Origin of the sequence: Desulfovibrio inopinatus DSM 10711 (genome assembly GCF_000429305.1) — a bacterium.
Taxonomy (GTDB): domain Bacteria; phylum Desulfobacterota; class Desulfovibrionia; order Desulfovibrionales; family Desulfovibrionaceae; genus Alteridesulfovibrio; species Alteridesulfovibrio inopinatus.
In genome coordinates this window covers 1-57,671 of record NZ_AUBP01000028.1, presented here as the reverse complement: position 1 = coordinate 57,671, position 57,671 = coordinate 1, and the positions used below count along the sequence as shown (strand labels likewise).

Below are 57,671 nucleotides of genomic sequence, written 5' to 3'. Positions count from 1 at the left end.
AGCGCATCCAGGATGAGGCGAAAGAAATTGTTGCTCAAGCTCTTGCCTAATGGAGACAGTATTCCTCTGGGATGCAGCTTGGCTTGCATCTCGGAGGTTGGTACGGGCGTTTTGGAGGCATGATGGCAATGGATGCCGTGTTTCAGACTTTCCTGCGTGTAGCCGGCGGGATCAATGTTGTGATGGACATCGATGGCACCGTGATGCATGCCAACGACGCGGCGTTGGAAGTGCTTGGCTCAATGCCTCCCGATGCCCGAAACTTTTTTTCGCTCCTGGATGAACAAACGCGTCTTCAGGTTCAGCATAATGCGCAAAACAACATAACCACTCCCATTGACTTTGCCATCAAGCACGAAGAACAATATTACCAAGGTAAAATAAGTCTGTCCCCGCCCGAATCGGGGCATGTCCCTGTACTCTTGCTGCATGGTAACGATGTCAGTGAGAAGCGAGCAATGGAAGAAGATTTGCGCCGAGAGAAACAGCGCCATCTTTATCTTCTCGAAGCACTGCCGGGATTTGTGTTCATCATCAATGAAACAGCACACGTCTCCTTTGCGAACCGCACATTTCGCCGACTTTTTGGTCACCCCAAATCTTTGGACTGCCATATCGCTGCCGATGTGACGCAAACACCGTGTTCTATTGATTCTCCCTATGAAGCCATGCGTCGCAAACGTCCTGTGCAACGCGAGTGGACCGATTCGAAAGATCGCGTCTATCATGTGCATTGTCATCCAATGACCGACCTTGATGGGTCATTACTAGCGTTGGTCATGGGAATCGATATCACGGCGCGTAAACGAGCCGAAGATGCTTTGCGACAAGCGCATGATGAGTTGGAAATGCGGATTCGGGAACGTACACGTGAGTTACTTGAGTCGGAATCTCGTTATCGAGCGATTGTGGAGGACCAAACCGAACTGATTTGCCGGTTTACTCCAAAATTGATGATTTCTTTTGTCAACAATGCGTTTTGTCGATTTTTTGATGTTGAGAAGGAAGAGGTATTGGGCCAGCCGTTTACACCACCTGTCCCCGAAGAAGACAAAATTGCGGCGATGAATCTGATGGCCGACGTCAGTCCGGAAGATCCGGTTCGGACTGAAGAATTTCGTATTGTCACGCATGGGGAAACGTATTGGATGCGTTGGTCGGTACGGGCGATATATGATCAGTCCGGAACCGTTATAGAATATCAAGCAGTTGGTCGAAATATTACTTCACGCAAACAAGCCGAACGACGATATCACGATCTTGTTCAAAATTTGCCTGTTATTGTATTTTCCATGCTGCCGAATCTTGGGATTGAATTTATCAGTCAGTCATGTCGAACTATTTTGGGATATGCCCCCTCCGAGGCAACGCAGAATCCAGACTGGTTCTTGGAAAATATTCACGAGGAAGACAAAAATCGCGTCAAGCAACAAATGGATTCGTTTGTTGTGGATAGAAGTTTGCCGTTATCTCTTGAATTCCGGTTCCGTCATGCAAAAGGATACATTGTCCATTTGCTGTTGAAATCCATTCCTCGTCCCAATGCATCGGATAAGTCATATCCCGAAGGCGTCGAGGGCATTATCATGGACATGACCGAGCGCTTTTTTCTCGACAAGATGCTTGTACAGCGCGAGAAGCTCAATACACTTGGCGCAATGTCTGACGAGATTGCCCACGAATTTCGTAATCCCCTGACAGCGTTGGCCGGATTTGCCAATCGACTGGCAAAGAAACAGCCGGATTTGCCTGAAGTGGGAGTGATTCTTGAGGAAGCAGGGCGTCTTGAATCCTTGCTCAACCGACTGCGGAGTTATCTTAACAAGCCTGAAGAAGCGGTTCGTGAAGCATGTTCAGTGAATGCTATTCTTCGCTTTTGCGTGGATCTGCTTGGTCAAACCCTCGCCAGGCAATCACTTGCCTGTATGCTCGAACTGGATGAAGGCGTTTCAAGTATCGCGTCGGATCAAGATACGTTGACGCAGATTTTTTTGAACCTCATTCAAAATGCAGCAGTCACTGTGGAACCAAGTGGACAATTGCGAATTAAAACATTCGAAACACGACGGGATGTCAGTGTTGAATTTACGATGGAGCCCCGTATTCAGAAAACACGCGATTCAAGCTTGCTCTTTACCCCGGAAGGAGACGGACAAGCCGATTCGAGCCTGGCTGTATCCTATCGGCTTATGCGGAATATCGGGGGCTTCATTTTGCAAAATCAAAATGGAGAAACGGCTGTTTTTACAGTGACTCTACCGAAAGAGGATGTGCGAAACCTTGGAGACGTTTCGTAAGGAAAGTTCAAGAAGAACGTATCTTCGAATTCTTGATCTTCTGTCAGAATTGCTGGTTGTGCTGGAATAAAATTTTGCGTGCATTCCAACTTGAAAAGATCGAAGAGACAGCGTGATACTTCATGAGAAGTAACATGCTTGGCTGCTTTATCCTCTCCCATGTAAGACGAATTGCTCCCTAGACTCCATCAGACCGGGTGGAAAATAATGCCGTCTACAATTTCGCTTCCCATGTGCTACTCATCGGATTGCATGGAGTGCGTCCTCCTCAATAGCGTAGACATTGCTTCGTGCGCTTAAAAGCACGATAAAAAATGATCGTTGGTGATTTCTCTCGATGAAGAGGGAGAGAAACGTGGGATGCGGAGGGAAACACTGCCTCCCAGGCCTTCAGCTATTCCCAATCTTGCTGGCCGTATCGTTTTAAAATTCGTGCTAATCTCCCAGAAGAGCGCAGCTCACGAAGGCCTTTGTCGAAAATATCAGCATATGTCTTGGATTTGGGATTTTGAGGAGAAAAGGCAATGAATATATCAACAGGGGGACTTCCAGCGTTCACTTGTGCGACCTTATTGAGTATCCCCATTTTCAAGGCCGTATACGTCCCAACATTGGAATCCTCAGCAAGAACATCGATTTTTTTGTCCATCAACAGCTTGAAATTATTTTTCAGAGCCTTTTTCCCTTCGCTAATGACAATGGCATCGGTGCCGAGATTGGCGTAAATATAGGTATTCAGTGCCGTTCCGTAATCATAGTACTTAATGATACCAAGACGCTTGGAGTCCAACGACTCAGGACTGGAGTACGTCCAATGATCGTTTTTTCGGACAAAAAAGGTATTTCGGGGGCGGCCGATGGGCTCATCGGGAAAAATAAAATCGTTCGATTCGGCTTTGGTGGTGCCAATGATCCCGGTATCCTTACCGGATTGTACATCTTCAATGGCTGTTTTCCACGGTTTCACCGTGTAAATTACCTTATGGCCAGCTTTTTTGAAAATCCGTTTGGCAATTTCGACAGCATAGCCTGGTTTTGAAGAGCGGGGAGAACAATTGAATGGGCACCACGTATCGGCCGTCAAAATGATGGTATCAGCCCAAATCGGTGAACTCTGGAACAGGACCAAATAAAGCAACAAAAAGACAGGAATAATAACGAGATGACGCATGGACGCGCTCCTTATTCTCTGTGGGAGTCTGCCGAGATGCCAGCATGGCTGTATGCCAGCATCTTTTATATGGCAACATGCCCTTGAAGAACAGGAAATTCAAGCAAAGATACTCGTTGAATCCACTCTGCGCGTATCATCAGCATAGTGCCCGAAAATATCTTTCCGATGATGCAAAGGGACGTATCTCGTTCCTTCCGTCCGTACCATCCGTGATCCGGCGAAAAATGATTTACTCGCAACGTGCCGAAAAGTTTATGCTTCTGTTGTCGTATCAGTTTCTGTTGTCGTATCAGTTTCTGTTGTCGTATCAGTTTCTGTTGTCGTATCAGTTTCTGTAGTCGTGTCAGTTTCTGTTGTCGTGTCAGTTTCTGTAGTCGTGTCAGTTTCTGTTGTCGTGTCAGTTTCTGTTGTTGCATCAAGGGTAATAGCGCTGACTGCATCGCTAAAAGTAAGCATCGCATCAATCTGGTCAGAAACCGTATCCGCTGAATACAGGCTTCCTTGATACGCATTAAGAGCGTTATAATATTGATATTGGGGAGAAGCCGTAACTTCTTCAGGCAGCATGCTCTGCAGAGTTTCCTCAAATGTGGACATGGCTGACGATTGGCTTTCTCGTGGGTTCTTGCTGTATTTGGCAGCAATCATATCAGCCTGCATTTTTTGCACGGCTTGGGCATACTGAAACGCTCCCGTTGCGATATCTTCAAGAGCCATAATAAACCTCCATCATGTTGTTTCTCTTGTTTGAGCATATATTGTGCCAAGTTTTGTTTTATGTTTTTTCTTAATAAAATAAGTATGATAATCAAAAAGAGGGCGGCAAAGCTTGCCGTGTACATGGTGATGGGCGGCATTGCGAACTCTCTCGAACGGCTTTTCAATTGGCGTGTTTTCACGTATGTCACGCCCCGTCGGCATTACGCACCCCGATAACGGGTGTTCCTCGAACGGCCTGTCCGTTCTCTTCTTCAAATCAGGTGAATCATGGCCAAGCGCATTGATCTCGACACGTCTCGGCGGATCGATATTGTCCGCATTATTCTCATGTCCTTTGTTATTTTGGCACATACCGGACGAGGGTTTGTGTCATATGTTCCGAATATGGAACCAACGGCAGCGTATATTTATGAAATTTTCAACAATAATGTCTGCTATATTACTGTTCCATTGTTTTTTTCAATTTCAGGCTATCTTTTTATGCGGTCATTTACTTTGACCCCCTCAGCCTATTTCACAATGTGTAAAAAGAAATTTATTACAGTATTTATTCCTTTTCTCCTCTTTAACTTGATATGGCTTCTCTGGATTTACTTTATTGGAAGTATCCCCAATATGGGGACGAAGAATTTCATTCTTCAACAAGGTATTTTTGTTAAATTATTTGGTATCAATACACTTCCTATCAACTATCCTTTGTGGTTTTTGCGCGACCTCTTGATTATTTTTGCAGTATCTCCTGTTTTTATATTGATTTTCAATGAGATTCGCTACCTTGGGCTCCTTTTGCTGTATTATTTATGGATGACGCAAAATCCTACCTTGGCGTTTACATTGTATGGCCACGCTTTTTTCTTTTATCTGGGAGGAATTTTCAGCCGGCAAGAGCTTCCCATCGGGGAGAGCACAAAAATCGAAAAATTGATTATTCCCCTCTATCTTGCTGTTCTTTTCTTTTTAACGATTGATCAGCATTTTGGTCTGGATCAACTGACCACTATGTATATTTTCAAAGCCAATATGGTTCTTGGCGTATTTTTTCTGTGGTGCATTTCACGGTTTGACGTCATCAAGAATAATAAATTGCTTGAGTTCACCGCTCGGTATGCGTTCTTCATTTATCTTGCCCATGAACCGACCTTGTCATTTCTTCAAAAATTCATTTCCACATTTTTCACCCCGACCAATTCCGCGACACAACTCCTGTATTATTTCGGATCATGCATTGCCACGATGGCAATCGCTCTGTGTATTGGCATGGCTCTGGAAAAGACGGTGCCTTCTGTTTATGCCTTTGCAACAGGAGCGAGGATGCCGCGGAAAGACTGCCACGCCAAAGACGTGAAAAAAGAAAATCCGGCATAGACGGAAACGATAAAGGAAAGCACATGGCGAGAGAACGCACTGAACGGAGAATGGAGCGTATTCAATACGTCCTTGAACGACGTCAAAAAGACCTGACGCTGATCATCAATAATATTCATGATCCGCACAATGTGTCGGCGATTTTACGGAGTTGTGATGCCTTCGGCGTCGGTCATGTCCATCTCTATTATACAGATACACCTTTTCCCGTGTTAGGAAAAAAAACATCTGCCTCGGCGAAGAAATGGATCACCATGCAACGCCATACGAATGGGCCTGACATGGTTAACGCCTTGTCTCAAAAAGGTTTTCAGATCGTGCGGACAGGATTTAGTGCAACGGCAACGTCCTTACTCGATTGGGACTTCACGAGACCAACCGCCGTCGTTATGGGAAACGAGCATGACGGAGTTGATGACGAACTCATGCAACTTGTGGATAAAGAACTCTATATTCCCATGAGCGGCATGGTTCAAAGCCTCAATGTGTCTGTCGCATCGGCAGTGATTTTATATGAAGCCTATCGACAACGTCAGGAGGCGGGGTTCTACGACCAACCATCATATTCTGCGGAAGAAATTGAGACGCTGCAATCGATTTGGTCACAAAAGTAGTTTGACCAATTTATATCGCCTCCTGGAGCGCGTGAACTTTGGCACGGATATCGTCGGCGAGAAGTTTGCTGTTTTGCTTCGCAAGAGATGTGATCTGCACATCGTCATATGCGTTTTCAAGCTTGATGTTATTGCCACGGACATTCGCGACTGCGGCGGTGGTTTTGGACTTCGCCAGACTTGATCCTTGGACATGCCCAATTGTCGCACTCCCGGCATATACGGCAGGGAATCCCGCGAGAAAAGAGCGAAGATCACGGTCAAGATCATCGAATTGTGTTGGGTTGAAGCGAATATCAAACGGACCGGCCGCCTCAATGGCTTCTCGATAGATGGCATGGCAGCACCCGGAGACACTCAAGCACGGGCGTGTATAATCAAAAAGTCCAGTATCAAGACTGCCAGCGCAATTGTCGAACAGAAGAATGCGCTCCTTGAAAACTGAATCATCGCCGAGAGCGGCCAATGCATGCTGGCTCAACAAATTGATATCAGCTGATTGCATACAATGTGGCGGAGCTGCATCGCGGATTTTTACACCAACAGCACCGGCGTGCGGATAACGTCTGGCCTGTTGCAACAGCAACGTAAGCCAGTCGGCAGGCACAACGACATCGTCATCAAGAAACACCGCATATCGAACGGTCTTGACGATATCGTGCATTAACAGCCAATTCCGCGCTCCTGGAGCTCCGATATTGGTGGGCAAATGAATAATGTTCAGTTGGTTTCGATCGAAGTTTTCCACCGCCGCATTCAAGACGGCTTTGGTATCGTCTCCCGACCCATTGTTGAGAACAAGCAGCGGGGCTGCCCCTAAATTGGAGGCCGCAAGACTGTCCAAGCTGTGTTTGAGTAACGACGCATTGTTATAGGAATACATCAATACGGCAGCTTCAGAGGGTTGTGCCGGAATGAGCGTATTGTCAGCAGAAGGCGATGTACACACTAAATCATGTGTAACCAATGTCATATTCACATGCCATGGCATCCGTTGCCACAGAGATTGAGTGAGTGTTGAGGCTTTCGTGGTTTCCCCAAGGTTTCGGGCCATTGCTGCAAGGGCCATGTCAGTCCATGGAGACCAAATACCAGCAGGAAGTTGTGATAAAAGTGCCGAAGCTCGCGTTGTGTCCCCATGGTGCCAGGCCATTTCAGCAAGAAGACGTAGCCGTATCGGTTCGAGCTCTGCCGGCCACGCCGCCCCAACGAGCAATCGACGGCTCCGAGAATGGTCGGGGAGGGCAACCAACGCTGTAAAGACATGGTCGAGCCAATACAATCCCGATCGAGGCGCTTTAAGCGCGGTATCCCAAAAGCGATCAATGAGTTCCGTGTCACCTACAATACGGAGTTGATTCCAGAGTTGAGTATCTTCCGGGGGAGAAATAGCACGGTGAAGCGCCGTGAGTATACGCATCAGTGCTGGAGGAAGCGCAATACCGGCGTTTGCTAATGTCAAAAGGTCCTGAATGGCCTCAATATTGAGTGGCCGTGATTGCCAGGACCACGTTGCCATGGCGACAGCAAGCGCGACGAGTTCCGGATGGTGTGTTCGCTGCTCAAGACATGCGCGTACGATATAGGCTTGTCGCAGACGATTTTCGCTTCCGAGAGCATAATCAGGGATGGCGTCGAGTGCGGTCAAAAGGATACTGGGTGCCAGACTCGGCATGGGGCCTATGGGACGTGAAGACATGACGTTTCCTGTTGACGAAGTATAAAGTCGAGGCAAAGCGCCTTGCATATTGTCATCGAAGACGGTGTTGCATGCAAGTCGCATCGTGTCAAAGAAAAGCCCTATGAGAAAAATATGGTAAGAAGACAATGACGTTGTATGACACGCAGGTTGACGTTGATAGGGCAGTTCAAATTCTTCAACAGGGCCGTCCGTTGATTTACCCAACCGAAACGTTTTTTGCTCTTGGAGCTGGAGCCTTCTTTGAACATGGCCAACAGGCTGTGGTAAACATCAAAAACAGGCCGGAGGGAAAAGCGTTCCCCTTGCTGTGTGCCAATATGGCGCAAGTTGAATCCATATTGGCTCCGTCATTCTTCAACTCACAATATATGCCGATCATCTATAATTTGGCCGATTGTTTTTGGCCAGGACCTCTTTCCATTGTGGTGCCGGCACGCACGGGACTTCCTCCGCATATTCTTGGTCCGAACCACACAGTATCCATACGGATTACTTCCCATCCCACCGCAGCGGCCCTTGCTCTAAAAATAGGTATGCCAATTTCGGCATCCAGCGCCAATGTTTCCGGTCAGCCACCAGTCCATGACGCACTCCTGCTGGATCCTACGCTCCTCGCGACAACCGGTGCATGTTGCGTGGAGGGCCCTTCGCCGGCAGGCGGTCTTCCTTCTACCGTTATCACGCTGTCCGGTGGCCGCACACTTCATCTATTGCGAGAGGGTGCAACATCGCGCCAAGCTCTCTGTGACGCCGGATTTCAAATATATGAAAAAGCTGTTCCGAGATAACGTAGAGTTGGTTTAAAAAATTTCACTTTGAATGTGAGAATTCGGAGACATTCAAAAGTTAGTTTAACATTTTGAACGTTTGCTATCATAATAATATTATGACTCCATTTATTAAATCATGAAATATCAAATGATTAAGTAGAAAAATGAATGAATAGCAACTTTGGCAAGCCTTTTGCTAGAACCTCAATAACCTTTCTCTTTTTACAAGAACCGGCTCATCAGGAATCCAGGCCCGATGAGCCGTTTTTTTGTGTCTTTTTCGCTGATGCGAAAAGCCATATGAACAAGTGTGTTCAAAGCCGTTCTCGCAAACAGGTTTATAAGCATATGGATTGGCAGCGGTGTGGGATAATCTAAAATTTCCACCTAAGTGATGACACGAAGTCCAGTTCAAACGAGAAAAGCGTTTAAAAAATTTCACTTCAATCATTGAGTTTGGCGAAGATTCACAAAGCGGTTTAAGGTTTTGAACGATTGGTATTGCATTACTATCGCTGTCATCATTTTTAAAGTCATGTATATCAGTATATTAAACAAGAACACACGTGAACAGTAACTTTGGCAAGCCTTTTGCTAGAACTTCAATAACCTTTCTCTTTTTACAAGAACCGGCTCATCAGGAATCCAGGCCCGATGAGCCGTTTTTTTGTGTCTTTTTCGCTGATGCGAAAAGCCATATGAACAAGCGTGTTCAAAGCCGTTCTCGCAAACAGGTTTATAAGCATATGGATTGGCAGCGGTGTGGGATAATCCAAAATTTCCACCTAAGTGATGACACGAAGTCCAGTTCAAACGAGAAAAGCGTTTAAAAAATTTCACTTCAATCATTGAGTTTGGCGAAGATTCACAAAGCGGTTTAAGGTTTTGAACGATTGGTATTGCATTCCTATCGCTGTCATCATTTTTAAAGTTAAATATATCAGTGCATTAAACAGGAATACATATAAACAGTATCTTTGGCAAGCCTTTTGCTAGAATCTTAATAACCTTTCTCTTTTTACAAAAACCGGCTCATCAGGAATCCAGGCCTGATAAGCCGGTTTTTTATATGGGTTGCAGTGTCGCGGAAAGTACACGGCCAAGCGCCTCCATGACCATATCAACTGATATTTCCTCCATACATATCGGTCTCCGACATGTAAGATTGCGACAGAGTTGAGAACATGGTGAACATGCGGCCTTGGTTGATACAATTTCAGAGCCGATCGGGGCGAAAACCGCAGGGTCTGTCGGACCGAAAAGGCTCACGGTGGGCTTTTGAAGCAATCCCGCAAGATGCATTGGCCCCGTATCGCCCCCTATGACCGCAAGGGCACTATTGCAGAGCTGAATGAGATCCTCGACTTGGTCGCAATATACGTAAGGCCATTCATTAATCTCCACGCCTTGCTCTTGTTCTACGGGACCAACAACAAAAAGAGGGTCAAACCCGTGTACTCGTAGTCGAGAAGCAAGTGAAAAAAATTGAACACGGGGCCAATTTTTTTTGGGATGTCCAGAACCAGAAAAAAGCAGGACAGTCCGTGTGCCGTGTTGTGTTGGAGAAGCAAAGAGTTGATGGAAGTATTCTCGGTTATCTCTTGGTATATCCAATCCAAGCGCGGACAATTGAGTCGCATAGGCGTAGAGGGGCGACGTTGATTGTCCCGGTGTGTAGCCTTGAAGTGAGATGATACGATTTGTTTGAAGGCCTGTCGGCCGCTTATCAAGATGAAAGCGAAAAACAAGACTCTGTTGAAAGCTCGACAGTGCATCATGAATGCGTTTGGAATCCGGACTAAAGAGATCCCGCATGGTTTGGTGAATACATGCTGGTGCTGGATGGATATCAAGCGGTTTGAGGAAAGCAAGCCTGGAACTCGAGCCATGCCAGTAGCAATTGATGTTGGGAAAGAATTGGCGAATGGCAGCGATCGATGACCACGTTAATAAAAAATCACCGAAAGCACCGCCATGATCCAAAATAATCTTGTCACAAGTATTGCTTTGTCGTAAGTCTGAGAGAAGTTGCATAACGTAATGGTATAAACCGTACTGCCTTGAAATCAAGATATTGATGGAGGTTTCCTTGCTCAAGAAGCCGTGTCCAAAGTGTGGCGAAGAAATTGTATATTACAGGAATCCTGTCCCCACAGTTGATATTATCATTCATATACCAGGGCAGGGTGTTGTTCTTATCGAACGTCAGAATGAACCGTACGGGTGGGCCATCCCCGGTGGATTCATTGACTACGGAGAACAAGCCGAGGTCGCGGCGATACGTGAAGCAAAGGAAGAGACTGGACTCGACGTTGTTTTAACGGATTTGTTGGGTGTATTTTCCAAACCCGACCGCGATCCGAGACAGCATACATTGAGTGTGGTATATGTTGCCGTTCCGGTTGATGCGCAAGCCTTAACTGCTGGTGATGATGCCAAAGCAGCAAAAGTTTTTGACTTGGAGCATCTTCCTGAGCCACTTGTTTTTGACCATGCCCATATTTTGCATCGATACGCGCAAAAACGTAAATCTTTGGCTGTCTGAATGGCTTTTTATGCAAAAAAAAATTCAGATAATGCGTTTTGCCATGAAAGTGTCATGCTTTTTCTCTCCCGGACCGCTAAACACCATTTCATATCATTATTGAGGGTGTCGCATGCAGTTCAAGCATAAGATTATCTACGTCGCTTCAGAGATATTCCCGTTCTCAAAAACTGGCGGTCTTGGAGACGTCCTTGGGGCGCTTCCGTCAGAGTTACGCCAAATGGGTCAGGATGTAGCTGTCATTACGCCATTTTATGGCAGGTTGTCGACCGGTGGATATCCGATGCGCCTGTTGTCGTCGAGCATGCATGTCGGATACCCCTGGGCGCCAATTACCGCTGAGATTTATGTTTCCGATTATGACGGCCTCCCTGTTTACTTCATTCAACGTGGTGAATACTTTGACCGTCGATTCTACTATAATACACACCAAGGTGAATACTTCGATAACTGCGAACGATTCATCTTTTTTTGTCGCGCCACAGTAGAATGGGCTCGACGCATGGATGTCGCTCCAGACATTATTCATGCTCATGACTGGCAGGCTTCTCTTGTCCCTGCTTTTATTCATTTCCAGCGACGCTACGATAGTTTTTGGTCCAAAACGAAAACCGTACAGACTATCCATAACTTAGCGTTTCAAGGACGCTATGCATCCCGGTTATTCTGGGAATCGGGACTTCCTGCCGAAGCTTGGAATATCAATGGCGCTGAATTTTGGGGTGATTTCAACATGCTGAAGTCCGGAATCGCCTATGCCGATCTTGTGACGACAGTGAGTCCTTCCTACGCGAAAGAAATTGTCACTCCGAAATTCGGGTGTGGGCTTGAGGGCATTCTATCCTCCCGCGCTACAGACCTTAAAGGCATCCTCAATGGAGCAGACTATTCCGTTTGGAGCCCAACAAGTGATCGCTATCTTCCATGCAAATACACGCCCGAAAATTTGTCTGGAAAGAAAACTTGCAAAGAGCATTTAATCTATGAGCTTGATCTTGATCCGAAACTCATAGATCGACCGGTTCTTGGGTTTATTGGACGATTACGTCGCCAGAAAGGGATTGATCTGCTCATTTCGATTATGCCGGAACTCATGAAGGAAGATATCGGTGTCATCGTGCTTGGCGAAGGAAATCTTGAGTTCGAGGCACGTCTCCAAGAAATGGTGGAGGACTATCCTGGGAGATTAGCCGTTCGCGTTGGGTATACAGAAGACCTTGCTCACCGTATTCAGGCTGCATCAGATATTTTTCTCATGCCATCGCGTTATGAACCTTGTGGTTTGACACAAATGTACTCCTTAAAGTTCGGTACTCCTCCTGTCGCGACAGCCGTTGGTGGCCTGCGAGATACCATTGTTTCGTATCCACATGGCGATGCAACAGGTTTCATTTTTCCTGACGCGGACCCGGATATGTTTTTTGGCGCAATCAAACAAGCTCTTGCCGTATGGGATCGGACTGAGGAGTGGCAAGAGATGCAGCGACGAGCGATGCGTACAACATATTCCTGGGCCGAATCCGGCCAGCACTATATAGAAAGTTATCGCGCGTTGGGAGCACAAATTTAAGACAAACCCTTCTTCCCGAGCTGCGCCGGATTTCTCTTATTAAGAGAAATCCGGCGCAGCTGTTTAGAGAGAATCATGAAGAAACCATTACTGTTGACATTAGGCGATCCCAACGGCCTCGGACCGGAACTCGTCTGCCGAGCATTTATGGAAAATGCCTTTGCCGGTGTTTCTGTTGTCCTTATCGGCCCCGAGCAAGGGCTTGCATATCATGCGCAACAATTTGGCATTGATCCATTTTGGAGGACAGTGACGACATTCAATGAAGTCACACAGGAGAACCCTTCGATCCATCTTCTTGTCCCTAAAGCATTGAAATATTGGCAACCCAACATAGGAGAAGCCGTCACCGAGGGAGGGGTTGCCGCCGGTATCAGTCTTGAAACGGCGTGCCGTCTGCTTGCTGAAAAACGAGCTGACGCCATCATGACCTGTCCGCTCAACAAAGCGTTATTGAATGATGCTGGATTTCTTTTTCCTGGGCATACTGAATTTCTGGCAGAACGGTCAGGAGTCGGGGCCGATAATGTCTGCATGCATTTGTGTGGAGATGTACTTCGAGTCAGTCTCGTCACGACACATCCTCCTTTACGTGAAGTTCCAAACCTCATCACAAAAGAAAAAATATTGCGCTGCCTCAAATTGACGGCAGAGCATACGCAACGCCTTGATTTGACAGCTCCTCTTGCTGTTTGTGGGCTTAATCCACATGCAGGAGAGTCAGGGAAAATCGGTCGTGAAGAAATCGACACCATTATTCCGGCAGTCAAAGCCGCACAAGAAGCGGGAATTGATGCGGTTGGTCCTCTGCCGGCAGACACCGTCTTCTTTCAGGCGGCTCAAGGAAAATTCTCTGCAGTCCTTGCTATGTACCATGATCAAGGGTTGGCTCCACTCAAATTGTTGCATTTCCATGAAGCCGTCAATGTGACGCTCGGCTTGCCATATGTGCGTGTATCCGTAGACCATGGTACAGGCTACGACCTTGTTGGAACGGGTAAAGCAAGCCTGGGAAGTTTTAACGCTGCGCTACGTTTAGCCCAACGACTCGTCTCGGCGAAGACAAAGTGATGAGAACACGTGTGAGAAAAAAATATCGCACACCCCAAATGATGACAGAATGAAACGAGAATACATTCTCGAAAACACGAGGAGCCGGCTGACCGAATATTCGGTCAGCCGGCTCCTCGCATTGAAGTCGAGATTGAGTTTACTTGGCCAACTTTTTCTCGGCAAAAGTCAGCATTTTTTGCGCTTCGACAAAATCAGGTCGGTATTTAATCGCTAACTTGGCCGCTTTGGCGACTTTGTCCCAGCGTTCCCAGTCGAGATAGAGTCGACCAATATTGAAATACAGATTGCTGTCTTGCTTGGCGTAGGAGACGGCGCGCATGAAATACTTCTCGGCGAGCTCAAATTTTCTGAGCTTTCGCAAAACAATTCCAATGCTATTATAAAGCTTAATCTGCTCTGGATTGATCGACAACGCTTGATCAAGGTAATCAAACGCTTCCTCATACATTTCAGCTTTAATCAACATTTCAGCAATATTGGCGCGCAGTTCACTGTCTTCCGGATAATCCTTGACCAGCCGGGCGAGCAGAGTTTTGGCTTCACCTTGGAGATTGTTATTCAGAAGATTCTGTGCTTTTTCAAGACCTTCGCGTTTTTGCTGTTCTAAACTGGCCAATTTGTCTCGAGCTTCGTCCAGAACCGTGGTTTCAAGTTCATGGACAAGCGTTCTCAGCGATTCGGCGAGCGCTCTCTCTTGCCCTGGTTCATAATTGAGCGCGAGAGGATAGAGTTCACGCAGTTTTCTATCCGAGTTGATTACATATACGGCCTTATCGATGAGTTTGCTAAACTCCTCACGTTCGGCCTTCATCAACGGGTTTTTCAAAATGGTTAGCAACGCTTCGTAAAGGGAATTCACAGCAGGCAGAAATTTTTGCTGCTTTAGAAAGGAATTGACCTGGGAGAGATTGGTCCTGGCTTTGATCAGTTCCGTCGACATGTGTTCCTCGCCTGCTGAAAGATGGTTTCCGTATTGCCCGAAGGCGTATCCAAAAAGGTACGTATGTTACTTACCAAGAGATTCGCGGAGCAATTCCCGAAATCGTTTGAAAAACGAACGCGTGTCATGCGGACCGGGGCCGGCCTCAGGGTGATGCTGGATAGCTATGATCGGCTTTTTGGTATGGGCGAAACCTTCTAACGTCTGGTCGTTCAAATTGACATGCGTCACCTCAATATCTTCGAGACGTGAAATATCGACACAAAATCCATGATTTTGTGAAGAAATCTCGATACGTCCCGTGGTGAGGTCTTTGACGGGATGATTGATCCCATGATGGCCAAACTTCAATTTGAACGTTTCTCCACCCAATGCCAAACCAAGGAGCTGGTGCCCGAGGCAGATGCCTGCTGTTGGATACTCTTCACAGAGTTGCGCTACAGTCTCTTTGAGACCTCCCAGTGCGGCCGGGTCTCCAGGGCCATTGGATAAAAATATGGCGTCCGGCGCAACCTTTTTGACGGATTCATAGGGAAAGTCCCCCGGAACAACGAGCAAATCAAGGCCTTCGGCTGCAAGTAAACGCAAGATGTTCCATTTGATACCAAGGTCGTACACAAGAACACGGGGACCGTCACCAGGCCAGTCGTATTGACCATCCGCAAGAGTTACCGGCTCAGGAGCCGAGCCATTCCAACGGTACGGACCCTCGCACGTCACATTCATGGCTAAACCAAGTCCTTCCATGGAAGGAATGGATTTTGCCGAATCGACCAGTGCTTGCGGATCATCGACATCTGTCGAGATCACGCCCCGCATTGCACCATGTAAACGTAGGTGTCTGGTCAATGCACGTGTATCAATGCCTTCGATACCCAAAATGCCATGTTTGGTAAGATAGTCAGGCAATGATGATTTCGCGCGCCAGTTCGAAGGGGTCTTGCAACATTCTTTTACAATGAAGGCTTCCACATGGATGCGGTCAGACTCCACATCATCCAAGTTGACGCCGTAATTTCCGACATGGGGATAGGTCATGCAGACCATCTGTCCGACATACGACGGGTCGGTCAAAACTTCCTGATATCCAGTCATGCCGGTATTGAATATGACTTCTCCCTGGGCGCGGCCGGAACCGGTGAATGAGCGGCCTTCGAAAATGGTGCCGTCTTCCAGGGCCAGTAAAGCTTTCATGCAGTCTCTCCGAGCGAGGGTTGATGATTGTTGACGCCATATGGCGCAACAAAATCAGATACAATGAAAAGGAATGGTTCGTAAAGTCCGGGTCACCGTACAATTGCCTGCATTCGGCAAATTGTCACCGTGAAATCTTCGCATATCCGAAACCAGCTTGAAGGTGTTTTCGAATTTCATGGCATACCGCAACCGTACCACCTTGACGCGCCCGAATATACTCACTCGCTTCTTTTCGAACTTTTTCTCGTGATTTTGGTCTTTTAAGATATGACAACATGGCTTCTGCCAAATCTTTCCATCCGGCTACTTGCGTAACAAGACCTTGATCGACAATGCCTTCTCCGATCCAGGCAAAATGTCGCCAATATGGCCCGATGATAGGAATGACGCCGGCATGAAGTGGTTCTAAAAAGTTTTGCCCCCCAAGTGGATGGAGGCTTCCACCGACAAAAACGGCGCGGGCCATAGAGTACGCAGCGTTGAGTTCTCCGAAACGATCCCAAAGAATAATAGTTCCAGCAGAGACATGACTGGTTATTTGCGAGCGCAAAACAAACGGGAGACCAGCATCATCCAAAGCCTTTTTAATAGCCGGAGTTCGATACGGCAACCGCGGGAAAATACCGATAAATGTTTTCGGGCGTTTTACATGCAATCGTGCCGCAGCCCGAATGACATCATCCTCTTCTTCTTCATGAACAGACCCGAAAACGGCCAAAGACGCCGTCGGACGAAAAAGTCGATTGAGCGTATTTTCCACAAAAGGAATGGGGTCGCCTTCACCAAGATAATCAAACTTAATATTGGATATGCTGGAGACATTTTTGTCTTCGCCAAAAAGAAGTTGAAAACGACTTGCATCGTTTTCTGTCACCGCTAGGGTCGCCCGTGGCGCAATTTCCCGCCACATGGTGTTTTGTCCAAGGCATTTAGCAAGTTTATCTGTAGAAATACGTGCATTCGCCACAATAAGAGGAACGCCTAGTCGTGTACATTGTGACATGAGACCAGGATGCAACTCGGCTTCCAAAAGGACAACAACTTTCGGACGATAGGTTAAAAGCGCCTTACGCATCAAGTTTGTGGCATCGAAAGGAAACGAAGATGTCCAGATATCAAGGTCAGGACGAGTCTTGCTGAAATCCATCGCTGTTTTGGACAACGCGTCCAGTCCATCCATGGTCGACGCCGTCAAAAGAATTTTAAGGCGTCCCTGTGGAGGTAATGTTTTCAGAATTTCCCATGCAACGAGCGTTTCACCTCCTGATTCCGCCTGAATCCAAACATCGAATCCTTCGGAAAGAGATGATTCTTCAGGTAAGTCGAGAACGAGGCGTTCACGTAGGTTATCTCGTAGGTGCGGTGCAAAGGCGTGCAAAACTGTCGCCATAGTCCAGACCGCATCATTGACGAGAAGAGATAAGCTGGTTCGAAATGATAAAGAAAGAGGATGCGTCTGCATGAGTGGTCCCAATGGTTGCGGCTTATAAGTTTCGCGAGAGCCCCAAGGTGATCAGTTTGGTAATCAACTCGTCGAAGGAATAGCCCGCGGCTTGGGCTGCCTGGGGAAGAAGGCTTGTCGCGGTCATGCCGGGCAGGGTGTTTACTTCAAGAAGAAAAAGGTCTTCCCCCACAAGAATAAAGTCAGATCGGCTGCATCCGGCAAGGCCCAGAGCTTTGTGGGCGGCCAAAGCCAGTTGTTGGGTTCTTTTTGTAATCGAATCGGAAACAGGAGCAGGGCATATTTCTTTTGCGGCTCCTGGTTGATATTTGCTGTCGTAGTCAAAAAAACCGTTTGCGTTCTGTGGATCAATCAAAATCAAAGGCAATGGTGTTTCGTCAAGAACGCTACAGGTCAATTCCACTCCATGGAGAAGTTCTTCAACAAGCACTTCGTTACAATGGGTAAACACTGTAGATAGAGTTTCGTGCAGTGTTGTTCTCTCTTCAACCAATGCCATATGGAGACTGGATCCACCCGTATTGGGTTTAAGAATCCATGGTCCCGCAAATGGAGGGGACCAATCTTTGGCTGGACGTTGTGTTAAAAAAGTCCATTGCGGAGTCGGAATGTTATTGGCTTCGAAGATGAGCTTCGAAGCTGCTTTATGGAGCGCTAAAAAAGAACCGGCAGGCGCGGTCCCTTGGTAGGGAATTTTTATGGTTTCGAGAATAGCCTGAAAAAGACCATCTTCTCCCGGCTCGCCGTGTAAATTGAAAAAGGCAAAATCACATTGCTTGGCATCATGAACGAAGTTGGAAAAATCGGTTGCCGGATCGTGACGAACAACCTCATGTCCCAACCGAGCAAGAGATACAGCAATGATGTCGGCTCCACGAAGCGATACTTCTCGTTCAGTCGACCATCCGCCCGCTATCAAAAGTATGCGCATGAAGATCGATTCCTAATAGTTGGCTGAGCGCAGATTCGATTTCTTCGGCTTGGTCGAAGGAGTGACGAATCCGGCTTTGTATGTAGGGAGTTTTGCCGTAACGTGCGACCAGATCGTCGAATCGTTCCTGTAACGAAACCACACTATCGTGCTTGACCCGTTTGTCACAGTAGATAATGGCCATAGGCAAAAAATGCGCCCGTACGTCAATACGATATGGCCAATAGACATGATGCACGATGCCTTGTGACAGACGCGGATTGCATGTCAATTCACAAATCCAGGAGGCGCCGAGTTGGCTATGACTGCCGCCGTGGTGTATTGTGTAGGTTTTTGCGATATCATGCAACAAACCACATGCCCGCACTTCCTGGACGTTGAGGGCCAGTCCGATTTCTTTTCCCAGCAATGCAAGGTTCGTAGCGACTTCGGCTACAAGCCGACTATGACTACGAATATTGTCGAGCATATTGAACTCTTCCCACAGTGCTTCACACTGGGCGTCACTTGGGATGGGATCAAGACGTGTTGCAGCCAACGAGGAGAGGGGAGGGCTGCACGGTGTGGATATATGAAGAGGATCTTTGGACATGGCCGATGAATTGTTCCTTGTTTTTCTTACCATCTACCAGTGCCGACGGGAAAAATCAAAGGGACTGATGACGCTGGTCTCAAGGAGAATGAAGACAGGATTGTTTCGAAATAATACGGAAAGAGAAAGCGTGGCTAAAAAGGTTCGTCTCCCGAGGCAGGATCAATCAAGCGAGATTGGCGAAGTTGAGTTCTACCGCGTTTTTTTTTTCGTTCGACTTCATATTCTTCAAGCATTTCATCGAAAACACGGTCATAGATAGTCTGCATGTCTTTTTCCGCAGAAATACCCATCCCTGAGTCGGAAAACAAGTTGTTGGAAGGCCGGGACAGGCTTCGCGTTGTGCTTGGCGAAGGTGGCGTTTGGCGCGAAATCTGTTGAGGCGACAACGGCGGTGGAGTCTCCGCAGGTTTCTGCTCCTTCAGGCGCTTCGGGGCATGCCGGCCTGCAATATCTGGAAACGCCGATGTCTTAGGACGAAGTGAAGGCTCAGGTGTTACCGATTGAGCCGGTTTACGAGGAGACAAAGGCTTGCTTTTGAGCTTCGGTTCAGGTGTGGGTTCTCGCCTGTTTGTTTTTTGTTTGTAGATTTCCTGAATTTTCTGTCGTTCATATCCCTGGACGGTATCCATTGTCGATTGCTTCAATGACGTCGCTTTATCGGCAGCCAAATTCCGGGAGTAACTGTCCACAAGACCTCCCATAGTCTGTTGGACAACCGACACATCGTCGCGTTTTTTAACAGCAGCATTCAAACTGCCAAATTTGGTCGGATTTATATTATACAGGCTGGAAGCAATTTTTTTGTTAAATGTACGAACAACAGGCTGAAGGCGCTTCAAACCAAGTTTTGCCTGCTCGCGAACATTGGAATTGCTTGACTGAAGTTTGCTCTTGAGATTTTCAGCACGCATACCAACAATAAGACAGTCGTTAATAAACTCGACTGCTCGTAATTGTTGCTGGAGGAGACCTACTTTTTTTTCATATGCTTTGATAATTCTGTTGAACCGAGTTTCTTCTTCCGGAGTAATACCTTTTCCCATTACTTTCAGATTGAAGCGAATCTGTTTCTGCTCAATAAGCAGCTCCTTTTGTTGCTTGAGAAATCTTCCAATATCAGCGGCTGTTTTCGCCGTTTTCTCACGCAACGTATTGAGCTGGTCAATTCGTTCATTGGGCTCACGGGATCCAGCATCATGCCGTTCTGTTTCGGCTTGCTGTTCTTCGCGAGCTTTGATGATATCAAGATCGCGAAGTGGAGTCACAGTGGAGTCGGGCATGAAGCATCCTTTTTCTCAATACAAAGCACGAAGCGTACCCAATGAACTGGTTAACAAAAGCTTGGCACCTTTGTTTTCCAGTAAAGTTCGTTTGTTATCGAACTTAGTCAAAACATTGACACTCATCATGTACATCACAATTTCCAAAACCAGATTACACCATGAGGTTAAGACGAGTTCCAAGATGGGGTCTCGCGCGGAGCATCATTTCCGACTGCATTGAACCTGTATCCTGTGTGTAGCCTGTTTGGATTTGCGCTGGCGTTCCTCCATTATTTTTTCTCGTATTGCCACGCGTCAATCTTGCGTTCGTATTTCCGCTGGTATCGTATTGGCTGATTGGATTCATAGATTCTCCCTGCCGGTGTCGTCAATAAAATGCACTACTACCCATTGTTTTTGCAGGTTATTGCAAAGGGTTTGCCAATTATAACGCAACGAAGAAAAATTTTGCAGCTTTGAAATGGCGGTGTGTTTACCGTACCGAAAGAGCATTACATTCAAAAGAAAATATAAAGAATTTATCCATTTTGCCGAAATCGGGCAGTGGACGAACGTGTCTTGGCAACTTATACTCTGGCGATGTCATTTTTTATGTACCCGGGCTGACTGCTTCTCTTTATCCCGGCAAGAGTTTGACAACGCCAACCCCTCCGCAAGCACTATGGACCAGACCACTCAATTTTCCACGGCTTTCCAGGATCCTGATTTGTGCCGTCAGCTTCTTCGGACTCTTCAATCGATACAGACTTCTCCGCTTACGTTTATGGAAGTCTGCGGCACGCATACCGTAGCAATTTTTCGCAGCGGCCTTCATTCGCTGCTGCCAGACACCATAGAGCATCTTTCCGGTCCGGGATGCCCGGTTTGCGTCACACATGACAGTGAAGTCGCCGCCTATCTCAAATTGGCTGAACGTGACAATGTTATCATCGCCACGTTTGGCGATTTGTTGCGTGTTCCCGGGCCAAACGGCAAGACGCTCAAGACGGCCAAAGCCGAAGGTGCCCGCGTAGAGATCGTCTATTCACCGTTTGACGCCCTGACCTTAGCAGTCGATAATCCCACTGAAACTGTCGTATTTCTTGGTATAGGTTTCGAAACGACAGCCCCCACAGTTGCTGCCACTGTCAAAACTGCTCAAGCACGCGGTATCTCCAATTTGCTCGTTATGTCGTTTCATAAACTTGTCCCCCCAGCCTTGGCCGCTTTGGTTGCAGACAACAAAACGTCGGTTGACGCATTTCTATTGCCAGGACATGTTTCCACCGTTATCGGGCTTGAACCCTATCGTTTTTTGGCTTCTGAATATGGGGTGCCGGGCGTTGTAACAGGTTTTGAACCAGCAGATATCTTACAAGCCTTGATTTATGTTGCACGTATGCGTGCCAATGGAGAAGCCGATATCGTCAATGCCTATACTCGGGCTGTTGCTTCCGAAGGCAATCCTCAGGCCGTGGCCATCATGAATGAGGTGTTTGATCACGGCCCTGCACTATGGCGCGGAATTGGGGGAATTGATGGAAGTGGGCTTATATTCTCCAATGACTATGCCGAATTCGATGCCTTACGCGCTTTGGATTTAACGATAGAGGAGACGCCTCCACTTAAAGGATGTCAGTGTGGAGATGTCCTGAAAGGCATAATCAAACCAAATCAGTGCCGCCTTTTTGGAACAGCCTGTACACCGGCCAAACCAGTGGGACCATGCATGGTTTCAACCGAAGGAAGCTGTGCAGCTTATTACAAATATCGCTTGGAACTCAGTTAAATTACCGTTCTTGATGCATAAAATCTCAAGCAGGACTTGAAAACCGATATGGCTGAAAAACTTCTTCTCGACTATGGTAGTGGCGGCAAAGCCTCTCACCGTTTGGTGACAGATCTCTTTGTTGCGAATTTGGGCAATGACATTCTCGGTCAACTTGACGATGCCGCTCTCATTGAACTGAATGGCAAAGTTGCCGTCAGCACAGATAGTTTCACGGTTGATCCCATTTTTTTCCCCGGCGGAGACATTGGTTCGCTTGCTGTGCACGGCACCGTTAACGATGTTGCCATGCTCGGGGCTCAACCGCTCTATTTGACGTGCGGGTTTATTTTGGAAGAAGGGTTGGACATGGATGACCTCCGGCGTATCGTGGTCTCAATGGGAGAGGCGGCTCAAAAAGCCGGTGTTCTCGTTATTGCTGGAGATACAAAGGTTGTCCCTCGTGGAGCCGCTGATAAAGTATTTATCAACACAACCGGTATTGGAAAAATTATTGCTCCCATACCGCCAAGCGGCTCACGCGCGCAACCTGGAGATGTTGTTATCGTGAGTGGCTACATGGGCGACCACGGACTGGCTGTTATGGGGTCGCGCGAAGGATTGACATTTGACGCATCGGTCCAAAGTGACAGCGCCGCACTTAACCATATGGTCTTGAGTTTATTTGAAGCGGGTCTCGATATTCATGTACTTCGTGACCCGACACGTGGCGGGCTCGGAACGACATTGAATGAAATTGCGACGCAATCCGAAGTGGGTATTTTCCTGGCTGAAGGCGATATTCCCATACGGCCAGCAGTAGCGGCGGGATGTTCTTTTCTCGGTCTTGATCCGCTGTACTTGGCGAACGAGGGTAAAGTTATCTGCATCGTTGCTGAAAAAGATGCTGCGAAAACCCTTGAAATCCTGAAGGGAAATTCCCTGGGGCAGGATGCGTGCATTATCGGGCAGGTCATGTCGGAACAGGCCGGAAAGGTCATTCTGACGACATCGCTTGGGGGCAAGCGAATGGTCAATATGCTTGAAGGTGAACAGTTACCCCGGATTTGTTGAATAAGACTGAGAACATCTCCAGAGAGCGGCGCAATAGCGCATAGAAAAACAACACATTGCCGCGTGGGCTTCATCGTAAAGGCCACGCGGCAATGATCTTGTGAAAAGGGGAAAAAAGCCTGTTTATTAAGGTGAGACGGATAAGGGCTTTAAATTATACGTTTTATGCCGATGAATTCGCAACCATATCAAGCTTTTCTTCGATAAGATGCATAGCACGTAGCGCTAATGCACCGACTTCGGGTTTCGATATTTGGTCATCAGCTCCTACAGCGAGGCCTTTGTGTCGAAGCTTATCCGTTATAAGCGAGGAAAAAAGGATTACAGGAAGACGCTTTAAAATAGGGTCTTCTTTGATGCGTTTCGTCAGATTGTGTCCGTCCATAGATGGCATTTCGATGTCAGAAACAACCACTTGCAAGTAATCCTCTATGTTTGTGTTTTCTTTTTCTGCTCGTGCTTTTATCTCAAGAAGACGATCCCAGGCCTCTCTGCCATTTTGTACGGCTTCAACTTGGAAATGGGCTTTTTCCAACAAATCCTTGAGCATATGCCGAATCAGGACAGAGTCATCGGCGATAAGTGCACGATATGTTTTGCTCGCGTCCCACGTGATATCAAGATCAAGCCGTAAGCCAAGCCCTGGGTTGATGTCTGCGACCATTTTTTCCAGGTCAAGCAGGAAGACAATACGGTCTTCGAATTTAACAACACCGGTGATGCAATCTCCACTAAGCGAGGAAACGTAGGTGTTGGGCGGTTCAACAGCTTCCCAGCTCATCCTGTGGATGCGTGTTACTCCTGAAACAAGAAATGCCGTTGTGACATTATTAAACTCTGTGACAATAACCTTGGGAGATTCGCTTTCGACACGGCTTTTTCCAAGCCAAATGCTCAAGTCAACCAAAGGAATGACGTGCGATCGCTGTCGAAATGCGCCGAGTACTGAAGGGTGTGAAACTTCTGGTAATTCTGTCACATGGGTAAGGCGGATAATTTCAAGTACTTTTGCAACGTTAACACCGTAATAGCCGCGGTATTTTTTTGTCGGGTCCGATGTCGAAGGCGTGTCTTCGTCCAAATAGAATTCAACAATTTCAAGCTCATTCGTTCCGGCTTCAAGCAAAATATTCGTTTGCGCCATGACATGTTTCTCCATGAAGGAGCATAAGGTGAAAAAGGTCGAGTAATCTTGTTGTTTTGTCCACCGTGACTGCGTCTGTCAACCCGAAACTCCTGAGTCGCTGACACGATAATATCATACGTATTGTGGGTCTTCTTGGTATCGTATGTCAACCAATTCTCACTACGTAATTTTTTTAAAAAAAATCAACACGGTAACTGGGTGATATCTTCAGAGGCGTTGCTTCGTAGCGTATTCAACAAAACATAGCCCAGAATCATAGAAACACAACAACACATGTTTTATTTTTTTGCTCTTGTGACATTTTTAAGTTTTGATATGGACTTGTCGTTGTTTGTCAAAGAAACACACTATAAAGTTGATTGTTGTGACTGATTCATCGATCTAAAAAATACTCATTGACTCTTGGTTTGCAGTTTTGTAAGTCAAAAAAATAAATATATACAGTGAAAAAATACAAAGGTATGCAGACAACAAAATATTTTTTGTGAATCGTTATAGGTTTCACATTGATACCTGCAAACAATAGCAATGTGTTTATATAAATTATGTCATAAAATATTTGCAATATCGCGTTATTCTGTGTGTAAGTAATGTATTTCATCACAGAGGAAGGAATGGATTTATTCACTTGCCTCTCGCTACATCATTGAAGAGATATTGATATCACGTCGTCTACATTCTTTTTCAACACAAAGCATCATAACACGGTTTAATATCTCAGTGAGAGATATCCCTGTTGTTTTTTGTAATTCCCCGCCTTTTGAGGCGAGAGCGCAGAGCCTGGAGAGTATTACAAAGTACGCGAATAAGATAATATGTAGAAGATCGACAATCAACGTTCTGTGCCATACTCAGCAAGGCATCGGACGATGCGACATCAGCGTTTGCCATTTGCGCAGTGCAACAATACATCACACAAGAATCAATGCATAAAGGAAGTGAGGCATGATAGGCGTTACCGCCATAAGTGGCTACATTCCAGAAACAGGGCTGGAAAGCGCCGACCTTATTCAGCGTTTTGAAGTTGGTCCGATGTTTCTGGAAAAAATCGGCATTAATCGATTAGCAAAAAAGGATCCTCAAGAACAAGCATCGGATTTGTGTGTTCACGCATTTACCGCGTTACAGAATAAACTGGTCGACACATCCATTTTACAACACATAGATCTTCTTTGCATTTGTACACAAAACGGTGATTACACAATTCCTCAAACATCCACCATTGTGCAGTCCAAATTGGGCCTTCCCCATAGCATGGCAACGTTGGACTTGGGGTTGGGGTGCGCCGGGTATCCGTACGGTTTGTCGGTATGCAAAAGCTTTATGGAAGCGAACAAATTGCGGTGCGGCCTTTTCTTCACTGCGGATCCGTATTCCGACATTCTCGATATGAATGACAAGAATACAGCGCTTCTTTTCGGGGATGCTGCTGCCGTAACATTACTTACGGATGATCCTCTTTGGCAGATTGGTGTCGGTGCATTCGCATCGTTCGGTGAAAAATATGAAGCGCTAATCAAACGGCCAGGGCAGCATCTTTTTATGGATGGACGCGATATTTTTAACCTTATTATGCGTGACGTGCCAGGCAACATTGAGTCATGCCTTACAGTCAATGGGTTGTCTCGGGAAGATATTAATATGTTTTTTCTGCACCAAGCCAATCGTCATGTTATTCACAGCCTGGCTCGCACAATGGATTTACCGCTGGAAAAAGTTCCTTTCGATATCAAAGACTATGGTAATACCGTTTCTTCTACCTTACCGCTTTTGTTTGAAAAATATCTTGATCGAAGCGATCTCACACATTGTCTTTTGTGTGGATTCGGCGTCGGGCTCCAGGCCGCTTCAATTCTTCTCTCCAAGTGTTGACGACGTTTCCAAGTCAACGCGTTTCCTGCATAACACGGATTCCGACGTAAGAGCGGAAGCATCTATATATAAACAAGTTGATGAGTCGCTCTGGTATGACAGGGCGGCTCTCTGTGTGCGTTATGCTTGTATAGTGTGAACAGCTTGCGGCACGGGCTCTAACTGCGATGCCTTAGAGATAATTTCGTCGAGTTCTTCCCAGGAAGCACAATGCGTGAGTTGGACACGAAGCGGCTTGCTCCCTGCCAAATTTTTGAGATAACGTGGCACAATCGTACGCATTTTCAGAAGAGCAAGATGAGGGTTCGAGTAGCGTTTGGCAAGATGAGCATGACGCGTCATGATATGAGCCATTGCCGGTCCATCGCATACCGGAAGAGGGCTGTTTTGGCGAAGCAAAAGATACTTTTCAAAAATTGACGGGTCACGAAGAGCTCCTCGAGCAAACATAATCGTGTCGACGCCGGTTTGTTCGATAACGCGCACACCATCTTCAGGGTAAAACAGATCTCCACTAGCAATGACCGGGATAGAAACGGCATCCTTGAGTATGCGCAGAGCAGACCAATCCGCCTGTCCGGAATACCCTTGACTGGCAAGTCGTGGATGAAGTGTCAACCAGCCAACACCAATGTCTTCAAGAGTTTTACTGACTCCTTCAATGTCAAGTCGGTCACCTTCATTCCAACCCGTGCGGAACTTCACTCCCACATGGCCGTGACCGGCCTTTCGGACCATTGTCCGGACAATTTCAAAAAGGGTTTTGGGATTCTTGGCGAGGGCGGCTCCGGCTCCTGTTTTCACGACTTTATTCACCGGACATCCTGCATTGAGATCAAAATACCGAAACCCGAGTTCCATCGCTTTTTCCATCGCGAGACCCAAAAATTCAGGCTCACTCCCGAAAAGCTGAACAATAAGTGGTAAGTCTTCAGGACGAGTATCTAAAAGCCGTTGCGTGCCTGGACTATTATAGACCAATCCTTTCGCGCTGATCATTTCCGTAAACGCGCCAGCGCAACCGAATTCTCGGCAGAGAAGGCGAAATGCCAAGTCGGAATATCCTGCCAGGGGAGCAAGAAACGGCGTATTCGCTATAAAATACGGGGCAGTAGAATTCATGTTGTATTGTCTCCGTTGTGCGGTTGAGCCTCATAACAAGCACAAGGAATATGGGCAATATCTCGGTAGGTTGGCAAAGAAAATGCACTGGCTTCTTGACCTTGGACCTGTCTTCTTTTAGCTTTCACTTTTTTCTTCGGCGCTTCTTTCAACGCTGGCGCCTCGTATCTTTTCGCCGCGGATCACCGAAGAAATCTGCGGATTCATTTCATTTTAGAAAGGGGAAAACCATGTCGCCGAAGTCCGATCTTATCTGGTTCGATGGAAAACTCGTTCCTTGGAACGAGGCTAATGTGCACGTCATGACCCACACCTTGCATTACGGTGTCGGCGTTTTTGAAGGTATTCGTGCGTACAAGCAAAAAGACGGCACCTCTGCTGTTTTTCGGCTCAAGGAACATGTTGATCGACTATGTGAATCAGCCAAGATTGTCGAAATTAGCGTGCCGTATGACAACGAGGCCATTACGGCAGCAATTCTTGAAACGCTGGCTGCCAACAAGTTAGCCGAAGGGTATATCCGTCCGCTCATTTTTATTGGTACGGGGGCAGCCATGGGGGTTCACCCCGGGAAAAACCCCATTCACACGGCAATCGCGGTATGGCCGTGGGGAGCCTACCTCGGTGAAGAAGCCTTGGAGCGTGGTATTCGCATTAAAGCTTCCACCTTTGCGCGTCACCATGTCAACGTCATGATGACCAAAGCCAAAGTCTGTGGCAACTATGTCAACTCGGTACTGGCCAAGGTCGAAGCTGTTGCCGACGGCTACGATGAAGCATGTATGCTTGACACAGATGGATACGTGGCAGAAGGTTCGGGCGAGAACATCTTCATTGTGAAGAAGAATGTTATCAAAACTCCGCCCTTGACCTCCATTTTGGCCGGTATCACCCGCGAAAGTGTTATCACTGTTGCGCGCGACATGGGATATCAAGTGATTGAGCATCGCTTTACGCGAGACGAATTGTACACGGCCGATGAAGCCTTCTTCACGGGAACGGCCGCCGAAATCACGCCCATTCGAGAAGTTGATCGTCGTACCATCGGCAAAGGCCGTGCGGGCGAAGTCACTCTGGGCTTGCAAAAAGCCTTCTTTGATGTTGTGAAGGGAGAAAATCCCAAATACGCCGCATGGTTGCAGCCTTACGATCTCTAAGCGAGTATTGCCGAAGGGGTTGCTATTTTTTGCGTATCGATTTTTGATGCATCTGCACAATGGGGGCGTGCGGAAAATCTATGAGACGCAAACGTTGTAGCCAGCATATCTACTCCCGGCCCGGTGTTCGACGAAAAAACGCCGGGCCGGATTTATTGAAGAAAAAATAAGGTCGTCATGAGTTCTGCCAGCCTTACAGCCAAATACAGACCACAACGCTTCGATGAGGTGGCTGGTCAGGAAGAAATTAAAAAAATCTTGTCTCGGGCATCGCTCACGGACAAGATTGCGCCGGCGTATCTCTTCAGTGGAACGCGTGGAGTCGGTAAAACGACCTTGGCTCGAATTCTGGCCAAATCACTCAATTGTACCACTGCACCGACGGCGGAACCGTGCAATGAATGCCTTCATTGCCGGCAGATTACCGCGGGAATTTCTTCGGACGTCATAGAAATTGACGCCGCGACACATGGAGGCGTCGAAGAAGCCAGACGCCTGAAAGAAGACGTCGGCTATGCTCCGTTGAATAGCCGTTATAAAGTCTTTATTATAGATGAAGCTCACATGCTTTCCCGGGCGGCGTTCAATGCGTTATTGAAAACGTTGGAAGAACCACCGCCGCGCGTGACCTTCATTATGGCCACAACGGAACCTCACAAATTTCCGGCCACGATCATCAGCCGTTGCCAGCATTATATTTTTAAACGCATGCCTCAGGCAACGTTGGAGGCGCATTTAGCCAGCATTCTGCATAAGGAAGGCGTTGAGTACGATCAGTCCGCTGTTTCTATTCTGGCTCGTCGTGCTGCGGGTAGTGTCCGCGACGGCATGTCATTGCTCGGGCAAACACTGGCCGTTGGATCTGGGGCGCTTCGTGCAGACGATGTCCGCGACATTCTTGGACTGGCTGGCCAGGATGTCTATTTTGAATTGATGCGGGGCATTGCCGATCAGGATATCGCCTCGGTGCTTCGCGTTCTTCATCATGTTTTGGATAAAGGGTTGGACATCGGATTTTTTATGCGCGAATTGTCTTCCTGCTGGCGCAATATGTTTGTTTTGAGCCAGGCAGGTGAGGCGGCATTCGATTTGGTAGAGCTTACTCGTGATGAAGCCGAATCCTGGCTCGAATGGGCCGGTCGATTCAATATTGGGCATATCCATGCCTGCTGGCAAATGACGCTGGAAGGACAACGTCGCGTGATGACAAGCCTGGAACCGGCGCTCGCTCTTGAGCTGCTTTTGCTTAACCTGACATATTTGCCCAGGCTGCTTTCGTTGGAAGAACTTGAATGTGCGCCAAGCGGGGCGTCGGCATCTCCGGGAACTCCTGTCCGGCCAGTAGCTCCGACGGCATCACCGTCCGACGGAAAAAAAAACTCCAATGAACGGAGAGAGCTGACAGAACCGTCACAGGAAACGCATCCATACCAACCCGATCTGGCCCCTTCACAACCGGAGGTTGCGTCTACGGCGCAATCACCTCAAGCGCCACATTCTCCGCCTTTTGAATCATTTTCAGCGCCTCCGGTTTCCGATCCCTCGCCGGAAGTCGTTCATCCAGCCGCCACCAGTCCGCAGCCGGATGCACCAAAGACGTGGGAAGGATTGGTGGCGTTTCATGACGAGCAGGTGAAGGCTGGCGGCGAATCCGTACGTGGAATTGCACTTGCATCAGGGGAGATTCTTCAGGATAATGCTGGCCCTGTTTTACGTATTACGTGTATCAATCAAACCCACAAGGGACACGTTTGTGCTGGAGGAGAGGCCCCGGCTTTAACTACCCTGGCGCGATCTTATCTTGGGCCGGATGTCCGCATCGAAATTCTTGCGAAAGAAAATATGACCACCGAAGAAAGTTCGGTATTCAAAGCAACGATTATGGAGCAGCCTTTGATCCAAAAGGCGCAGGAAGAACTTGGAGCTCAAGTTATCGATATTCAAACCAAATAGGAACGTTAAAGAAGACGTTTCTGTGAAGGAGAAGTCCTATGAAAGGAATGAACGACCTGGTGCGCCAAGCCCAGATTATGCAGCGCAAAATGGCCCAGATGCAGGAAGAAATGAAAACCAAAACCATTGAAGCCACAAGCGGTGGCGGCATGGTTACGGCGGTTGTCAATGGCGGCATGGATCTTGTGTCCATTAAGATCGATAAATCGGTGGTTGATCCGGAAGATGTCGACATGCTGCAGGATCTTGTTTTTGCTGCCGTCAGCGACGCGATGAAACGGGCCAAGGAAATGAATGAGCAGGAAATGGGGCAACTGACCGGGGGCATGAAGATCCCCGGCTTGTTCTAAGTTTCACCCCATCAAAGGACGGTTGCGTGCAAAAGTTGCCTCAACCTCTTCAAGACGTAGTTGAACAAATGGCCGGCTTGCCCGGCCTTGGACCAAAATCTGCGCTACGAGCGGCCTTATGTTTATTGCATTGGCCCAAAGAGCGCACGGTACGTCTTGGCGAAACCATTCGTGAACTCCGTGATACGCTCCATGTCTGTTCGAGTTGTGCCAGCCTTTCCGAAACCGAAGTCTGTTCCATTTGCAGTGACCCTGGACGGAATACCACGGAACTCTGTCTTGTCTCGGAATGGGATTCCTTACTCGTGATGGAAGAGGCTGGTCTGTACAAAGGAAAATATCTCGTTCTGGGGGGGCTCATCGCTCCTCTTGATGGCGTTGACGCCAAGAGCCTGCGCTTTGATGTGTTGATGCAACGTTTAGCTGAAGGTGAAGTCACCGAGCTTATTCTTGCACTCGGCACCACACTGGATGCTGAAGTGACGGCAACGCATATCATCTCGCTTGTCCGGGATCGTTTTCCCCACATCACCGTGTCACGCTTAGCGCAAGGGATTCCTTTGGGTGCGGACATTAAATATGTGGATAAGGAAACCCTGCGACAATCCGTCCAGTACAGACAAAAACTGTAACGTCCATCAATCTCTGATATTTTATGCCCCCGGACACGCAACAACCTCGCCTTCTGTCGGACGAAGACAGCTCTTTTGACGAATTACGGGCTGAAGTGTCCGGGGTGACATTTTTCAATCCCGAGACCAACTATCTCATCGCTCGCGTCAAAGCCACTTCCGAACCTGGTTTGACAACGATTGTCGGTACCATTCCGCTCGTCACTCCTGGCGAAATATTGCATTTACGTGGGCATTTTATTGAGCATCCAAAATACGGACGCCAATTTCAGGTTGAATCGTTTGAGCAAAAACTACCGGCAACAATCAACGGTATCCGACGATACCTTTCTTCAGGCATGATCAAAGGTGTTGGAGAAACGCTGGCCGAACGCATGATTGATGCCTTTGGTGATAAAGTTCTCGACATTCTGGAAAATGATCCTGAAAAATTGCTCAAAGTCGAAGGGCTTGGCAAAAAGAAACTCAAAACCATACAAGATTCCTGGCAGGAACAGAGCGAAGTCCGCGACCTCATGATTTTTTTACAAAGTCATGACATTGCCACAACGCATGCAGCAAAAATATTAAAGCTGTATGGACGGGGAGCGGTCGAAGCCATCAAGCAGAATCCCTATGACCTTGCGTATAAAATCGCTGGAATCGGGTTCCGTACGGCTGACATCATGGCGACCAAACTGGGACTGGACCCGCACAGTCCTATGCGTTTGGAAGCAGCCATTGTGTTTTGTCTTTTTACACTCAGTGAGCAAGGGCACCTCTTTTATCCCGCTGAAGAATTGTTGTCAGCTGTTGCGGACATGCTCCAAGATATCGACGTCGACTTGCTCGAAGACGCGCTGACGTCACTGGAAGAGAAAAAAAAGGTGTTTGTTGAACCGCTTCCGGAGCAGACGATTGATCGAGGCGTGTATTTGAGCCATTTTTATCGTTATGAGCGAGAAATTGCCGAACGCTTGCATGCCTTGGCTGATCATGGTGCCGCGGATCCGAAAAAGAAAATTCATTCCATTTTACCGGGGATAGAAAAAAAAGCCGGTATCACCTTATCCGAAGAACAACGCCAGGCTGTTATCGGTGCATGTGAACATAAGGTCTTTGTCATTACGGGAGGCCCAGGAACCGGCAAGACCACCATCACCAAAACGATTGTTGATGCTTTGGATCAACTTGGCTTTTCTATTAAGTTAGCCGCTCCCACCGGTCGAGCGGCCAAACGACTTTTTGAAGCGTCGGGCCATAAAGCCACCACCTTGCACCGGCTGCTTCAATATACCCCGGGAGGGAGCTTTGCATTCCATGAGGACAACAAGCTTAAAGCCGATGTCCTTGTGATCGATGAAGTCTCCATGCTCGATGCGACACTCTGTGTCAATGTTCTGCGTGCCTTGCCATTGACCTGTCGTTTATTGCTTGTCGGTGACGTCAACCAGTTGCCATCGGTCGGGCCAGGCAATGTCCTCGACGATCTGTTAACAAGCGAGGCGGTTCCGAGTGTTCGCTTGACCCATATTTACAGGCAAGCCAGGGAGAGCATGATTGTGGTGAATTCTCACCGTATCAATACCGGAGCGTTTCCGGTGCAATCCCCCAAAGACCCGCCGGAAGCTGATTTCTTTTGGGTGGAACAAAACGAACCGACGGTGGTGCAGCAGCGTATTGTTGAACTCGTTTGTGATAAAATTCCGCACACATACGGGCTGTCACCGTTTTCCGAAATACAAGTTTTGTCCCCCATGCATAAAGGAGAGGTCGGCACACTGGCGTTGAATAGCTTGTTGCAAGAACGCCTCAACCCCCGGGGAGCAAGCCTGAGTCGAGGGCGTACCATTTTTCGGATGCGAGATCGTGTTTTGCAAACCCGAAACAATTATGAGAAAGACGTCTTCAACGGCGATCAAGGCACGATTTGCGAAGTTGATGAGGGTGAGGGCGAACTTGTCGTCGATTTTGATGGCCGCTTTGTCACCTATGAAAAAACCGAGTTAGATGAATTGACCCCTGCCTATTGCGTCACCATTCACAAGTCGCAGGGCAGTGAATATCCTGCTGTGGTTATTCCGATAATCACCCAACACTTCATCATGCTCCGACGCAATCTCATTTATACAGCATTGACGCGGGCAAAGCGCCTGGCTGTTCTGATCGGTGGCCGGCGCGCTTTGGCTATTGGACTCAAAAATATCGGCGGAGCAAAACGCTTCACCCATCTTCGGTATCGTCTTCAAGATGCGTTCAACAGGTAACAGAGGACGAGCCACCCAACCTTTTGTAAGGAATTTGACGCAAACATGCTTGTTAAAAAAACGCTCAGTCTCATTATTCGATTCGCTTTTGTAGCGGGCTGTCTTGTTTACGCGTTTTGGGGAATCGATTTCGGGCTTCTTTTTGACACCCTCAAAAACTATAATGGAATAGCCATTGTCGGGACAATTCTGTTTCAGTTCTTGAGCTATGGAACCATGGCCATGCGCTTGGATTTTCTTTCCCGATTCAAAGCCGGGAACAAGACATGCCTCAAAGCCTTTCTCCTCTCCATGGCGGTGAACAACATTGTCCCTGCAAAACTCGGTGAGTTAGCCAAAGCATTTTATTTTCGTCGCGAGTGTTCGTTTTCTCTTGGTCAGAGCATCAGCATGGTATTTTGGGAACGTTTTTTTGATCTCAACGCCATGCTTGCCCTTGGGACGATTGTCGCGTTCATGTTTGGCGTCAATGTGGCATTTATTCCGCTTTTTATTGTGGTGTCGTCCATCTGGGCGGGCCTCATTTTTATTCGCCTTTTTCCGGACCTCTCCCATAAATTGATTCAGCTCGTGCCTATAGAGCGTGTTCGCGGTTTTCTGGCAGAAATCAAACTCCAGATTCTGCACGGCGTCACGCCCTGGTTTCTCGTCATTCTTGGCGTGTATACACTTGTTTGCTGGGTTTTCTATTCCGGAACCACCATTTTGACCCTGTTTTGGGTGGCCGATATGCCGATTACGTTTTGGCAAGCCATGACAGTGTTTGTGATTTCGGCTGTGGGCATGGCAACTCCGTCTTCCCCGGGTTCTGTTGGCGTTTTTGAAGCGGCCGTGACGTTTTCCCTGGGACTTTTCGGTATTGATAAAGAGCAAGCCTTAGCTGCCGGGCTTGTGTTACATATGATTCAATATATTCCTGTTACGGTTCTCGGCATTGCTGTTCTGGCCCGAAGTGGATTAAATTTACAGCGCATTCGGCAGAGCGACGAGGACTTGGCCTGATTCAATGACTATAGAAGGAGTCGATATGCACCCACCTTGCATTTTGACAATTGCCGGTTCAGATTCATGCGGTGGAGCCGGCATCCAGGCGGATCTCAAGACCATTATGATGCAGGGCGGATATGGATTATCCGTCATTACGGCGTTGACCGCACAAAACACCCAAGGGGTAACGGCAATTCATGCTCCCCCTGCCGATTTTGTTGCGAAACAGCTGGAAACAGTGCTGTCGGATATTCCAATTCAGGCAGCCAAAACAGGAATGTTGTTTTCCGCGGCAATTATAACCGCTTTGTCCGACATTCTTGTTCACACCAATTTTCCACTTGTTGTGGACCCGGTGTGTGTGAGTCAAAGCGGACATCAACTCATGCAATCCGATGCGATCTCGGCATTGAAAGAACGCCTGATTCCTCGTGCCGACCTGCTTACCCCAAACCGACACGAAGCCGAACTCCTCAGCGGCATTCGCATTACGGATGCAGCATCGCGCGATGCATCGATTCAAGTACTTTTGGGACTCGGCGCAAAAGCCGTGCTGCTCAAGGGCGGACATTTCGACGAAGAAACAGATACGGCCACGGACTGGTTGGCTGTTGGCGACAAACCGGCAATCCCTCTTCAGATGCCTCGCATTGCGACGAAAAATGCCCATGGAACGGGCTGCACCTTGTCGGCAGCCATCGCCTCATGGTTGGGACGCGGTTTGATGATGGAAGATGCCATTCGACGGGCGCAGGCGTTTCTCAACCTTGCCTTGTCCGAAGCATTCGATTTGGGAGCAGGCAGTGGTCCGCCGAATCACCTGGCTCCCTATCTACGCCTGCTGGAAAAATCATCTTTTCCCTTTTAAGCGAAGGATACTCTTCGGGAAAATTGACCAAAACAGCGATATACGGCCCCTCAATGCAAACAATTGGACATATTTGCCCGTGAACGTACTTCTCATCGTATAACTTAACGTTGACAGAAGACGAAAAAGAAGACACATCTTCGCTTCTTAATCGTTGCACATTGCGAGAGTGGCGGAATTGGTAGACGCACTGGATTTAGGATCCAGCGCTTCGGCGTGGGGGTTCGAGTCCCCCCTCTCGCACCATAATTCAATAATAACAAGCAGTTGTTCGTTTCAAATGATTAACGGACAACTGCTTGTTTTTTATTGTTCTCATAATCAGCCCCACTATAGCCCCACAGCTGTTAATTTATCACACTGGTTAGCCTCAAATCAGTGCGGGCACTGCTGTGCCCGCATCCAACTCCCCGATTCTTTCTCGTTTTCGCGCTCCCCCCTTTTTTTTCTAAAACAAGCCGAATGGTCCAAATGGCACATCGTGTCACCAACTGTATCGTGTGGTGTTACCGCAAGGCTTATGGGTCCTTCTGAGGCCTCAGGCCGCAGGGGTCGACGGAGGCTCGGTGTTTTTTGGGGAGGGGGTGGGGCGATGAGGTAAAAAAATGCAGTCGGTGTTTGTGGTGTTACTTTGTGCTATTATTCATAGTGTTCGTGTTACTTTTGGGCGTGATTTTTTGGAGGGCGTATGGCTGAGGTGCATGATTTGTCGTCGATGCGATCGCAGGTTGAGGCGCGGCGGAATGAGGAAATGGAGTTGTTTGGTGGTGGTCCGCCGAGTGGGGGCGGTGAGGGCGTGAGTTCGGCGTTTGTGCAGGAGTGTGCCGGGCTGGAGGATTTGGGTGATGGGTTGCTGTATTGTGCGCTCAATACCGGGCGGTATGTGTTCAATAAATCCGGTGATAACTGGATGCGTTGGGTGGGGCATCATTGGGAGCTTGATTTGCTCGATATGGCGATTGCCGATGTGGAGTTGGTGGCGGATCGGTATCTTATGGAGGCCGATGCTCTTGGTGAGAAAATCACCAAGGCCACCAAAAAGGGGAACAAGGATCTCGAAAAGCATTTGCGGAAGTCACAAGATAAAATTTTGGCAAAAGCGCGGCGGTTGCGCCAGGACCAGGGGCGCAATGCCTGTATCAAATTTTCCAAAACCAACAATACGAACGCGTTAGCGATCAAGGGCGATGAAATCGACACGCAACCCTTGTTGCTGGCCTGCGCCAATGGGGTCGTGGATCTCGAAAAGGGAACGCGGCGCGATGGGTTGCCGGAGGATTATTTGTTGCGGGCTTCTCCGGTTGATTTTGTGTCGCTCGATGAACCGTGTCCGGAGTGGGAAAAAACGCTTTTGGAAATTTATGATGGCGATGAAGATCTCATTGCCTTTTTGCAACGGTTGTTTGGTTACTCCATCATGGGCGTGAGTATTGAGCACGTATTGCCGGTGTTTTACGGGGCCGGTCGGAACGGGAAATCGCTCCTTTTCGATGTGATCAAGTACGTGCTCGGGCCATTGGCCGGACCGGTGCAACCGGAATTATTGCTTGATCAGGGACGGGCGCGGAGCAGCTCGGGACCGTCGGCCGATATTATGACACTTCGAGGCTTGCGCTTGGCGATTGCCTCGGAGACGGATGAAAATCGGCGCTTTTCTACGGCCACGGTAAAACGATTTACCGGCGGTGATCCCATCGTGGCGCGGGCCGGGTATGATCGGTACGAAACCACGTGGGATCCCACGCACACGTTGTTTTTGCTCACGAACAACAAACCCCATGCCTCTGCGGAAGACTATGCGTTTTGGCAACGTGTCTATTTGATCAATCACCCTCTTTCTTTTGTTCCGTCTCCATCACTTCCCAATGAACGACCAGTTGATCGGCAACGCGGCATGAAACTGAAAGCCGAAGCCTCCGGCATCCTGGCTTGGTTGGTGCGGGGATGTCTGGAATATCAGCGCATGGGGCTGCAACCGCCGGACGTAGTACGTGAGGCTGTGGATGAATACCGTTCCGACGAGGACATTATTGCCGATTTTTTGGACGAGAATTGCCGTTTTCATAAGCATTTCGAGGAATCGGCGTCGGCGTTGTACGAGCGATTTTGTGAATGGTTTTTGGCGGCGAATCTCGGGCGCAAACCATGGAGTCAAAAAATCTTCGGGGGGAAACTCACCAAAAAAGGGTTCGAGTCACGCAAAAGTGGCACGAAATACTGGCTTGGCCTCAAATTGAAGGAAAAAGAGCGGGAACAAGGAGACTTTTTTCATTCCTAGGAGTGGACCATCCGGACGATTGGACCAAGTTTTAACATACTTATTATTTAGAGGTTTTTTTTGATTTTTTCATATCTCTAAGTTCTTACATTATGGTCCAATCGTCCAGAAAATAAAAAAAGATAAATAAATATAAATAATTATAGTGTTGGACGATTGCCCGGACCATGGTTTTTCATGGTCCGAAAGGTCCAGGCCTGAGAGGAGAGGAAGACGCCATGGGAAAAGCGCAAGAATGGTTGAGCCCGGAAGCCTTGGCAGACATTGCCAAGGAGCTGTTGCGGGATCCGGAGGAACACGGAAACCGGATTGTGGCCTGGTGCCCGTGGCATACGGAAACGAGCAAGGGAGGATTCAACTACAATCCCAAGAAAGACGTGTGTGAGTGTTTTTCCTGTGGAGAAAAAACGGACATCATCGGGTTGTTTGCGCTCTCCACAGGCCGGGGCACGGATGACGGCGAAGCCTTTGTGGAGTTTCGGCGCAAGTATGCGCCGCATGTGGCCGGGGAGGCGAAAAGCCGGCGCAGGACGGCGACGTCGGAGGCTCGGCTTGCCGCTCATGGAGCCGGACAATTTTCGCCACGTGATCCAGGGATACCGGAGTCGGTTTGGCAGGCCAAGGCGGGCAAATTTGTGCAGGAATGCCACGACGCGCTCATGAACACCTCGAAATTGCTCGATTGGATCCAGCAGACCAGGGGGTTGACGCCGGAGGCGGTGGAGCGGTTTCGGGTGGGGATCAATATCGGGACATCTTCGAAAAAGGATTTGTATCGGACGCGTGAATCCTGGGGATTGCCCACGGCATTGCGGGAAGACGGCAAGAAAAAGAAGTTGTGGTTGCCGCGTGGCATTGCCTTGCCGGTGTTTGATGATGGCGGGAAACCGCTGTGTGTGCGGATTCGTCGACCGAATACCGAACTGAAAAAGAATGAAAATAAATTTTATTTCGTACCGGGTGGATGTGACACCACCTGGATGTGTGGTTCAGATGATGCGTTGGTGTGGGTCGTGGTGGAAGCAGAACTTGATGGCATGCTGCTCGCGCAGGTTGCGCCGGTCGGGGTGGGTGTAATGGCGCTGAAAACCGTTCGAGGAAAACCTACGGTCCAGGCGTTCGAGCGACTTCGGGAGGCCAAGCAAATTTTGTATGCCATGGATTGTGACCAGTATGGTGTGGAATCATTGGCATGGTGGCAGTCGACCTTTCCCGGTGTGGTGGAGCGCTGGCCGGTACCGGCCGGGAAAGATCCCGGTGAAGCGCATGTGCAGCATGGCGTGGATTTGTCTGCCTGGATCATAGCCGGCATTGCGCCGGGGTTGCGAATTCGGTTGTTTGGCGATTCGACCAAATGCAAGGCGGAATCCGGACCATTGGATTTTGGCTCGTCTGCGCAGGGAGGGGGGAAGGTGTCTTGTTGCGCGACGGATGCAGGGGACGAAACGGGAACGGGCGGGAAGGTGCCCGAATCGACAGCACACGGGCCGACAGCGGCCGAAATCGTCGAGTTGTTGGGCGAGGTCGATGGCGGAAGTTTAAACGAATTGCGGACGCTTGTGATCGATTCCGGGGCGGAGGTGTGGATCTATCAGGATGGCGGTATGGGATTGGATATTCCGGAGGACTTTACGCGGAGATATCCGGAACGCAGCGCGCGCTTACATGCACTGTTTTGGCAATCCGCCTTTGGGGATTGGTATTGCCGGGTGTTTGTCGTGCCGGTGCGGTTGGGCCAGGACGCGCCACCGGAATTTGAAGAATGGCGGCATGCGCATCGGGGGACGATATGAGCGGAATCGTTTCTTTTCCGTCTCATGGTCCGGGGTTCGTTATAGGTGCTTTTTTAGGAAAAGGTGAGGGTTGACCGAACGTGGTGGCACACCTTCGGTCGACCGGATGATAAGGGCATCCGATCAGGAAGATTCCCAACCCTCGTGTGGCAGCTCGGGGACGTAGCAGGGATTTGGACGGATGGCAAAATTAGTCTTGGAGCATTGGCCACTTGACCGTTTTCGTTTTAGCGGCCGTAATCCGCGTAAGTACAAAGGTGTTGTAGACAAGATGATCGCTTCCATTCAGGAATTTGGATTTCGTTTGCCGGTTTTGGCCGTTTCTGACGGCGAGGTGGTTGACGGTGAATTGCGGATTGAAGCGGCTCGGAAGATAGAGATGGAGACGGTACCGGTGGTGTTGGCCGATGGCTTAACAGACTCCCAGGTTCAGGCGTTTCGACTCCTGTCCAACCGGTCATCGACGTGGGCTGATTGGGATCTGGAATTGTTAGCGGCTGAGATCAAATTGTTGGAAGAAAATAACTTTGATCTTGAATTGACTGGTTTCGATATGGCTGAACTTGATGCGCTATTGGAAGTTCAAGATGAGGATCTGCCGGAAACGGTACCGGATTTGCCAGTCGTTCCCGTAACGAAGCCGGGTAATGTATGGGCGCTCGGACGACATCGGCTTGTTTGCGGAGATGCGACCGCGCTGGACGATATCGAAATGGCTTTGGGGGGGCGTCTCGCGGATATGGTATTCACGGATCCGCCGTATAATCTCGATTATGAAGGAAAAGCGGGCAAAATCGAGAATGATAAAATGAGACCGGCTGAGTTTAAAGCCTTCCTTGATGCGGCAATGTCATCTCTGGTCGGAGCACTGAAACCAGGTGGAGTTTGTTATGTGGCGCATGCCGATACGGCCGGCTTGATATTTCGTCGCGCTTTTGTTGATGCCGGCTTCTATCTCGCCTCGTGCTTGATCTGGCGTAAAAATGTCCATTCGCTCGGACGTGCAGATTATCAGTGGAAGCATGAGCCGATATTGTATGGGTGGAAGCCGGGGCGGCATTGTTTTTACGGTGGTCGGGCGCAGTCAACAATGGTTTTCGATAGCGTAGAGGATGTGATGGTGTTGCCGGACGGCAGTATCCAGATTGAGGCCGAAGATGATGTGTTTGTTGTCTCCGGTGAAAATCTTTGTCTTTATAGAATGCCAGGATCCATTGTTACAGTGCCAAAGCCTCAAAGAAATTCGGCCCACCCAACCATGAAGCCTGTTGAGCTTATAGAGCGACTCATTCGGAATAGCTCGGCGCGTGGAGATGTGGTTCTTGATGCTTTCGGTGGATCAGGGTCCACGCTTATGGCTTGTGAGCAAACCGGCCGGGTAAGCGCCACGGTAGAATTGGATCCTCGATTTTGTGATGTGATTATTGATCGATGGCAGGCAGCGACCGGAGAGACGGCGGTGTTGCTATGAACGATCGAGTGGCAGAACTGGCTAAGAAGAGCGCTGAAACCGATCTGGCGGTGTTGCTTCATGTCAAAGAGCACGCCAAACGTACAATGAAGAATAACCCAACAAAAGACAATGTCGATGCATTCGAGAAAGCACGGTTGGCTGTGGAGAGGAAAATGGCGAAAGATGACAAAACCGCCGGACGATTCCTGAACCTGTCCCAAGTCCACGAATGGCTTCAGGAGAACGGTTGGAAGTGTTCCACCCGCACGCTCTATAAGCATAAGCGTGAAGGCAAATTGAAGGCCGATAAAAGCGGTGTGTTTCCTCTCAAGGCCGTCAAAAAATACGCCAAGGATTTCTTGAAGCGGTCGGAATCCGGTTTACGGGTGGCGGATGAGCAATCGGATTTGCAGCGGGAGAAAGTGTCACGTGAAATCAAGAAGTTGGAAGTCCAGACCGCCAAGGAGCGGTTTCAGCTTGATGTCTTGCAAGGCAAGTTTCTGCCACGCGATGATGTCGAAGCGGAGTTGTGTGGGCGGCTTATCATGTTGGAAACGGCTTTGCGGAATTTGATACGCGATAAAGGCGCAGAGTGGGTGTTCATGGTCGGAGGCGACGGTATGAAAGTGCAGGAGTTGCAACGCACCATGCATGCCGATGTGGATGCAATGTTCAACGGTCTCGCCAGCATGCGCGAGTTTGCCGTGGAAATTGTGGATGACGATATGCCTCCGGCTTCTGCACTCACTTTTGGAGATGATGAGAATGAAAAGTGAGTGCAGAACCATCCCCTCTTTCAAAAACTTTTATCGGGGCGGGATTTTAGGGGCTGGTGTTGATATCGTGTGTGCATGAAACATATTAAAATCGTTAAACGTTTTTGAAGATCCCCCGCACTCACTCTGCACTCACTTTTTATTTTAAAAGTGAGTGCAGAGTGAGTGCGGGGCTGCCGGAGGCCTGCTTTTGTCCCAACTCGCACTCGTCGACATGCCTGCACAATGCGCACCGATTGTTACCGTGACGGCTCCCTCGTGGTTGCCGGCGGGATTGCGGGCGCGGGTGGCTGGTGGGCCGATGCGGTGGCATGGGGCGTGGTCTCCGGCGGAACGGCGGATTTTGCGCAAGCGGAAGCGGATTCCGACGTCTGAATGGGCGGAACGGTATCGGGTGGTTGTGGAATCGGTCCGGCCGGGACCGTGGTCGAACGCGGTGGCGCCGTATCAAAAAGGGATTATGGATGCTTCCACCTGGCCGGGGGTGGAAACGACGATTGTCTGTAAATGTGTGCAATCGGGCATTACGGACAGTACGCATAATTGCATCGGCTCGCTCATTGATCAGGCACCGGGACCGGTCATGTACGTGTTTCCGGATCGGGACATGTGCGGAGAGAATTTCAAGGACCGCATTTTACCCATGATCCAGGCGTCACCGCGCTTGTCCACGTTTTTAGTGGGATCGAGCGACGATGTGTCGAGCAAACGCATTAAATTGCGGCATACGGCCATTTATGGGGCGTGGTCGGGTTCGGCTTCACGATTGGGGAATAAACCTATTCGCTATTTGGTGCTCGATGAGATCGACAAGTACCAGCAGAATAAAAATGAAGCCTCCAGCCTCGTGCTCGCGGAAAAACGGACCACAACGTATAAACATGAACGCAAAATCTGGAAAATATCCACGCCGACGGTGGAATCCGGGCCGATTTGGGTGGCGCTGACCACGGAAGCGCAACGCGTTTTCGACTATTATGTCCGGTGTCCGGATTGCGGCCGGTCTGTGTTGATGGATTTCGACCGGGTGCGCTGGCCCGGCGGCGGTGAGGCGGATCCGGAGCGCGTCTATAGTGAACGCTTGGCGGAATACCATTGCCAGGAATGCGGCTCGGTCTGGGACGATTTCCAGCGTGATAAGGCGGTTCGCCTCGGAGAATGGCGGGACCGGGCATCGGGGATGGAACTGTTTTCCTGCTTGAAAACAGCAAAACCGGTGAAAATCGGCTTCCATTTGCCCGCCTGGGTGAGTCCGTTTGTGTCGTTGTCCGATTGTGCGCGGGCGTTTTTGAAGGGGCTGAAATCGCTCGATGCGCTCAAGGAATATTGCACGCAGTACGCGGCGAAACCGTGGAAAGTCGTTCATAAAGAGCGGGCTGAAGACGATATTTTACGGTTTCGATCGGATGTTCCGGAAAATGTTGTTCCATCGGGCGCGGTGGCGCTGACGGCCGGAATCGATACGCAGGATCATGGGTTTTACTATCTCATTATGGCGTGGTGCGGCGTCGGCGAGGTGCTGGAACCACGGGTTATTCGCTATGGATTTGTCGAAGCCTACAAAGCCCTGGAAACCTCCGTACTCGATGGGGCCTACCGGAACACGGAGAGTGAAGATTTTTACGTAAACCAAGCCTGTTGGGATGCCATGGGGCACCGTACCAAAGAGGTGTATGATTGGTGTATTGCGCGGGGAGGGGGCGTGGTGCCGATCAAGGGCGAGCAACGTCTTGCCCGGCCCTGGCAGGTGTCGCGCATCGAACATTATCCGGATGGCCGGCCGATTCCGGGTGGGTTGGGGTTGTATCGGCTCCATACGACGTTTTTTAAGGATGCATTGGCCAGAAAATTGGAGATGAACCCCGGTGATCCGGGCTGTATTCGGCTTCATGCCGGGACGGAAACGGGTTTTGCCCGTCAATGGTGTGTAGAGTTCCGTAACGACAATGGCGTGTGGGAATGTCCGGAGGGCAAGGCAAACCACTATTGGGATTGTGCGGTCTACGCGATGGCGGCAGGTGATATTATTGATGTCGAGCGAATGTATTCTCCGGAAGACAGAAAACCCATTGAAATACCCAGAGTGAAAAACGCGGATCACCACCAGAATGTAGGCCGGAAGCGGCCGTCCTGGTTTGGCAAACGATAAGGGAGAGGGATATGTCCGGGCGGGATGTACTGACGGTGAAAGAAGTGGCGGCACGGTTGGAGTGTGGCGTGGCAACGGTGTATCGCGAGGTCGAGCGCGGCAATTTCCAAGGGTATCGGGTGGGCAAGTCGATTCGGATTTATGTCGATTCTGTGGATCAATACCTCTCTCAACGCCATTTTGAACCGAATCATGAAGCCTGAGTCGGTGTCACGGCCGATTTTGCCCTGTTTCCCGGATATCCGTTACGGGGACCGAGTGCGCTATAAATCGACGCTCACGCCGGATGGGTGGTTGTATTCGATCAGTTTTGCCAAGAGTGATGTGCATTGGTGTGGTGATGTTTTGGGCGTCATTGTTATCGGGGCAGGGTTTGTGCCGATTTCACGGTTTGTATGATGGGGCTTGGTTACACCACGATATAAAGCTGGCAATGTGTCAGCTTTTTTTATGCATAATTTTTATTTTTTGTTGACAATACACACTGAGGTGTGTATTGTGTTTTCATGACGAGCAAGGAGGTCATACAAAAACTGGTAGAGGCCGGCTGGGTGGAGCGAAAAAAAATGGGAACTCGCAAGAGCAAAAACCCGCATCGCCAATTTAAACACCCAGACAACCCCTCCCTGGTATCTGTCCCGGTCCACGGAAAAAAGGACATTGCTTCAGGGACATTGAGGCAAATCGAACAGAAATCAGGCGTAAAACTCACTTAACCCAAGGGCCCCCGCAAGGGGGCCGGGAGGATATATATATATATGAAAGAATATTTTGCCGTCATTCACAAAGACGAAAACTCGGATTATGGCGTGTTTTTCCCGGATGTGCCGGGATGTTTTACGACGGGTGAAACATTGGAGTCGGCGCGGACGCATGCCGCCGAAGTGCTTTTCGAGCATATCGAGGCATTGCGTGAGGATGGCGTGGATATTCCGGAGCCGAGTACATTGGACCAGGTTATTCATGCCGAAGGCGTCGAGGGGGCGGTGGCGTTTTTAGCAGTGCCTTTGCTTGTCGATCCGCCCAAAGTCGAACGGAAAAACATCACCGCGTTGAGCACGGAGTGGGCACGCATCGATAGCGCGGCCAAATCCACCGGGAAAAGTCGTTCGGCGTTTATGGTGCAGGCGAGTTTGGAGCAGGCTCGGCAACGTGAGGCATAAATGGTGTTTGCCTCCGGCGGCCGGGGAAGGAGAAAAACCCTTTTTGAAAAAAGGGTTCTTTCCCCTTCCCCGGACCCCATCCCCTTTTCCCAAAAACTTTCATAGGGTGGGCCTTGTTTGAAAAAAGGTTCTTAGGGATATCCAAAAACGTTTAACGGTTTGACTTTGTTCGTCTGGTTGGAAGTGTTTCCAGAATAGAAACACTTCCAACCAGACATTTTTATGTGTTCGTTGTGCTCGTCGAAGTCTCTCCATTTGTTCCGCCTCCGCTAAAGTTTTTTGAAAAGGGGATATTCTGCACTCACTTTTTTGAAAAACTTTGAAGAAAAGTGAGTGCAGAATATCTCCTCTCGTTTTTTCAATTTTCTCTCCTTTCTCAATTTTCTCAGATTTTTCAATTTTCTCAGATTTTTCAATTTTTTCATTTTTATCGTATTTCTCTCTTTTTTCAATTTTCTCTCCTTTACTCGATTAAAGTTTTCCTCTCGATTATAGACGGAGTTTATGAGTATCTGGACTGAATCTGAACTCCGTGAATTAATCGCGTTATATAAAACCGCGTATCGGCAAGCTGTGACCGGGTTGGAGATTGAAGTGGGCGACGAACGCATTAAGCGGATGTCACCGGCGGAAATCAAGGCCGCGCTCGACGGTTTTGAAGCGGAGTTGGACACGGTTTTGTCCACATCGGCCCCTCGTATTGTGGCTATGCGGCCCTCTCGAGGTGCGTGGTGAGTCTTCGGATGCCCTCTGTGCGTCGTCGCTCGGCTGTTTCCGCCAGACGGGCGACAGGCGCGTTTCGCCCTTCCTTACCTCATTCCCTGGCCGGTGTGTCTCGCGTTGCGGGCGGGCACACCGGCACCATGGGGAATTGGCATCCCCGGATGGTGTCGCGTTACGAAGAACCGCGCGAACGTCGGGCGGTCCAGGATCGGGCGCAGGATCTGTGCCGGAACGATGGCCATGCCGCCGGGTTGATTGGCGGCATCCAGCATAATGTGGTCGGAACGGGCATTATGCCGCAGTCTCGAATCGATTTTGAGGCGCTCGGTATTTCCGAAAATGAAGCCCAACGCGTGAGCCTCCAAGCGGAACGTGCCTTTAAACTGTGGTGCCTCCAAGCCGATGCCGGCGAGCGCATGCCGTTCCAGTTGCTTCAATCGTTCGCGGAACGGGCCATGCTCCAATTTGGTGAGCATCTCTTTCTGTGCCCGGCCAAGAAGACGGGTTCCCGTGATTTTTCGTTTTGTCTTCAAGCCATAGACCCGCGCCGCATGATGACCCCGGCGGAACGGGTTATGGACGTGGGCGTATCCGATGGGGTGCGTCTCGGCCCGTACGGTGAAGAGTTGGGTTGTTATATTGCCCAACCGGACCCGATCACGGGCGCAATTCCCTGGTCTTCCCTGGCGAATCAATCCTTTTATTATCCCAAATGGCGGGCGCATCGGCCGGTCTATCTCCACGGATTCATCGTCGATGATCCGGAGCAGGTGCGCGGGGTGTCGATCCTGGCGCCGGCCATGAAATTTTTCCGGGATTTGTCAGACTATCTCGATTTCGAGTTGGTGGGGCAAATCATTTCGGCATCCTATCCCGTGGCGATTCGGTCCAATGACCCGCGCCAGCTTCAGGGAAATCCTCGGATGCGGGATACGGACAAGCGGTTTTACGACGAAATCGAGCCGGGGCAAGTGCTCTATCTCAACACCGGCGAAGAAATCGTGGTGCTTGATTCCAAGCGGCCCGGCAATTCCTTTGATCCGTTTGTGGAACGCATTCTCCGGGCATCCGGTGCGGCAGCCAATATGCCCTACGAAGTCGTCGCCCGCGATTTTTCCAAAACAAACTATTCTTCGGCCCGCGCCGCGCTCCTCGAAGCCTGGAGAGTGTTCCAGGTGCGGCAACAATGGCTCATCGCCACGTTGTGCCGTCCCTGTTGGGAAGCCGTTTTCGAGGAAGCCTATCTCCGTGGGTTCATCACCTTACCGGCCGGTGCGCCGGATTTTTACGCCTGTCGTCGTCTTTGGACGGCGCAATCCTGGTTGCCGCCGCGACGCGGGCATGTCGACCCGGTCAAAGAAATCAATGCCGAAGTCACGGCCTTGCTCAACGGGATCTCGACCTATGGCGAAATCATCGAGTCTCGCGGTCAGGACGTCGAAGACGTTTTTCGCCGCCAAGCTCGCGAACGGGCCATGCGTGAAGCACTCGATTTGCCCTTGCCGGAAGGGAATATGAGCGGTGGAGATGGCAGCGAAGAAGAGAATGAAAAAGAGAAAGAGGGGCCTCCGGCGGCTCTGCACTCACTTTTTCAAATGTTTCAAGAAAAGTGAGTGCAGAAGCCGGAGGCCCTCATCAATGACACTCCACAATATTTTGGGTCGACCGTGGGCGATGGAGGAAGCGGCATTTCATGCGTTTGTTCGCCATGTCCAGGGCGCGGGGATGTTGACCATCAAACCGCGTGAAACCGTTATCGAACGTGTGGGGGGCGCGGCCGTGATCGGGATTGCCGGACCGCTCGACAAGACCGCTTCGGCCTGTGCTCAAGGATACGACGATATTGGCCGGGCGGTAGCGATGGCGGCCGATGATCCGGACGTGACGCATATTGTGTTGCGTATCAACTCGCCGGGCGGCTCGTGTTTGGGGTTGTCGGAAGTGTCGTCGCGGATAGCGGCGGCACGGGAAAAGAAACCCGTGTTTGCGTTCGCGGAAGGCTTGATGTGCTCGGCGGCATATTGGATCGGCAGCGCGGCGCAGGATGTCGGTTGCATGGCCGATTCCATGGTCGGTTCGATCGGCACGGTGCTGATTCATGCCGAATACGCCGGGATGCTGGAGGAGGCCGGAATAACGCCCACGGTTTTTTCTGCGGGGAAACATAAGGCCGACGGGAATCCGTATGAACACTTGTCGGATGCGAGCCGGAAAACCCTGCAGACGTTTGTCGATGGAGCTAACGCCATGTTTGTGGCGGCCGTGGCTCGAAATCGGAATTTTACCCCCGGCCATGTGGAAACGGTGACAGATGGCCGAATCCATTACGGGGCTGATGCCGTGGCATTGGGGCTGGCCGATGTCGTGGTGGAACATTGTGAAGACTATCTCAATCGATTGGAGGCAATGATGTCTGTTTCTTTGATGCAGTCCGGGGGGCCGGTTGCAGGGGTACCGAGTACGCCGACACCGGCAGCGGGAGCGCAACACCCCCAACACCAGCAAACCCCGGCGGGAGCGGGGGGAGTGCTTGAAACACCACCAGCGGCCGGGCCGTTTGTGTCGGCTGCGGTGCGTGAAGGATTTTTCAACAATTTATCGGCAGTGGCGGATCTGACGTTTGGCCAGGGCGCTGGGGCCTGTTTGTCGGCTCGTTTGGCCCTGGGCGGTGATGCCGCGCAATTGCAGGCCGCCGGAATGGGTTTATGGAGCGGAGTGCAGGCAGTGACACCAGCGGAACCGGCGCAGGCTGCACAATCTCAAGGCGTTCCAACGGCCTCGGCGGATGAAATTTTTCGAGCCAATATGTTGGCCGCACTTGAAAAGGCCGGTGCGAAACCGTCGGCGCCGGTATCCGGTACCGATGCTGACGCCGAAGATGCGTCTGCGCGGGCTACGGTACAATCCATGATTGCCGGTTTTGGCCGGCGAATTCCGGAGGGGAAATAAATGAGTTCTCCAGGCTTTTCTTTGCTTGGCACCATGGTGCCGGACAATCTTATTGCCGGCGATCACAAAATCGTGACGCAAACGGCCACGGTTTCCGGCACGGGCACGATGTCGCGAGGCCGGTTGCTGGCCCGGCGGTCCAAAACCGTGCCGACGGATGGTACGGCCGACGTCGGCAATACCGGCGATGGCGCCATGACCACCGTCACGGGCGGACCGGCCACGGCCGTGGGAACCTACACGGTGACGTGTATCACGGCCCCGACCGGAGCCGGGGCAAATGACGCCGTCTTTAGCGTGAAATCACCGAATGGGGCGATTTTGGGTGAAGCCGTACAAGGTGCGGCGTTTGAAAATGAGCAACTTGGTTTCACCATCGGCGATGTGGCGGGCGTGGATTTCATCGTCGGCGATGCGTTTACCGTGGCCGTAACTGTGCCGACGGGCATCACCTGTGTGGATATCGACCCCACGGCCGGGGATGGTTCGGCCCATCCTTATGGGATTTTGGCCGACGATATTGACTTGTCGTCCGGCGATGTGCGGACCGTGATGTACCTCACAGGGCAATATAACCCCAACGCCATGAGCGTGGCCGACGGTATCGATATTGCGACACTGGAAGATGAATTGCGGGCCATGAGTATCTTTCTTGTGCCCGTGGTGGGAGCATAATCAATGAGTATTGAGATTTACGATACAAGGACCATGCTGGAGGCGTTGTATCAGTTGCCGCCGGTCCGGACATTTTTATTAGATACGTTTTTCACGGAAGCCCCTCCCCACGACACCGAGTCCGTTGATATCGATGTCGTGAAAGGTGGGCGGAAAATGGCGCCGTTTGTTTCGCCCTTGAAAGAAGGCAAGGTTGTCGAGGGGCGTGGGTTTTCGTCCTATACGTTCAATCCGCCGTATATCAAACCCAAGCGCGTCTTGACGCCGAAAGACGTCGTGAAGCGTCTTCCTGGTGAGGTTCTCTACACGTCGTCGAGATCACCACAAGATCGGCAAGCCGTCAAAGTGGGTGAATTTCTGGCCGACATGGACGAAGCCATTACACGGCGTATCGAATGGATGGCGGCGCAAGCGCTCCTTTCCGGAAAAGTCGAGTGTGTGGGCGAGGGGGTCAGCGCCGTTGTCGATTTTCAACGTGATCCGGGCCAGACCGTTGTCGTGTCGGCGGCGGATAAATGGACGGCGGACACCTCGGACCCCATCGGACAAGTTTTCGACTGGAAGCAGCAAACGGCGCTCGCCTCCGGCCATGTACCGGATACGGCCGTGGTCGGTGCCGGTGTGGCCAAGGCCATGCGCAAAAACAAAGCCATTTTGGAGGCCCTAGACAATCGTCGTGTCGATATTGGGTACATCAAACCGGAAACTTTGCCCAATGGTGCCACATATATCGGCCGATTCGAAGAAATCGATTGGTATACGTACAGTGAAGTTTATGTGGACGAAGAGACGGACGACCTCATCCCCCTGATGCCGGACGATTTGGTCCTGTTGGGGACGCGGCGAAGCCGGGCCGTTGTCCATTATGGCGTGATTATGGATTTGGAAGCCACGGCAGCCTTGGCACGATATCCAAAAATGTGGCTCGTCAAAGATCCGAGTACTGCGAATGTCATGCTCCAATCGGCCCCGTTACCCGTTCCTCATGAACCCGATGCCTTCCTTGTCGCCAAGGTCATTTAGGGGGCATCATGAAAGTAATAACGATTACATCAGTGTATATTCAGGGGAAGCATTATCGACCGGATATGACGGTTGATATCCCCGATACTCTTGCCAGTGGGTTGATTGATGATGGAGCCGTGGAACCGGTGCAGGAGTTCGGCACGGTTCTTTCGGCTCCCGCCGTCTCGACAACGACGGCAACACCGTCTCCGGAGGCGACGTCGGAAACACCACCGGTTTCCAAATCTTCGCCCAAATCATCGACACCGAAAGCCGATAAAGCGGCCTCGACCTCCGGGGCGAAATCATGAGTTTATCCAGCCTGGATCGTTCCTATTCCGCCTCGGGAACGCGGCGGGTGGATGCCTGTCGGCCGCCGTGTGCCCATGTGTGTGTTCTGGATTGTGCGGCCGACGCGGCCAAAAGCTGCGCCGTGCCCGATGGAGCGCGCTATGTGTTGTTTCGGGCCGAGGCGGCCTTTTATGCCCGGTTTGATGGCAATCCGGCTGCCGTGCCGGTGGGGGATATCCTCGACGGTTCAGGATCGGATCCGGATCCGGGAGCCATTGAGGTGATCGGTGTGAATTCCATCAGCGTGGTGATGCCGGCTGATGGGCGGGTCCATCTCCTGTTTTATGCGTAGAGGCGGATATGGCTGATTTTTTTCAGGATTACGGCGGAAGTGGTGGAGAAAGCGGCGTGACCGATCATGCCCAAAATACCGATACCGGCACCGATGCTTCTTCGTTCCAAATCGGCACGGGCGGGCCACGGGTTGCCCGTGTGAGTGATGGGCTTGTTGTGCGCGATGCCGCCAATAGCGGCAATGCGCCGTTGTCCGCCGGCAATCTGGAAATCAATACCGGCGGGAATGCCGAACTGGCCTTCCAGGTGCCGAATGGGGCGGTCGCTTCCATCGGGTTTTTCGATAATCCGAACAAGCTTTACGGCGTGGGCTACGGGTTCGACTCCACGGAAAACGAGGGGTTTCTGTCGGCCTATAACGGCGCCGGTATGATTCAAGTGGCGCGATGGAGCCGTGACGGTTCTGTGTTGCGATCGCTCGCAGTTTTGTATGTAGGCTCGGATATCGTGTGGCATGCGGGCAATGATGGGCCGGGATCCGGGCTTGATGCGGATACCGTGGACGGGGTGCACGCAGCGGATTTTTCGCCGGTGGCGGGCTCGGAACATGGGGCATTCCGCATTGGGAACGGCACGGACGGCCCCTTGCTCAAGCGTGAGGGCGCCAATGCGTTGTCGGTGCGTGGCAATGTCGATGCGGATTGGGCGGATTTGACCGTCCGCAACCTGACCGTGAAAGGCACGACGACCACCATTGACTCGGAAACCGTGGCCATTGCCGATAACATCTTGACGTTGAACAGCGATGTGACCGGAACGCCGCCGTCAACCGTCGCCGGGATCGAAGTCGAGCGCGGGGATGAACTCAATGCCCGGTTTGTCTTTGATGAGGGGGACGATACCTGGAAAGCCGGGATTGCCGGTTCGGAAGCTGGTGTTTCGCTGGTCGGACATGGGCATGTGGGGAGTGACATTGCGGACATGCCCTGGACAACGCTGACCGGGGTGCCAACGACGTTTGCACCGAGTGCGCACGCCGCCAGCCACAAGACTGGCGGGGCTGATGCGTTGAGCGCCAACGATGTCGGCGCCTATAGCAAGGCGGATTTGTGGCGTCAGGCCGGGATTTCGCCGGTGTCCATCGCTCCATCGCTGCACTTTCGGCCCGATGTCGATGCGTTGCCCGACGGTGTGACCTTTTCTCGAAACTCCATTGCAACCTATTTCGATGCGGCGGGCGTGTTGCGGATTGTCGCCGTTGATGTCCCGCGATTTGCCTACCATCCTGTGACAGGACGGCGATTAGGCTTTTTGAATGAGGAAGGCCGGGTCAATGCCATTTATCCTTCGGAAGATTTCGCCGATGCAACCTATACAAAGGGGGATTGCTCCATCACGAGTGATGCCATTGTGTCGCCGAATTCAGAGGTATTAGCCGACAAGATTGTTGAAGGGAGCACCGATTCAACACATTACATGTTTACGCCGTCGACGTCGTTTACAGCGGGATCTGCCTATACACTCAGTGTCTATGTGAAACCAAGTGGTCGGTCCACCTTTCGACTGTCATTTCCGTCAGGAGCCTTTGACACGGCTGTGGCTGCAAATTTTACGTTGATTGCTGATGGAAGCGTTACGATGGTGACGCATGGAACAAATAGCTCTGCGCAGATTGAGGCGATAAGCGATGGATGGTATCGATGTAGTATCACAGCAACGGCAACCGTAACAATCGATACGTTATGTCGTATGAGTTTGTTGCATGGAGAATTGACGTCATATCCTGGTGATGGCGTCAGCGGGGTGTTTCTTTGGGGTGCACAACGTGAAAGAGGTGCGTTTGCAACGAGTTATATCCCGACAACGGATGCACCTGTTACGCGTGTGGCAGATATCTGCACGGTGCTATCGTCTGCTTTCCCATTTGGACTCATTGGGAATACCTTGTATCTTGAGTTTGTATCTTTTGCGACAGACAATAATTCCAGGCGCGTTCTCAGCCTCTATCAAGATGATGACAATCGTCTCTCCATCTATTCCAACAATAGTTCTCTCTTCGCATTTGCACGTATAGGCGGGATAAACGGAAGTACGGTGCCATTAGGCGATGCGCTCAATACGCATTGTATTGCCATTTCCATAACGGCAAACAGGTTGCATATCGTTATGGATGGAGAGGCAGTCCAGACCGATATATCATTGGGGAACATTCCGGAAGGAATCATTTCGGTTGGCAACTATCATGGCGTTACCCAAGTGCAGTGTGGTTCTTTTCGGCATGTTGCTATCATTCCTCGTGCCCTTGATATCCCAGCTCTTCAACAACTCACGCAAGGAGTTCTCTCGTGACAGCGTTTCGAGGTGCGTGTGCTGACTGAAACGCCGGGATTGCTGTTTTATGCGCGGGCGCTGGCAGGGGATGTCATCACGGATTGGCCGTTGAAGTGCATTGCCGGGACAGGGGGCTTTCTTCTCTCCACGGCGGGCGGGTTCGATGGCGCCATGAATGTGCTCATTACGCTCATGTGTTTTGATTTCGCTCTGGGGTTTCTTCGGGCCTGGAGCGCGAACCGGATTTCCGGGCTCAAAATCAAGGGTGGTGTCCTCAAATTTTTGTTTTATTTCGCGGCAATCGCCGTGGCCTATCAACTCGATCAGGCGCAGGCCCAATGCATCAACAGCACCTGGTTTGCGGTGCGGGATCTCATGTGCATGTACCTCTCGGTCAATGAAGCGTTGTCGTGTCTCGAACACTTGGCGTTTTTCGGGGTGCCGTTACCGGACAAGCTGTTGTCCCGGCTCCGGACCTATCGCGACAGTTTGAGCGCATGCACGAAAAAATAGGGAGAGACACAATGTTCAATCAAATTCTTGAATTCACGTTGGGGATTGAGGGTGGTTATTCGAACCACAAGCACGATACCGGCGGCAAGACCATGTTCGGCATTTCCGATGCCCGTGACGGCCGTGTTGACGGCATGATCGACATCGACGGCGATGGAAAAGGCGATGTGGCCGTGCGCGATCTCACCTTGGAGGATGCCAAAACCATCTATGAACGTGACTACTGGCAAAAATATCATTGCGATGCGTTGCCGGATCCCGTGGGTGATGCCCTGTTTGATTTTGTCGTGAACTCGGGCGGGCACGGCGTGAAGTCGCTCCAACTCATCACAAACATGATCAACGACGGCACGCCGGAGCTTGTGCTTGATGGTCAGTACGGCCCGAAAACCCACGCGGCAATTGAGCAGGCCGTGGCCTCGGCCGGACCCATTGTGGTGGCGGGGTGTCTCTGTTTTGCCCGTGCCGGCTATTATGTCGGATTGCGGGCCATGAATGACGATTATGAATCGTTCATCAAAGGCTGGGGCCGTCGGGCCGTCAAGCTCTTTGCGCTCATGGATACGGAACAACCGTGATGTCGACGCCGACTCCTGTGGCGCATACGGGCGGGCCGTGTTCGGGCTGTTCCTGGTTGCGCCGGGATCGGTTGTCGGGTCGGTGGGTGTGTACGGCACGGCGAGGAGTCTGTGCCGGTTGGGTGGCTCGGGCCAGTGATGCGCACTCTTTGCCGGAGGAGTTATGTCAGGTGAAATGAAACGCACTCCATCGACGCCTCGAAGCGGTTCCGACGGTATCATGCAAGGTATTTTCGGTGTGGTCGTGGCCGTCGGTTTCTTCTGGGTGCTGGAAAGTATCATGCGTATCGAGTCAAGCGGGCATACCGTTTCATCCGGTGTACAAACTTTGCTCGGGTTTCTCGGTGGCGCTTTCGTGAGTGTGGTCGGCTATTATTTCGGTTCGTCCCTTGGTTCGAAATCGAAAGATAAAGTCATCGAAAAGAAGTGAATGTGTTGCTTGAAGTTTTTGGTTGGATGCCTCCGGTTCTGCACTCACTTTTTTGAAAAGCGATGGAGAAAAGTGAGTGCAGAACATCCCCTTTTCCAAAAAACTGTAGCGGGGTTGGGTAAAAGGTGCGTGTGGGATTTATACAATAAACCGTTAAAGTTTCTTGAGCCGCCGGAGGCACTCCATGGATGAACTCTTACACACAGCGCAACGGGATATGCATCGGCAGTTGTTGGACACGTTTGGCGAGGCGGTGACGTATATTTCGCCGAATGTTGCCGGGCCGATTCCGTTGACGGCGCGGGTCCGGATCTTGGGAGACATGCCGCCAACACAGCCAAATGGTTGGATTGATGGAGACTACGTATTTGAGCATGCGACGTGGGCAGAATTTCGTATCGATGTGGCCGCTATCCCGGCCGAACCGGTGCGCGACAAAACCACGATTACCGATTCCGATGGTCTGGTGTGGACGGTCCGGGCGATGAAACCCGTCGGCCGCCAGATTGGCTATCTGTTGGCCTGCACGCGTGATGAACGGGGGAGGGGATAAATATGCAAAATTCATGGGAACAGGAGCCGCTCGGCGTTGTTCGGTTATCGTATACGAATTCCAAGGGGAATACGAAATACCGGAATCACAAATTCTTTGGCGACAACGCCATGAGCCAAGGGCGTGGCGGATCGGTGAACGTGATCGATTATACAACGCCGTATCTTCAGCATTTAGCAGAAGTATTGCCGAATGAAACGAGTCGTGCCTTACGCCATGTTGCGTGGCGTCTGCAAAAGGAAATCAAAGAAGGGATCGCGGCCGGTGCTCCGGGGGGAGAAACATGGCAACCATTATCCGATGTGCATAAATATGGTTTGCTTGATGATATTCGTCAAGTTCGCGCATCACGTAAGCGTGTGAAGCCGGTTCGCAATAAGGACGCGGAACTGCTCGCTGGCGATGGCAAACAGCGGTTTACGGCCTACAAAAAACCTCGCAACACCAGGATAAAAACCGGCTTCTATGGTCGGCTCGGTAGAGCTGCCGGATATCTCTATGAACCCGGAACGATGAGCGCTCATGTTGGTTGGCTGGGGAAATCGGCGTCAATGTGGGCGTGGAGGCATGCCAAAGGACAAGACCTGGCCGTTACACCCAAAATGCGGCGTATGTACGCCGGGGCTGGGATTATTTTGAATAAAAACACTCAGTTTATTCACCGTCCGCCGCGTCCTGCAGTCCGACCGGTGTTCGAAGCGAGAGAGCGCGACATTCCGCGCTGGATAGAAGAACGTGTTTTCGCGCTCGTATCCGGTGTGATGTTCAATTACTGGGGAAGAACATGAGCGATAGCTGGGACTATGTCGAGTCGATCACGGAAGCGCTTCGCGATGATCTGGCCCTCAACACGTGGGCCACGAGCACCTACGGCAAGGAGCTGGAGTTGTCCGCCGGGATCAATATGCGCGATCTCCCCGGCGTGACAGCGGCACCGTATGTCGTGGTGGCTCCGGATCCGGAGGTTGACGAGTTGTACGATGAAGACCGGCGCACCACCACCTACGGTATCCGGCTTATTCTCGGTGTGGCCGACGATACAACCGAAACCGTCGGCGCCATCACCACGTATATCGGTGAACGCCGTATCATTCGTGAATTTGCGCCCAAGGTGTTGGCGGCGGTTCGTCCGTTGTTGGCGGGGCGGGTTTTGCGGGCCGTAAAATCCGCCTGTAATTTTATGGATTTCCCGCTCATTGAGCGGGCCATGGTGCTGCACGTCGTCGAGCCGATCACGCTCGGCGTGAGGGGGTAATATGGCGCTGGATGTGTTGGGTGGTATTGATGCCACGACGATTCTGGATTTCGAAAATGAGTATGGAGTCTCGCCGGGGACAGTCAACGGTATACAAATGCCGTTTAAATCGAACGAGATTTCCGCCGAGGTTGCACAGGGTGAAGATACGACGTTGAACGGTCGCCGGGATCCGGTCGAGCCGTATGATGAACGGCTTGATGTGAAGGGCAAGATTGCCGTTCCCATGGATGTCTACGCTTATGGAAACTGGTTGCGTGCCGGGTTCGGTATCCCCACAAAGACCGGGACCGGGCCGTACATCTACACCTTTAAAGTCAAGGGGCTTACCATGCCGTCGTTCCTCGTGGAAACGGGAATCGGTGGCACGGAATACTATCTCTATAACGGTTGTCGGATGTCGAATCTTTCCTGCCAAGTCGGGACGCAGGGCGAACTTACGAGCAATATTGATATCGTGGGCCGCGATGAAGGTTATTCGCAGGCCGCCTATGATGCCACACCGACCGAGTATACCTATCTTCCCTATCAAAACAGTAATGCCACCGTCTTCATGGGAGGCGTCGAGGTCGGGATCTGTGCCGACATCTCGTTGAATATCGGGTTCGGACTCGATGAAGACATGTTCGCCATTGGTGGGGGTGGCAAGCGGGCCGACGCCAAACCCGGTAAAATGGCGGTGACCGGGAATCTGACCACGTTTTTCACCAACTCGGACAATTATATTTTGGGCCGCGACAAAGTGGAAACATCACTTGAACTGCGCTGGGTGCGTGGTGCGCATGAATTGTCCGTCTTGTTTCCGGAAATGCAGTTGCAGCGCAAAAGCCCGGCGGTCACCGGTCCCAAAGGGATTCGATACCAACAAACCTTCAATGCCTATTACGGTGACGATGTGAACAACTCGTCCGTTGTCTGGACCGTCACCAACGATACCGACGCCCTGTACGGCACGGCGTAAGATGTTGGGAGATATGTGTGGAGGTGTAAGAAGAGAATGAAGAGTTGGGGAGGGGAAAAACCCTTTTTGGAAAAAGGGTTCTTTCCCCTCCCCAAACCCCACCCCTT

The 57,671-nt window shown here is 50.3% G+C and carries 56 protein-coding genes and 1 tRNA gene (1 of these 57 running past the window's edge); 44 read left to right on the top strand and 13 right to left on the bottom strand.

The genetic code is table 11. The annotated features are described in order from the left end of the window. Window positions 1–50, top strand: partial view of a phosphoglucomutase (alpha-D-glucose-1,6-bisphosphate-dependent) gene (gene pgm, locus G451_RS0116930; protein WP_027185192.1) — the end only. It extends 1,591 nt beyond the left edge of the window; only the last 50 of its 1,641 coding nucleotides appear in the window; its start codon lies off the left edge, out of view; the stop codon is at window positions 48–50. Between the two features lie 69 nt (window positions 51–119). Further along, the gene (locus tag G451_RS0116925) at window positions 120–2,297 is read left to right on the top strand and encodes a PAS domain S-box protein (RefSeq protein ID WP_169727896.1); all 2,178 of its coding nucleotides are present in this window, start codon (window positions 120–122) and stop codon (window positions 2,295–2,297) included. 394 nt (window positions 2,298–2,691) lie between these two features. On the opposite strand, the gene G451_RS0116920 is transcribed toward G451_RS0116925, so the two are convergent. Continuing rightward, window positions 2,692–3,468, bottom strand: a complete 777-nt coding sequence (locus G451_RS0116920) for a substrate-binding periplasmic protein (RefSeq protein WP_027185190.1) — start codon at window positions 3,466–3,468, stop codon at window positions 2,692–2,694. 255 nt (window positions 3,469–3,723) lie between these two features. After that, a complete protein-coding gene (locus tag G451_RS0116910) occupies window positions 3,724–4,188 on the bottom strand; it encodes a hypothetical protein (RefSeq protein WP_027185189.1) in 465 nt (154 codons plus the stop codon). A gap of 270 nt (window positions 4,189–4,458) precedes the next feature. Here G451_RS0116910 and G451_RS29980 point away from each other — a divergent pair, with 270 nt between their 5' ends. Together G451_RS29980 and G451_RS0116895 are read left to right on the top strand one after the other, a co-directional pair. Next, window positions 4,459–5,556: an acyltransferase family protein gene (locus G451_RS29980; RefSeq protein WP_051261604.1), complete on the top strand. Its 1,098-nt coding sequence runs from the start codon at window positions 4,459–4,461 to the stop codon at window positions 5,554–5,556. A gap of 23 nt (window positions 5,557–5,579) precedes the next feature. After that, a complete protein-coding gene (locus G451_RS0116895; protein ID WP_027185187.1) occupies window positions 5,580–6,170 on the top strand; it encodes a TrmH family RNA methyltransferase in 591 nt (196 codons plus the stop codon). A gap of 10 nt (window positions 6,171–6,180) precedes the next feature. On the opposite strand, the gene G451_RS0116890 is transcribed toward G451_RS0116895, so the two are convergent. Then, entirely contained in the window at window positions 6,181–7,869 is a 1,689-nt protein-coding gene (locus G451_RS0116890; protein WP_051261603.1) for a glycosyltransferase family 2 protein, read from the bottom strand. A 128-nt stretch (window positions 7,870–7,997) separates the two neighbouring features. Between G451_RS0116890 and G451_RS0116885 the strand changes: the two genes are divergently transcribed. Beyond that, window positions 7,998–8,660 (top strand): L-threonylcarbamoyladenylate synthase, encoded by a 663-nt coding sequence (locus G451_RS0116885; RefSeq protein WP_034642586.1) that lies wholly within the window; start codon window positions 7,998–8,000, stop codon window positions 8,658–8,660. Window positions 8,661–9,707: 1,047 nt separating this feature from the next. On the opposite strand, the gene G451_RS0116870 is transcribed toward G451_RS0116885, so the two are convergent. Further along, entirely contained in the window at window positions 9,708–10,739 is a 1,032-nt protein-coding gene (locus G451_RS0116870) for a glycosyltransferase family 9 protein (RefSeq protein WP_156921687.1), read from the bottom strand. Here G451_RS0116870 and G451_RS0116865 point away from each other — a divergent pair. The 3 genes from G451_RS0116865 to pdxA all read left to right on the top strand — a co-directional run bounded on the left by G451_RS0116865 (window position 10,732) and on the right by pdxA (window position 13,828). Then, window positions 10,732–11,187, top strand: a complete 456-nt coding sequence (locus tag G451_RS0116865) for an NUDIX domain-containing protein (protein WP_425387510.1) — start codon at window positions 10,732–10,734, stop codon at window positions 11,185–11,187. The two genes, G451_RS0116870 and G451_RS0116865, sit on opposite strands and share 8 nt — an antisense overlap. Before the next feature lie 112 nt (window positions 11,188–11,299). Then, entirely contained in the window at window positions 11,300–12,757 is a 1,458-nt protein-coding gene (gene glgA, locus G451_RS0116860; RefSeq protein WP_027185182.1) for a glycogen synthase GlgA, read from the top strand. A 75-nt stretch (window positions 12,758–12,832) separates the two neighbouring features. Beyond that, on the top strand, window positions 12,833–13,828 hold the full coding sequence (pdxA, locus tag G451_RS0116855) for a 4-hydroxythreonine-4-phosphate dehydrogenase PdxA (protein ID WP_027185181.1): 996 nt from the start codon (window positions 12,833–12,835) through the stop codon (window positions 13,826–13,828). 139 nt (window positions 13,829–13,967) lie between these two features. Here pdxA and G451_RS0116850 read toward each other — a convergent pair whose 3' ends face one another. The 7 genes from G451_RS0116850 to G451_RS34205 form a co-directional block, all read right to left on the bottom strand. Continuing rightward, the gene (locus G451_RS0116850; protein ID WP_027185180.1) at window positions 13,968–14,771 is read right to left on the bottom strand and encodes a tetratricopeptide repeat protein; all 804 of its coding nucleotides are present in this window, start codon (window positions 14,769–14,771) and stop codon (window positions 13,968–13,970) included. A 66-nt stretch (window positions 14,772–14,837) separates the two neighbouring features. Beyond that, window positions 14,838–15,965 (bottom strand): glutamine-hydrolyzing carbamoyl-phosphate synthase small subunit, encoded by a 1,128-nt coding sequence (gene carA, locus G451_RS0116845; RefSeq protein ID WP_027185179.1) that lies wholly within the window; start codon window positions 15,963–15,965, stop codon window positions 14,838–14,840. Between the two features lie 124 nt (window positions 15,966–16,089). Continuing rightward, window positions 16,090–17,430, bottom strand: coding sequence for a 3-deoxy-D-manno-octulosonic acid transferase (locus tag G451_RS29975; protein WP_051261602.1), 1,341 nt, complete (start codon window positions 17,428–17,430; stop codon window positions 16,090–16,092). A 22-nt stretch (window positions 17,431–17,452) separates the two neighbouring features. Next, window positions 17,453–18,361 carry a D-alanine--D-alanine ligase family protein gene (locus tag G451_RS0116835; protein WP_027185178.1) on the bottom strand — a complete coding sequence of 303 codons (909 nt, stop codon included), beginning with the start codon at window positions 18,359–18,361 and terminating at the stop codon, window positions 17,453–17,455. After that, window positions 18,324–18,953 (bottom strand): HDIG domain-containing metalloprotein, encoded by a 630-nt coding sequence (locus G451_RS0116830; RefSeq protein WP_051261601.1) that lies wholly within the window; start codon window positions 18,951–18,953, stop codon window positions 18,324–18,326. The genes G451_RS0116835 and G451_RS0116830 overlap by 38 nt, the downstream gene beginning before the upstream one ends. A 134-nt stretch (window positions 18,954–19,087) precedes the next feature. Next, a complete protein-coding gene (locus G451_RS0116825; RefSeq protein ID WP_027185176.1) occupies window positions 19,088–20,236 on the bottom strand; it encodes a hypothetical protein in 1,149 nt (382 codons plus the stop codon). A gap of 154 nt (window positions 20,237–20,390) precedes the next feature. Then, window positions 20,391–20,585 carry a hypothetical protein gene (locus G451_RS34205; protein WP_156921686.1) on the bottom strand — a complete coding sequence of 65 codons (195 nt, stop codon included), beginning with the start codon at window positions 20,583–20,585 and terminating at the stop codon, window positions 20,391–20,393. Between the two features lie 315 nt (window positions 20,586–20,900). Between G451_RS34205 and hypD the strand changes: the two genes are divergently transcribed. Together hypD and hypE are read left to right on the top strand one after the other, a co-directional pair. Further along, window positions 20,901–22,007 (top strand): hydrogenase formation protein HypD, encoded by a 1,107-nt coding sequence (gene hypD, locus G451_RS0116815; RefSeq protein ID WP_027185174.1) that lies wholly within the window; start codon window positions 20,901–20,903, stop codon window positions 22,005–22,007. Window positions 22,008–22,055: 48 nt separating this feature from the next. Next, window positions 22,056–23,060 carry a hydrogenase expression/formation protein HypE gene (hypE, locus tag G451_RS0116810; protein WP_027185173.1) on the top strand — a complete coding sequence of 335 codons (1,005 nt, stop codon included), beginning with the start codon at window positions 22,056–22,058 and terminating at the stop codon, window positions 23,058–23,060. 163 nt (window positions 23,061–23,223) lie between these two features. Here hypE and G451_RS0116805 read toward each other — a convergent pair whose 3' ends face one another. After that, complete coding sequence (locus G451_RS0116805) at window positions 23,224–24,204, bottom strand: chemotaxis protein (protein WP_027185172.1); 981 nt, start codon at window positions 24,202–24,204, stop codon at window positions 23,224–23,226. Window positions 24,205–25,152: 948 nt separating this feature from the next. On the opposite strand from G451_RS0116805, the gene G451_RS0116795 reads away from it, so the two are divergent. Beyond that, a complete protein-coding gene (locus G451_RS0116795) occupies window positions 25,153–26,079 on the top strand; it encodes a ketoacyl-ACP synthase III (RefSeq protein ID WP_027185171.1) in 927 nt (308 codons plus the stop codon). Window positions 26,080–26,199: 120 nt separating this feature from the next. On the opposite strand, the gene G451_RS29970 is transcribed toward G451_RS0116795, so the two are convergent. Then, on the bottom strand, window positions 26,200–27,201 hold the full coding sequence (locus tag G451_RS29970) for a tRNA dihydrouridine synthase (RefSeq protein WP_051261600.1): 1,002 nt from the start codon (window positions 27,199–27,201) through the stop codon (window positions 26,200–26,202). A 230-nt stretch (window positions 27,202–27,431) separates the two neighbouring features. Here G451_RS29970 and G451_RS0116780 point away from each other — a divergent pair, with 230 nt between their 5' ends. The 33 genes from G451_RS0116780 (at window position 27,432) to G451_RS0116620 (ending at window position 57,564) form a co-directional block, all read left to right on the top strand. Continuing rightward, a complete protein-coding gene (locus G451_RS0116780; protein ID WP_027185170.1) occupies window positions 27,432–28,358 on the top strand; it encodes a branched-chain amino acid transaminase in 927 nt (308 codons plus the stop codon). 177 nt (window positions 28,359–28,535) lie between these two features. Continuing rightward, a complete protein-coding gene (gene dnaX, locus G451_RS0116775; protein WP_027185169.1) occupies window positions 28,536–30,311 on the top strand; it encodes a DNA polymerase III subunit gamma/tau in 1,776 nt (591 codons plus the stop codon). A gap of 38 nt (window positions 30,312–30,349) precedes the next feature. Beyond that, window positions 30,350–30,661 carry a YbaB/EbfC family nucleoid-associated protein gene (locus G451_RS0116770; protein WP_027185168.1) on the top strand — a complete coding sequence of 104 codons (312 nt, stop codon included), beginning with the start codon at window positions 30,350–30,352 and terminating at the stop codon, window positions 30,659–30,661. Between the two features lie 26 nt (window positions 30,662–30,687). Beyond that, window positions 30,688–31,293, top strand: coding sequence for a recombination mediator RecR (gene recR, locus G451_RS0116765; RefSeq protein ID WP_027185167.1), 606 nt, complete (start codon window positions 30,688–30,690; stop codon window positions 31,291–31,293). A 23-nt stretch (window positions 31,294–31,316) separates the two neighbouring features. Next, a complete protein-coding gene (gene recD2, locus G451_RS0116760; RefSeq protein ID WP_051261599.1) occupies window positions 31,317–33,539 on the top strand; it encodes an SF1B family DNA helicase RecD2 in 2,223 nt (740 codons plus the stop codon). A gap of 45 nt (window positions 33,540–33,584) precedes the next feature. Next, complete coding sequence (locus G451_RS0116755) at window positions 33,585–34,541, top strand: lysylphosphatidylglycerol synthase transmembrane domain-containing protein (protein ID WP_027185165.1); 957 nt, start codon at window positions 33,585–33,587, stop codon at window positions 34,539–34,541. Window positions 34,542–34,566: 25 nt separating this feature from the next. Then, entirely contained in the window at window positions 34,567–35,394 is an 828-nt protein-coding gene (gene thiD / locus G451_RS0116750; protein ID WP_027185164.1) for a bifunctional hydroxymethylpyrimidine kinase/phosphomethylpyrimidine kinase, read from the top strand. Window positions 35,395–35,557: 163 nt separating this feature from the next. Further along, a tRNA-Leu gene (locus tag G451_RS0116745) sits at window positions 35,558–35,640 on the top strand. 442 nt (window positions 35,641–36,082) lie between these two features. Continuing rightward, window positions 36,083–37,672 carry a DNA primase family protein gene (locus G451_RS29965; protein WP_034642583.1) on the top strand — a complete coding sequence of 530 codons (1,590 nt, stop codon included), beginning with the start codon at window positions 36,083–36,085 and terminating at the stop codon, window positions 37,670–37,672. Window positions 37,673–37,890: 218 nt separating this feature from the next. Next, window positions 37,891–39,465, top strand: a complete 1,575-nt coding sequence (locus G451_RS33000) for a hypothetical protein (RefSeq protein WP_051261598.1) — start codon at window positions 37,891–37,893, stop codon at window positions 39,463–39,465. A gap of 181 nt (window positions 39,466–39,646) precedes the next feature. Further along, window positions 39,647–40,936 carry a DNA modification methylase gene (locus tag G451_RS0116730; RefSeq protein WP_027185163.1) on the top strand — a complete coding sequence of 430 codons (1,290 nt, stop codon included), beginning with the start codon at window positions 39,647–39,649 and terminating at the stop codon, window positions 40,934–40,936. Continuing rightward, on the top strand, window positions 40,933–41,694 hold the full coding sequence (locus tag G451_RS0116725; RefSeq protein ID WP_027185162.1) for a hypothetical protein: 762 nt from the start codon (window positions 40,933–40,935) through the stop codon (window positions 41,692–41,694). Before G451_RS0116730 ends, G451_RS0116725 begins: the two co-directional genes overlap by 4 nt. 190 nt (window positions 41,695–41,884) lie before the next feature. Beyond that, window positions 41,885–43,843 (top strand): terminase gpA endonuclease subunit, encoded by a 1,959-nt coding sequence (locus G451_RS29955; RefSeq protein WP_051261597.1) that lies wholly within the window; start codon window positions 41,885–41,887, stop codon window positions 43,841–43,843. An 11-nt stretch (window positions 43,844–43,854) separates the two neighbouring features. Then, a complete protein-coding gene (locus G451_RS29950; protein ID WP_034642580.1) occupies window positions 43,855–44,046 on the top strand; it encodes a helix-turn-helix domain-containing protein in 192 nt (63 codons plus the stop codon). After that, entirely contained in the window at window positions 44,036–44,242 is a 207-nt protein-coding gene (locus G451_RS0116710; protein WP_027185161.1) for a cytochrome c-type biogenesis protein, read from the top strand. The genes G451_RS29950 and G451_RS0116710 overlap by 11 nt, the downstream gene beginning before the upstream one ends. 107 nt (window positions 44,243–44,349) lie before the next feature. Further along, entirely contained in the window at window positions 44,350–44,559 is a 210-nt protein-coding gene (locus G451_RS0116705) for a type II toxin-antitoxin system HicA family toxin (RefSeq protein WP_027185160.1), read from the top strand. 42 nt (window positions 44,560–44,601) lie between these two features. Beyond that, window positions 44,602–45,006 carry a type II toxin-antitoxin system HicB family antitoxin gene (locus G451_RS0116700; protein WP_027185159.1) on the top strand — a complete coding sequence of 135 codons (405 nt, stop codon included), beginning with the start codon at window positions 44,602–44,604 and terminating at the stop codon, window positions 45,004–45,006. Between the two features lie 504 nt (window positions 45,007–45,510). After that, window positions 45,511–45,741, top strand: coding sequence for a hypothetical protein (locus G451_RS0116690; protein ID WP_027185157.1), 231 nt, complete (start codon window positions 45,511–45,513; stop codon window positions 45,739–45,741). Window positions 45,742–45,758: 17 nt separating this feature from the next. Next, window positions 45,759–47,342 carry a phage portal protein gene (locus G451_RS29945; protein ID WP_169727895.1) on the top strand — a complete coding sequence of 528 codons (1,584 nt, stop codon included), beginning with the start codon at window positions 45,759–45,761 and terminating at the stop codon, window positions 47,340–47,342. A gap of 25 nt (window positions 47,343–47,367) precedes the next feature. After that, on the top strand, window positions 47,368–48,678 hold the full coding sequence (locus G451_RS32995) for a S49 family peptidase (protein WP_027185156.1): 1,311 nt from the start codon (window positions 47,368–47,370) through the stop codon (window positions 48,676–48,678). Next, the gene (locus G451_RS29935) at window positions 48,679–49,353 is read left to right on the top strand and encodes a hypothetical protein (RefSeq protein WP_034642579.1); all 675 of its coding nucleotides are present in this window, start codon (window positions 48,679–48,681) and stop codon (window positions 49,351–49,353) included. Window positions 49,354–49,356: 3 nt separating this feature from the next. Beyond that, window positions 49,357–50,376, top strand: a complete 1,020-nt coding sequence (locus tag G451_RS0116670; RefSeq protein WP_034642578.1) for a major capsid protein — start codon at window positions 49,357–49,359, stop codon at window positions 50,374–50,376. Window positions 50,377–50,384: 8 nt separating this feature from the next. Continuing rightward, on the top strand, window positions 50,385–50,669 hold the full coding sequence (locus G451_RS0116665) for a hypothetical protein (RefSeq protein ID WP_156921685.1): 285 nt from the start codon (window positions 50,385–50,387) through the stop codon (window positions 50,667–50,669). Then, the gene (locus tag G451_RS0116660; protein ID WP_027185153.1) at window positions 50,666–51,001 is read left to right on the top strand and encodes a hypothetical protein; all 336 of its coding nucleotides are present in this window, start codon (window positions 50,666–50,668) and stop codon (window positions 50,999–51,001) included. The genes G451_RS0116665 and G451_RS0116660 overlap by 4 nt, the downstream gene beginning before the upstream one ends. A gap of 8 nt (window positions 51,002–51,009) precedes the next feature. Then, window positions 51,010–53,292: a phage head spike fiber domain-containing protein gene (locus tag G451_RS0116655; RefSeq protein ID WP_027185152.1), complete on the top strand. Its 2,283-nt coding sequence runs from the start codon at window positions 51,010–51,012 to the stop codon at window positions 53,290–53,292. An 18-nt stretch (window positions 53,293–53,310) separates the two neighbouring features. Further along, window positions 53,311–53,787 carry a phage holin family protein gene (locus tag G451_RS0116650; protein WP_156921684.1) on the top strand — a complete coding sequence of 159 codons (477 nt, stop codon included), beginning with the start codon at window positions 53,311–53,313 and terminating at the stop codon, window positions 53,785–53,787. Window positions 53,788–53,798: 11 nt separating this feature from the next. Further along, on the top strand, window positions 53,799–54,365 hold the full coding sequence (locus tag G451_RS29930; protein WP_051261594.1) for a glycoside hydrolase family 108 protein: 567 nt from the start codon (window positions 53,799–53,801) through the stop codon (window positions 54,363–54,365). Then, window positions 54,362–54,544 (top strand): hypothetical protein, encoded by a 183-nt coding sequence (locus G451_RS34200; RefSeq protein WP_156921683.1) that lies wholly within the window; start codon window positions 54,362–54,364, stop codon window positions 54,542–54,544. The genes G451_RS29930 and G451_RS34200 overlap by 4 nt, the downstream gene beginning before the upstream one ends. Beyond that, entirely contained in the window at window positions 54,529–54,795 is a 267-nt protein-coding gene (locus G451_RS0116640; protein WP_027185150.1) for a hypothetical protein, read from the top strand. The genes G451_RS34200 and G451_RS0116640 overlap by 16 nt, the downstream gene beginning before the upstream one ends. 184 nt (window positions 54,796–54,979) lie before the next feature. Beyond that, a complete protein-coding gene (locus G451_RS0116635) occupies window positions 54,980–55,348 on the top strand; it encodes a hypothetical protein (RefSeq protein WP_027185149.1) in 369 nt (122 codons plus the stop codon). 2 nt (window positions 55,349–55,350) lie between these two features. After that, window positions 55,351–56,136, top strand: a complete 786-nt coding sequence (locus tag G451_RS0116630; protein ID WP_027185148.1) for a hypothetical protein — start codon at window positions 55,351–55,353, stop codon at window positions 56,134–56,136. Next, the gene (locus tag G451_RS0116625; protein ID WP_027185147.1) at window positions 56,133–56,603 is read left to right on the top strand and encodes a hypothetical protein; all 471 of its coding nucleotides are present in this window, start codon (window positions 56,133–56,135) and stop codon (window positions 56,601–56,603) included. The genes G451_RS0116630 and G451_RS0116625 overlap by 4 nt, the downstream gene beginning before the upstream one ends. Before the next feature lies 1 nt (window position 56,604). Next, the gene (locus tag G451_RS0116620) at window positions 56,605–57,564 is read left to right on the top strand and encodes a phage tail tube protein (protein ID WP_027185146.1); all 960 of its coding nucleotides are present in this window, start codon (window positions 56,605–56,607) and stop codon (window positions 57,562–57,564) included. The last annotated feature ends 107 nt before the right edge of the window (window positions 57,565–57,671 follow it).

Coding starts and splice junctions, on each gene's coding strand:
- G451_RS0116925 (WP_169727896.1), top strand. CDS start 120: ATGATGGCAATGGATGCCGTGTTTCAGACTTTCCTGCGTGTAGCCGGC.
- G451_RS0116920 (WP_027185190.1), bottom strand. CDS start 3,468: ATGCGTCATCTCGTTATTATTCCTGTCTTTTTGTTGCTTTATTTGGTC.
- G451_RS0116910 (WP_027185189.1), bottom strand. CDS start 4,188: ATGGCTCTTGAAGATATCGCAACGGGAGCGTTTCAGTATGCCCAAGCC.
- G451_RS29980 (WP_051261604.1), top strand. CDS start 4,459: ATGGCCAAGCGCATTGATCTCGACACGTCTCGGCGGATCGATATTGTC.
- G451_RS0116895 (WP_027185187.1), top strand. CDS start 5,580: ATGGCGAGAGAACGCACTGAACGGAGAATGGAGCGTATTCAATACGTC.
- G451_RS0116890 (WP_051261603.1), bottom strand. CDS start 7,869: ATGTCTTCACGTCCCATAGGCCCCATGCCGAGTCTGGCACCCAGTATC.
- G451_RS0116885 (WP_034642586.1), top strand. CDS start 7,998: ATGACGTTGTATGACACGCAGGTTGACGTTGATAGGGCAGTTCAAATT.
- glgA (WP_027185182.1), top strand. CDS start 11,300: ATGCAGTTCAAGCATAAGATTATCTACGTCGCTTCAGAGATATTCCCG.
- pdxA (WP_027185181.1), top strand. CDS start 12,833: ATGAAGAAACCATTACTGTTGACATTAGGCGATCCCAACGGCCTCGGA.
- G451_RS0116850 (WP_027185180.1), bottom strand. CDS start 14,771: ATGTCGACGGAACTGATCAAAGCCAGGACCAATCTCTCCCAGGTCAAT.
- carA (WP_027185179.1), bottom strand. CDS start 15,965: ATGAAAGCTTTACTGGCCCTGGAAGACGGCACCATTTTCGAAGGCCGC.
- G451_RS29975 (WP_051261602.1), bottom strand. CDS start 17,430: ATGCAGACGCATCCTCTTTCTTTATCATTTCGAACCAGCTTATCTCTT.
- G451_RS0116835 (WP_027185178.1), bottom strand. CDS start 18,361: ATGCGCATACTTTTGATAGCGGGCGGATGGTCGACTGAACGAGAAGTA.
- G451_RS0116830 (WP_051261601.1), bottom strand. CDS start 18,953: ATGTCCAAAGATCCTCTTCATATATCCACACCGTGCAGCCCTCCCCTC.
- G451_RS0116825 (WP_027185176.1), bottom strand. CDS start 20,236: ATGCCCGACTCCACTGTGACTCCACTTCGCGATCTTGATATCATCAAA.
- G451_RS34205 (WP_156921686.1), bottom strand. CDS start 20,585: ATGAATCCAATCAGCCAATACGATACCAGCGGAAATACGAACGCAAGA.
- hypD (WP_027185174.1), top strand. CDS start 20,901: ATGGACCAGACCACTCAATTTTCCACGGCTTTCCAGGATCCTGATTTG.
- hypE (WP_027185173.1), top strand. CDS start 22,056: ATGGCTGAAAAACTTCTTCTCGACTATGGTAGTGGCGGCAAAGCCTCT.
- G451_RS0116805 (WP_027185172.1), bottom strand. CDS start 24,204: ATGGCGCAAACGAATATTTTGCTTGAAGCCGGAACGAATGAGCTTGAA.
- G451_RS0116795 (WP_027185171.1), top strand. CDS start 25,153: ATGATAGGCGTTACCGCCATAAGTGGCTACATTCCAGAAACAGGGCTG.
- G451_RS29970 (WP_051261600.1), bottom strand. CDS start 27,201: ATGAATTCTACTGCCCCGTATTTTATAGCGAATACGCCGTTTCTTGCT.
- G451_RS0116780 (WP_027185170.1), top strand. CDS start 27,432: ATGTCGCCGAAGTCCGATCTTATCTGGTTCGATGGAAAACTCGTTCCT.
- dnaX (WP_027185169.1), top strand. CDS start 28,536: ATGAGTTCTGCCAGCCTTACAGCCAAATACAGACCACAACGCTTCGAT.
- G451_RS0116770 (WP_027185168.1), top strand. CDS start 30,350: ATGAAAGGAATGAACGACCTGGTGCGCCAAGCCCAGATTATGCAGCGC.
- recD2 (WP_051261599.1), top strand. CDS start 31,317: ATGCCCCCGGACACGCAACAACCTCGCCTTCTGTCGGACGAAGACAGC.
- G451_RS0116755 (WP_027185165.1), top strand. CDS start 33,585: ATGCTTGTTAAAAAAACGCTCAGTCTCATTATTCGATTCGCTTTTGTA.
- thiD (WP_027185164.1), top strand. CDS start 34,567: ATGCACCCACCTTGCATTTTGACAATTGCCGGTTCAGATTCATGCGGT.
- G451_RS29965 (WP_034642583.1), top strand. CDS start 36,083: ATGGCTGAGGTGCATGATTTGTCGTCGATGCGATCGCAGGTTGAGGCG.
- G451_RS33000 (WP_051261598.1), top strand. CDS start 37,891: ATGGGAAAAGCGCAAGAATGGTTGAGCCCGGAAGCCTTGGCAGACATT.
- G451_RS0116730 (WP_027185163.1), top strand. CDS start 39,647: ATGGCAAAATTAGTCTTGGAGCATTGGCCACTTGACCGTTTTCGTTTT.
- G451_RS0116725 (WP_027185162.1), top strand. CDS start 40,933: ATGAACGATCGAGTGGCAGAACTGGCTAAGAAGAGCGCTGAAACCGAT.
- G451_RS29950 (WP_034642580.1), top strand. CDS start 43,855: ATGTCCGGGCGGGATGTACTGACGGTGAAAGAAGTGGCGGCACGGTTG.
- G451_RS0116710 (WP_027185161.1), top strand. CDS start 44,036: ATGAAGCCTGAGTCGGTGTCACGGCCGATTTTGCCCTGTTTCCCGGAT.
- G451_RS0116705 (WP_027185160.1), top strand. CDS start 44,350: ATGACGAGCAAGGAGGTCATACAAAAACTGGTAGAGGCCGGCTGGGTG.
- G451_RS0116700 (WP_027185159.1), top strand. CDS start 44,602: ATGAAAGAATATTTTGCCGTCATTCACAAAGACGAAAACTCGGATTAT.
- G451_RS0116690 (WP_027185157.1), top strand. CDS start 45,511: ATGAGTATCTGGACTGAATCTGAACTCCGTGAATTAATCGCGTTATAT.
- G451_RS32995 (WP_027185156.1), top strand. CDS start 47,368: ATGACACTCCACAATATTTTGGGTCGACCGTGGGCGATGGAGGAAGCG.
- G451_RS29935 (WP_034642579.1), top strand. CDS start 48,679: ATGAGTTCTCCAGGCTTTTCTTTGCTTGGCACCATGGTGCCGGACAAT.
- G451_RS0116670 (WP_034642578.1), top strand. CDS start 49,357: ATGAGTATTGAGATTTACGATACAAGGACCATGCTGGAGGCGTTGTAT.
- G451_RS0116665 (WP_156921685.1), top strand. CDS start 50,385: ATGAAAGTAATAACGATTACATCAGTGTATATTCAGGGGAAGCATTAT.
- G451_RS0116660 (WP_027185153.1), top strand. CDS start 50,666: ATGAGTTTATCCAGCCTGGATCGTTCCTATTCCGCCTCGGGAACGCGG.
- G451_RS0116655 (WP_027185152.1), top strand. CDS start 51,010: ATGGCTGATTTTTTTCAGGATTACGGCGGAAGTGGTGGAGAAAGCGGC.
- G451_RS29930 (WP_051261594.1), top strand. CDS start 53,799: ATGTTCAATCAAATTCTTGAATTCACGTTGGGGATTGAGGGTGGTTAT.
- G451_RS0116640 (WP_027185150.1), top strand. CDS start 54,529: ATGTCAGGTGAAATGAAACGCACTCCATCGACGCCTCGAAGCGGTTCC.
- G451_RS0116635 (WP_027185149.1), top strand. CDS start 54,980: ATGGATGAACTCTTACACACAGCGCAACGGGATATGCATCGGCAGTTG.
- G451_RS0116630 (WP_027185148.1), top strand. CDS start 55,351: ATGCAAAATTCATGGGAACAGGAGCCGCTCGGCGTTGTTCGGTTATCG.
- G451_RS0116625 (WP_027185147.1), top strand. CDS start 56,133: ATGAGCGATAGCTGGGACTATGTCGAGTCGATCACGGAAGCGCTTCGC.
- G451_RS0116620 (WP_027185146.1), top strand. CDS start 56,605: ATGGCGCTGGATGTGTTGGGTGGTATTGATGCCACGACGATTCTGGAT.